This is a genomic window from Sporosarcina sp. G11-34, from assembly GCF_026931025.1.
Genome location: NZ_JAHNZW010000016.1, coordinates 1 through 57,671 on the forward strand (window position 1 = coordinate 1; position 57,671 = coordinate 57,671).

Here is a 57,671-nt window from a genome sequence, read left to right on the forward strand (position 1 = left end):
CTAAAAAGTGATATCGAATTGTATATTCATTACTATAATAACAAACGAATCAAACAGAAATTGGCGGGCATGAGTCCGGTACAATACCGTCTTCACACCAGCCAACAAGCTGCTTAATATAAAACTCTAACTTTAAGGGGTCACATCAGTTCTGGGCTCTTTTTTTAAGGATAATTACTATATGAGTCGATTTCATAATTCCCTATTTCAAATGAAGATACGAATGACAATGGGTTTTAAGTTTTATTGTTCATTAATATAGAAGGTGTTCCGCTGATTGGAGCGGAGGGCGGCGACTCCAGTGGGAACAGCGCGAGCTGAAAGCCCCGCAGGAACGCAGTGACGAGGAGATTGAAGCCGTGCCCACGGAAAGCGTCCGCCCGAAGCGGAAATCAACTTTGTTCGTATTTCAACACTAAATTTTCTATTATGAAATTAACTCATATATGTTGAATTAAGGAATCCTCCTCTTTCCCCCTCGACTACTCCAGTAGCCCCCTTCGCTAGAGATTAGTTTTGTTTCGCCAATTCATCAGTTCCACACTATCTTAAGAAATTCTTCATAGTTATCCCAATCATTTCTTAAGATTCAACTTCTATAATGAGGATAGAGAAGAAAGTTGGAGGGGAAAACATGATTAGTGTTAAAGAATTAAGTCATTCATTCAAAATCGGTAAAAAAGGTAAGGAAAAAAGAATTCCTGTGTTGAAAGGACTGACGTTTGAAGTGGCGGATGGGGAAATCGTCTCTATCGTCGGAAGAAGCGGCTCGGGGAAATCAACACTACTACATATAATGGCAGGTTTTTTGACGCCGGACAGTGGAGAAATCCATGTGAACGGTGTAGAAACGTCTTCATTTACCGAAGTAGAAAGTGCAAAGTTCAGACTGGATAATTACGGTTTTGTCTTTCAAAACTTTCAGTTGATGCCTGGATTGAATGCATTTGAAAACGTCGAGTTGCCTTTGAAATTAAAAGGAATTGACAAATCGGAGCGCCGGAAAAAAGTAAGAGATTTAATGAAAAGTGTAGGACTTGCAGAGGTGCAAGATCATTATCCGAATGAGTTATCCGGTGGCCAACAACAACGAGTCAGCATCGCGCGGGCGCTTATTACCGATCCGCCAATCATTTTTGCGGATGAACCAACGGGAAGTCTCGATTCGGAAACGGAACAGGACGTTCTGTTACTTATCCAGTCGCTCAATAAAACACGCGGTATAACGTTCGTCATCATTACACATGACGACGAAGTGGCCCAAACGGCGGACCGTGTATACAGAATGCGCGATGGCGAACTTTCGGAAGGTGGTATGCACGATGCAATTTAACGATCAGATTGACTTCATAAGACAACATATTAAGAAAAATCGATTGCGTGTTTTTATGACCGTACTTGCGGCAACTATGGGGACAGCTTTTCTGATTGTGCTTGCATCTGTTGGGTTCGGACTTCATGAAACGGTACGAGATTCAGTGTTATCAAACCGGTTAGTTACTGAAGTTGAAGTTCATGGCGGTGAAGATTCGGAAAAACCAGGGGAACAAGTAGAGGAACTAAAAAAGATAGAACATGTAAAAGCAGTTGTAAATCGACAATATTTATATTCAGGGACAAGTCAGCAGTCTTCACTTGGTGATTTTACGGGCAATCATGATCTCGTTGTGACGGATTTCATTGAAGAAGGGAAAGCCGGTTTCGAACTCGAAGAAGGGCGCTTGCCAGAAAAGGCGAATGAAGTCGTTGTCGGTAGCAATTTCAAAGAGTTTTTAATGATTGAACAAGACGAGAACAGTGAAGGTGAAATTAAAACCTATGAAGGAGATTTAATAGGGGAACAGTTTTCATACCAAATCGGTGATACTGAAGGAGAGTTTTCCGAAGAAAAGATACCTCTAACCATTGTCGGGATTGGGAAATACCCTGCAAAAGAGTGGGTGCAGGACCAAAAAGTATATGTAGATGATTCAATTGTTACGGAGCTTGAACGTATCCATTACGCAAGTAAGGAAGCAGAATATCGAGAATCCAACCCTTTACTTTATAGCACCGTAAATGTCTATGTGGATAAACTAGAGAATGTCAAAGCCGTTTCAAAGAAACTAAAAGGTGAAGGGTATTATGTTTATTCTATAGCAGACGAATTGGAGCAATTGGATGTCTTCTTCTTGGCGTTGAAAGCAGGTCTTGTATTTGTTGGAACAATTGCAATTTTAATTTCATCCATTGGGATTTTCAATACGATGACGATGGCTGTAACGGAGCGTACGCGTGAAATTGGCGTCATGAAAGCAATCGGTGCAGATTCGAAACTTATTCAGCGGCTCTTCTTGATGGAAAGTGCATGGATTGGTATTCTTGGAACGGTAATCGCAGTCGTTATTTCATATGGTGTAAGCATTATTTCGAACTTTGTGTTGCCGATTATCGTTTCGTCGGCACTTGGAGAAGAAGACTTTGGTAGCTTGGATGTTAAGTTTTCGGTTATTCCGTGGCAACTTGTTGTCATTGCATCGGTAATTAGCATTGGCGTCGCAATGATTTCTGGATGGCGACCGGCACGTAAAGCAACAAAAATTGATGTGATTAATGCACTTAGACAAGAGTTATGAAATACTAGAATTAAAGGGTAACTGCTATGTATTGGCAGTTGCCCTTTAATTATTTATAACGATTCAATAGTAAAGAACTGTTATAATTGAGAATGACTATCAGTTGGTGATAGTATATAGATAGCGGGTGAAGATTGGATAAGGGGGCTATTTAGATGAGTCAGTTAGAAGGAAAGAATGCTGTCGAACGAAATATTATAAGCCGAAGGACAATCAAAGCGTTTAAAAAAGATCCAATTAATGTCGAGGAAATTATAGAATTATTAAATGTAGCGAAATGGGCACCCAACCATAAGTTGACGGAACCGTGGCGTTTCCAGTTATACGTGGACGAGGGAAAAGAGACGTTTGTTCAAGCTTATATCGATTCACAACCGACAGTTGACGGAGAAGTTACAAAAAGAGTGCAGAATAAAGCGCAATATTACAGAGATATTCCCATCCATCTTGCAGTAATTATGCCAGAAGATCCACGCCAAAGAAGATGGGATGAGGATTACGGTGCTGTTTCTTCATTGATTCAAAACTTCCAACTGGCGGCTTGGGAAAGAGGCATTGGGATGATTTGGCGTACGAATGATTGGGTATATGATCCTGTATTTAGAGAAGGAATCGGTGCGAGCCCTGGTGAAAAAGTAGTCGCGACATTGATGATTGGTTATCCAAAACATGTACCTGCAGCTGGGCTTCGGACAGGGATTCGGGAACTTATTACGATTATTGATAAGTGATGAATCTATCGTAATTATGAATAGAGTAGAGAGAAATTGAACTTCCAAAAAAGTTACATAAGTTCTGGATTGTTCTTCTACTGGGGTCACTCACCGCCTTCGGTCCTTTATCGATGGATATGTATTCAGGTAAGCATTTAACGAAAATTATCGCCTTGCTTGCGCTTGTGAATGGGGTTGGAATTATTATATTCACCTGTAGTGTAACGGTTCTTTTCATTTATTTATTTGCCGCAAGAAAGTAATATGGTATTGGGGAATTAAATAAAAGTAGTTGCATGCTATAATGGTAGGGAATCTTATTATACATAAATGAAAGGCGGATGAAGAATGGATTATCGTATTGAACATGACACATTTGGTGAAATTAAAGTACCAGCAGACAAACTATGGGGTGCACAAACACAACGCAGTAAACAAAACTTTAAAATTGGCGGAGAAAAAATGCCGATTGGTATCGTGCGTGCATTTGCACATTTGAAAAAGTCAGCAGCAATTGCAAGTCATGCACACGGCAATATTTCTGAAGCAAAAATGAAAGCCATTTCTGCAGCAGCTGAAGAAGTCATCGCAGGTAAATTAGATGATCATTTCCCACTTGTTGTTTGGCAAACGGGAAGCGGCACGCAGTCAAACATGAACATGAACGAAGTACTTGCTCATCGTGGGAACCAACTCCTTGAAGAGTGGGGCGAAGAAGATCGTCTACACCCGAACGATGATGTCAATAAATCACAAAGTTCGAACGATACATTCCCAACAGCATTGCATGTTGCAGGCGTAATTGCAGTTGAAGAACAACTTGTTCCAGCGCTTGGTCTGTTGAAAGACACATTCGGTAAAAAGTCCGAAGAATTTATGGATATCATCAAAATCGGACGTACGCATTTACAAGATGCAACGCCTTTAACACTTGGCCAAGAAATTAGCGGTTGGCACCGTATGCTTGAAAAAACGGAGAAAATGATTGTAGATAGCGTGGAGTCAATGAAAGAACTTGCAATCGGTGGAACGGCAGTAGGTACAGGCCTTAACGCACCTGCGGGATTCGGCGACCGTGTAGCGGAAGAAATTAGTAAAGCGGTTGGTATTGAATTCACATCTGCACAAAACAAATTCCATTCACTTACAAGCTATGACGAAGTCGTTTACGTTCACGGTGCGATTAAAGCACTTTCAGCGGATATTATGAAGATTGCAAACGACGTACGTTGGTTGGCAAGTGGTCCACGTTCAGGTATTGGTGAAATTACAATTCCAGAAAATGAACCAGGTAGCTCAATCATGCCAGGAAAAGTGAACCCGACACAAAGTGAAGCAATTACAATGGTTGTGGCACAAGTAATGGGGAACGATACAACAATCGGTTTTGCGGCAAGCCAAGGAAACTTTGAGCTAAACGTATTCAAACCAGTTATTATCTATAACTTCCTTCAGTCGGTTACGCTACTTGCCGATGCAATGATTAGCTTTAACGACAATTGTGCGGTAGGAATTGAACCGAATCGTGAAGTAATTGATCACCACGTGAAAAACTCATTAATGCTCGTTACTGCACTTAACCCGCATATCGGTTACGAAAATGCAGCTAAAATTGCAAAAGCAGCTCACGCGGCAGGATCAACTCTGAAAGAAGCTGCACTAAAAACAGGTTTATTAACGGAAGAACAGTTTGACGAGTATGTCGATCCTTCAAAAATGATCGGGAATTCATAAGGAATTTCATCTTCATTCAGCAAGTGTTCAAACTCCTGCTGAATGAAGATAAAGCCTCCGGCGGATGTCACAGATTTTTTGGGGAGTCAATCGAGCAAGCTCGATTCAAAATCTGGACGCAATTACGCCGAGGCGTAATTGAAATTGAACGAATATAAGTAAAGTGCAGGTGCCAATGGGTGCCTGCATTTTTTTATGAATTTAAACTAATCTACTTGACTTGTTTGTTTGAAAGTAACATAATAATGTTTGGTTAGAACATTACCGACGTTGCTTATACACATTGAAAAAAAGGAGCTTTTATAATGTCTCCACGGGAAAGAAGAAAGCGCATTATTCAAATGCTTGAACTGAATGGTAAGGTCGAAATAATTCAACTATCTGAAACGCTTGGTGTAACCCCGATGACAATTCGTCGTGATTTTGATGTGTTAGAGAAACAAAAGAAATTAATACGTACGCATGGTGCGGCAATTGCTCCCCAAGGTCTTATTGTTGAACAGACATTCGAGTCAAAGGCTGGAAAAGCGGTTCTAGAGAAACAAACCATCGCACGCGAAGCAATGTCGTTTGTTCGAGACGGTATGACTGTTCTTCTGGATTCTGGAACGACGACGCTTCAAATTGCAAGGTTGCTGAAGGTTCGCGACAAAGTGACTGTGATCACCAATGATATTAAAATTGCGGCTGAATTGATGGATAGTCAGTTAGAAATTATCCTTCTTGGCGGAAGGCTTCAAAATGGTGTTGGATCTTTATATGGAGCGCTAACTTCAGAGGCATTGCGTTCTCTTCATGTAGATTTATTTTTTCTTGGTGCGCCCGCACTTCATTCATCACTTGGAATTACAGCAACGACGATTGAGAAGGCCGCACTAAAGAAGGATATGTGTAAAGCAGCTGAACAAATTATTCTTGTAGCTGATTCGTCCAAGTTTCATCAAAAAGCATTCTCAAAGGTATGTGATCTTGAAGACATTACCACAATAATTACAGATGCAAATCTTTCGGAAAAGTTTAGCGAAACATATGAAGAGTATGTGGACATATTACTAGCGAAGTAGGTGTAAGCATGAAAATCGGAATTATAGCAGATGATTTAACGGGAGCTAATGCAACTGGCGTAGGTCTGGCAAAGGCCGGATTCATAAGCACCACGATCGTTTTTGGTGGAAAGGTCCCCGCGAATAGTAAGTGTACATCAATTAGTGTGGATATTGACAGTCGTTATGTACCCATAGACACTGCGAAAGAACGTGTGACAGACACTTATCATCAATTGCGTAGTTGGGGTGCAGATATTGTTGCAAAACGCATTGATAGCACGATTCGTGGAAATATAGGCTCTGAAATCGATGCGTTACTGGAAGTAACGGGGAATGACAGTGTAGCAATTGTTGTTGCCTCTTATCCCGATTCTACAAGGATTACAGTGGGAGGTTATTTGTTAGTCGATAATGTGCCTGTACAGGAAACAGATGTTGCAAGGGATCCACTCAATCCGATTACAGACTCCTACATCCCCGCAGTAATTGCCGAACAAAGTAATTTTGAAATCGGTCATATTGGTCTAGGAACCGTCTTGAAGGGCAAGGAATGTATTGTACCCGAGCTTGAGTCGTTAATTGCAGAAGGAAAGCGGATTATTGTCTTTGATGCAATTACAAATGAAGAAATCGAACATATCGCAGAATCGATGGCTGAGATTAAGGAGCGTGTACTTTTTCCGGTTGATCCGGGTCCTTTATCGGTAGCGTTTGGGCAAGTGAAAAAAAGGCATAACGCAAGCAAAGGTAAATTAATTGTAACGGTTGGAAGTGTGACATCACTTACTGGGCGACAACTAAAATACTTGATTGATAAAACAAATGCTTCACCAGTTTATGTAAGCGCTAATTTGTTAGCCACGATGAGCGGCGATTGGGAGAAAGAAATAAAACGTGCCACGGCGGAGGCATTGGCGGCGTTGCAAGACGAAGAAATACTTATTATTACAACGCATTCTCCGGCGTCTACCGTTTTGTCACTATCGGAAATTGCTTTGAAAGAAAATGTGACCGAAGAAATACTTGCAAAACGGATTACAACAGGCCTTGCGAAAGTGACGCTAAATGTTGTCAAGCAAGCTGAAGTCACAATTGATGGGACATTTTCAAGTGGTGGTGATGTGACGGCGGCTTTATTTGCAGAAAGTAAGGCAGAAGCTATCCAACTTGAAGACGAAGTATTTTCACGCGCGGCGTACGGCAGATTTATCGGTGGAGCATTCGACGATATTCCTGTAGTGACAAAAGGCGGAACAGCCGGGAATGAACAGTCAATATATGCATGTGTAAATTACTTGCGCACAAAAAATCATGAAGGAAGTGTTTGATATGACAACAGAACATAAAGTTATTGCCATTCCAATGGGAGATGCTGCTGGAATAGGACCTGAAATTACAGTTAAATCATTAGCAAAAGAAGAAATTTACAATATGTGTAACCCGCTCGTCGTTGGGGATGCGGATGTAATCAAGAAAGCAATCGAGGTAACAGAAACGGGTTTGAAAGTGAACATTGTTTCGTCACCAACTGAAGGGAAATATGAATTCGGTACGGTCGACGTATTGGATATGAATAATATCGATATTGAGACGCTTGAACCGGGACAAGTCCAAGCGCAGTGCGGGAAAGCTGCATTCGAATATATCGAGAAGTCTGTAGCACTTGCGATGGCTGGGGAAGTGGCGGCACTTGCAACAACACCAATTAACAAAGAATCATTGCAGGCGGCGAAGGTTCCTTATATTGGACATACAGAAATGTTGGAAGATTTAGGGGGAGCACCCGATCCGTTAACAATGTTCCAGGTTAATGGTATGCGTATTTTCTTCTTGACGCGTCATGTTTCTCTAAAAGAGGCTATTGGACAAATGACGAAAGAGCGTGTACGTGATTATTTGAATCGCTGTGATGTAGCGCTTCAACGTTTGGGAGTTGAAAACCGTAAACTTGCGGTCGCGGGTTTGAACCCACATAGCGGTGAAGGCGGTTTGTTCGGAATGGAAGAAGTGGACGAAATTGCACCTGGTATCGAGGCTGCGAAAAAAGACGGAATCGATGCATATGGTCCAGTTCCGGCGGATTCGGTCTTCTTCCAAGCGTTAAACGGGAAGTATGATGCGGTGCTATCTCTTTATCATGACCAAGGACATATTGCAGCGAAAATGACTGATTTCCATCGTACAATTTCAATTACAAATGGCTTGCCGTTCTTACGTACTTCTGTCGATCATGGAACAGCATTCGATATTGCTTGGAAAAATATTGCGGCAAGTATCAGTATGGAAGAATGTATTAAACTTGCAGCAGAATATGCTCCGAAATTTACACGGGAGTCATTGTAAAAAATCCATAAGAAGAAGGGGAGCCATTCCCCTTCTATTTCTTAACGTAATGGGGGAAAGTTAACATGTCACATGAAGCACAAATGGTTTTAGGGTTGGTCATCGGTGTTGTAGTTCTAATTCTACTCGTTTTGAAAACGAAGATACATGCATTTTTAGCCTTAATTATCGCCGCGTCTATAACAGGAATTGTCGGTGGAATGGAACCGGTTAAAGTGGCCGATACGATAGCTGCGGGCTTTGGAGGAACATTGGGATCTATCGGAATCGTCATCGGTTTCGGTGTTATGATGGGTCGAATTTTGGAGGTTTCTGGAGCGGCTGAGCGACTTGCCTACACGTTAATTCGGTTTGTCGGGAAGAAAAAAGAAGAATGGGCAATGGCGATTGCAGGATATATTGTATCCATTCCGATTTTTGTCGACTCTGCTTTTGTTATATTAAACCCTTTGGTGAAGGCGCTTTCACGAAAGACTGGGAAATCAGTTGTGACACTTGGTATAGCTCTAGGTATAGGACTCGTCGCAACACACCACGCAGTACCGCCTACGCCGGGTCCGCTTGGAGTAGCAGGAATTTTCGGTGTTGATATCGGATTAATGATTGGATGGGGTCTAATCCTATCTATACCTATTATTATTGTAGGTGTTCTCTATGCGCAATGGATTGGTAAGCGAATTTACCAGCTTCCGAGCGAAGAGGAGGATGGTGCAGAATACATTCGCCCTACTACACAAACCGCCTACGAAGAATTTGTCCAACTTACGGACGAGCGCAATAAAGAATTACCATCGCTTTTTCGTTCAACGTTACCAATTATATTACCCATTTTCCTAATCTTCTTGAACACGACGCTAGTGGCAATGGATATTGGCGGCGGTTGGATTGATTTCGTCCTTTTCTTAGGTAAACCGATTATTGCAGTAGGACTTGGCTTGGTTGCAGCCATTTATGCACTTGCGGGTCCAATGAGACGTGAAGAAGCACTTGATCGTATGGAAGAAGGAATGACGACGGCAGGTATTATATTACTCGTAACAGGTGCGGGTGGAGCACTTGGGCAAGTGCTACGTGAAAGCGGGGCGGGTGATTACATTGCGGCTCAAGTCGCAAGCCTACCACTTCCAGCTATTCTTATTCCATTTTTCGTTGCAACACTCGTTCGTCTTATTCAAGGGAGCGGAACCGTAGCAATGATTACAGCTGCGTCAATTTCGGCACCGATTCTTGTGAATATGGAAGTGAATATGGTTCTCGCTGCTCAAGCGGCGGCACTTGGTGCAATGATATTTTCTTATTTCAACGATAGCTTATTCTGGGTTGTTAACCGAATGCTTGGAATTAAGAATGTGAAAGAACAAATACTTGTTTGGTCCGTACCAACAACACTTGCATGGGGAGTTTCACTTGTTTCTTTATTAATTGCCAATCAGTTTTTCGGGTAACAAGATTGTTCACGGCATTGTAATTAATTCAAACTCGGAAGTCTGTTAAAATTAAGAGACAAGAGACTGTGAGGGGTGTGGATAAGATGAAGAAACAGCTTGTTTTATTATTATCTGCATGTGGAGCGAAATCTTATGAAGGTGATTCATTGAAAGAAATTCGTGATGTAATTGATGAAACATACAAAGAAGGCTACGCAGAACCAACAAATACGCCGATGCCATCATAAAGAGGAAAGCAGACACTTGGGTGTCTGCTTTTTTATTTCGTAAAGTGGATGTCCACTCAAATCGCTAGAATGTCCACTCATTTTGCATTATTGTCCACTCAATCCGTGTGGATGTCCGCCCTTTTTCCGGATGTCCACTCAAATCGTCATAATGTCATCCCTTTCCGCGATAATTTCCACTCAATCGGGCGTAATGTCCGCCCTTTCGCCAGATATACGCTAAAATTCTAGCAAGTTGGCAATGAATATTCAGTTAACTATAATGAGTATAGAAGAACATATGGTATAATTGTAGTAACTAAGGATGGAGGGATGATGATGATTCGATTTGTTCAATTTGAAGAAAAGTACATACCGCAAATGGCGGAGCTGCTTGCGGCAAGGCATGTGAAAGAAAGAAAACGTTTTCCATTTTTACCGGAAAAATATGAAAATCCAGAAGAAGCGACGAACGTTTTGATTGAAGAAACGAATAAGCCTTTCACATCCGGGCTCGTTACATTACGGGGTGATGAAGTCATTGGCTATCTATTATATGAATTCAAGAAAAACGCAACGCAAGGACGTCATGTTTCTGTCGGCTATTCATCACTTGCGATGAAAGAAGACGAACATCCGCGTCTCGTGCGGCTTATGTATGCAGAAGTTGGCGCTGAATGGATCCGAAATGGCTATTTTGAACATGTTTTGTTCGCGCCTGTTGGAAATGATCCAATTATTCTTGAACTACTGGAACAATCTTTCCGTTTTGATCAGCGGTATGCGGTTTTGCCACTTGAAACGTATGTAGCAAAAAGTGATGGAACAGCAAAAGTGACTTTCCGACAGGTGACGGAAGATGATATTTCCATACTTGAAAAAATGGCGTCTTGGAACTCCATCCACCAAGCATCCGCGCCTGCATGGAGTCCGATAACAAAAGAATCGCTAGATAAAGTACGGGCTGAATACGAAGAACTTGCGGAGGATACGGAAGTGAAAATGTGGATTGCCGAGCAAAACGGTATACCAGCTGCGTTCCATGTCTATTACCCAGCAGAATCTAATGGATCGTTGGCGACACCGGAAAACACGGTCCATTTAGCAGCCGCGTCAACAAATACGGACATGCGTGGAAAAGGGATTGGCAAGGCAATCGCTGATTACTGTTTCAATGAAGTCGAAGAGGATGGTTACGAATATGTCATGGCAGATTGGCACACGCCAAACCATCTCGCCTCTTATTTCTGGCCAAAACGCGGGTTCCAATCATATATGATTCGCATGGTGCGTACGGTCGATCCGCGGATTTCATGGGCGGATGGTGTCCATTGAAAAACATACCATTTGTCGCGTCATGGAGCGGCGGAAAAGATTCCGCGATGGCCTATTACCGAGCAACCAAATCAGGTGCGATTCCAAAAAGAATATGGACGATGTTTGAAGATGACAAAGAACGTTCGAAATCCCACGCGCTTCCATTTGAAGTCGTTGAAGCACAAGCCAAAGTTCTCGGTGTTCCGCTAATGATTCGTGGTGCAGACTGGGGTGGTTATCAAGAACAGTTTTTGGATGCCATGAAAGAATGTAAGGATGCTGGCATTAACCACGGTGTCTTCGGGGATATCGACCTCGTAGATCATCTGGAATGGGTTCGAAAAACATGTGCAGAAGTCGGTATGGAAGCCGTGCATCCTCTTTGGATGGAGCCACGTCGGAAAATATTAGAGGAATTTATAGGCGTTGGATTCGAAGCATATATTGTTGTCGTCAACACAAAAATGATGCCGGCACACTTCATCGGTCGTAAATTCACAATCGAACTCATGGACGAACTTGAAGCGCTCGGCATCGATTCCTGCGGAGAATCCGGGGAATTTCATACAGTTGTTGTAGATGGACCAATCTTCAAAGAAAGAATTCCTTTAGTATTTTCAGGAGAACATGAAAGAGATGGATATGTCTTTTTGGATGTTGGATTTGTTGAAAAAAAGTAAAGGATATATTTCTCAACATTTTTCGGCAGTTTCCACTAAAACTAATTGACTTTCTATTCAAACGAATATACTATTAGTATTGTTATTATTCTTTTAATAAAAACCTCTTATTAAGGGCGGCAGAGGGACTGGCCCTATGATGCCCGGCAGCCATTCATGTTTTATATTAACTGAAAAGGTGCCAAATCCAGCAAAGTATTTAGTGCGTTGGAAATGAGAGGAAAGTTCGCTTTTTTAGTGTATTCAATTCCTCTCTTTTTTTGAGAGGGATTTTTTATTTGTACGAAATCCTAGAGAACCTAGGGGGAGAGAACGATAGTACAATTTCACTTGTTAAAGGTGCACCTGGCCACTATAGAATTGGTAAGGGGGTACTCGATGAAATAGAATTACTTTTATCGGAACTTGGCATACAAAAAGTTCATATTGTATCGGGGGAAAAGGGTTGGAATGCTGTACAACCTTAATTACCTAAGGAAACTTAGCTTACCGATACGGCCATTTAAGATATGAAGTCGATGTTATGTATATAACGATCTTTATTCCTATTATTCTTGTCCAAAGTATTCAATCGATTGGTAACAGGTTTTCGGCCCGCTTGAAAAAGGATTAACTTCAAAGATAAGGCTATAGTTTTTTTCGAAAGGGATGAAAAAACTTGGAATTTGCTAAAAATAATGACTTGTTCTCACAAAATATAAATCAATCCGAAGTGTTTCCGGTTTCTTTTAAAGAATTGGAAAAAGAAGCAAAAGAAAGTATGGCAGCTGGTGCATTCGGCTATGTCCAATCGGGTGCTGGTGGGGAAGAGACTTTGCAACGAAACATCGCTTCTTTTTCAAAGTATGCCATCGTTCCTCGATTTTTGAAAGACGTTTCAACATTGGACACGTCTATAACATTATTTGGTCGTACATATCCTTATCCATTGCTAATTGCACCCGTCGGCATGCAAAAAATTGCGCATGTGGATGGGGAAATTGCTACTGCAAAAGCAGCTGCGGCAATTGGTATTCCTTTTATTCAAAGTACAGTATCTAGTTATTCGATAGAAGAAATTGCAGAAGCAACTGCCGACAGTCCAAAATGGTTTCAGCTTTACTGGTCAAGCACTGACGAAGAAATTTCGTATAGCATGGTGAAAAGAGCGGAAGAAGCAGGTTATGAGGCAATTGTTTTAACAGTAGACACAGTTGTAATTGGATGGCGTGAGGAAGACGTACGCAATCAATATTCTCCGCTGAAGCAAGGTTTTGGAAAAGCGAATTATGAGACTGATCCAGTATTTATGTCGTCGATTCCAATGAACGATTTTGACTCCGTTATTCAAGGTATATTGGATAACATTCAGCACCCCGCATTAAATTGGGAAAAGGTAGCGGAATTAAAGAAAAGAACATCTTTGCCAATTCTTTTAAAAGGTATTTTACATCCCGAGGATGCGAAGTTGGCTGTGGCCAATGGCATCGATGGAATTATCGTTTCCAATCACGGCGGGCGCCAGCTTGACGGTGTCATTGCAAGTATTGATGCGCTTCCGGCGATTGTAGAAGCAGTGGAAGGGAAAATGCCAATCCTTTTCGATAGTGGAATTCGACGAGGCTCTGACATTGTAAAAGCAATTGCACTCGGTGCGGATGCAGTTCTAATCGGTCGACCTTTCATGTATGGCTTGGCAGTAGGCGGGCAAAAGGGTGTTGAAAAAGTATTGGAAAATATGCTTCAAGAAATGAAGGTTTCCATTTCATTAGCAGGCGTTACTAAATTAAAAGATCTTCGCAATTTAATAATTAAGAACCCCCACTCCGTTTTTTGAAGAAAGTAAGGGATTTTAGACATAAACACAAAGAGCCAATTCGTTTATTAGCAAACGAATTGGCTCTTTGTGTTTTTAAGGATAGCTTCGATCATTTATTTGCTGAGCAAATCTCCTAATTCTTTCTCAAGAAAAGGTTTGACGTGTAACAAATTTCGGAATTCATTGTAGCGTTTATGTTCACTAGCGGATGCTTTCCGTCCTGTATGATATGCACGGATTAGGACGTTTTTCGGTGTATGTTCCATATCGATAAACTCTAATAACTGTGCTTCGTAACCTACGAGTGACAAGAGTTCCGCACGGATGGAATCTGTTGCGAGAGCAGAAAATCGCTCTTTTATTAAGCCGTGTTGGAGCATAATATCGAGTGCCGGCGATTGGATTTGTGAGAAAAGTTCGTGCTGACAACATGGAACGCTTAAAATAACTTTCGCTCCCCATTTAACAGCACGCGCAAGTGCCATATCTGTTGCAACATCGCATGCATGTAACGTGACGACCATATCGACCGACGTTTCTTCGTTGTAGTCGTTAATGTCTCCGACGAGAAACTCAAGGTCATTATAACCAAGATCTTTCGCAATGGTTCGGCATTCTTCAATAACTTCCTTTTTTAAATCCAACCCAGTTACTTTAATATCAAGGCCTTTTTCAATTCGCAAATAGTGATACAGTGCAAATGTCAAATAGGATTTCCCCGAGCCGAAATCAAGAATTCGAATCGTTCGGTCTTTTGGCAAGTGCGCGAGTGAGTCGTCGATGAATTCGACAAATCGGTTAATTTGTCTAAACTTGTCGTGCTTTTGTTTTTTTACTTTGCCGTCGGGGGTTTGAACACCGAGTCGTACGAGGAATGGGTACGGTGTGTGTTCATCGAGTAAATAATTTTTCTTTCGGTTATGGGAAAGGTCGACTACTTTTTCGGATGTCACTTTTTCGGATTTCCACATCACTTTAAATTTCTTCGTCAGCTGAACTTGAATCTTTTCATCTGTAAATTCTATGTGTAGTTGTCTGAAACGTTCAAGTAGTTGCTGTAAATGGCTTCGCAATTCTTCGGGCGTCACGTTTTCATGATTTAATATTCGTTCATATTGATATTCAAATTGAATATGCAATTGTTCTTTTATTTCTACTGCCTTTACTTTCACCCGTTTTAAGTCATCTGTTTTTGTGCGGGACTGGCTAATTGTACCGCCAATGAATGTTCCATTCGTCAGCCGGCTAGTCAACACGTCGAGTAATTCTTCAAAATCCATTGCAATCGCTCCTTGGAAGGTGATTCTCACCAAACTTATTCTATACAGCATAACAAAAAAGAGTTGGCGACCGCCAACTCCTTCACTTATTATTCGTTTTTCATCTGGTTATTTAAATTCAAATCCTTGTTTTTTCAAAAATGCTTTCATATGAGTTCGTCTTGGTTCTTTTAAAAACGTTGCCATGGAATCAGACCAAGCTGCATTTTTTTGATTGGAACCACGGCTCATATAGTAATCGTTCATCGTTTGGTCGTAGGCGGGAAGAAGTTCATCATACTTTTTTTCGTCATATCCATTTTCGTGAATGATGGCTTCAACGGGAAGTCGAGGCTTTACTTCATTTGCCTCGTCGGGTACGCCGATAGTAATAGCAAATAAAGGTGCAACGCCTTCCGGCAGGTGGAGTAATTCACTTATTTCCCCGGGTGCGTTCCGAACACCGCCTATAAAGCAAATGCCATATCCTTTGGATTCGGCCGCGATGACAACATTTTGGGCGAACAGCCCGACATCTACCGCGCCAACAAGTACGTTTTCAGCAACTGAAAAGTCGATATCCTTTTCCAATAAATTCGCGGCTTTCTTTAGGCGGTTATAGTCCATGCAAAATACGAGGACAGCCCCTGCACCTAAAATTTGTTGTGGATTTTTTGATAATTCAGCGACCTTTTCACGCTTTGCCTGGTTGGTTACATGAATGACCGCATATGCTTGAACGAAATGGGAACTTGCTGCATGCTGGCCTGCACGAATGAGCTCATGTACTTCATCTTTACTAAGTGGAACGTTTTTGTACTTTCTAACAGATGCATGTGATGTCAATAAATCGATAACCATGAAATCCCTCCAGGAAAAAGTATATTAAATAGTTTGATAATGCAATAGTAACAGACATGATTCGTGATAAACTACCAATAAAGCTCAGAAAGGTGTGAAGTTATGATTTGGATTGAAAGTCTTTCGATAACGACAGCGATTTTGATTATATTCCTAATCATCACCCCGATTAGCAGTGTACTTTATCTCTATCTTTATGATCGGAAACAAAAACAACATGCTATTTTGCGAAACTACCCGATTTTGGGACGGGTGCGCTATATTCTTGAGAAGACGGGTCCAGAACTTAGGCAATACTTATTCGATGATGATAACGACGGTAAACCATTTAACCGTGAAGAATATTTACATATGGTACTTCCAGGTAAATATTTGAATAGTGTTATTGGTTTTGGCTCGAAGCGCGATTTTCAAGAAGCTGGATATTATATAAGAAACGCAATGTTTACGAAGCAAAATGAGGAAATGCGTGTAGATAATGAAAATCTCGTTGATACGATGCGCTATGTTGTGGATGCAGATAACTTATTTTCTAGAAAAGAGCATCGCGAAGAAATTCCGACGTTGCCATGGTTGTTGCCGGAAGAGGATGCAGTGGTCCTTGGTCCAAATTGTGAGCATCCATTCCAGGTTCGTAGCTTGTTGGGGCAGTCTGCTATGAGTTATGGGGCACTCGGAGAGAACGCAATTACGGCTTTGTCAAAGGGAATCGGAATGGCAAAAGGAGCGTGGATGAATACCGGTGAGGGAGGGCTCTCAAACCACCATTTAGCCGGGGGGGCAGATATTATTGCTCAGATTGGCTCAGGACTGTTTGGTTTTCGAACTTCAGAGGGGGAGTTTAGCTGGGATTTACTTCGTGAAAAGGCTGAGATGTCAGAAGTGAAAGCATTTGAAATTAAGTTGGCACAAGGGGCGAAAATGCGCGGTGGGCATGTTGAGGGTGCGAAAGTAACAGAAGAAATTGCAGCCATTAGAAACGTTATGCCATGGACATCAATAAATAGCCCAAACCGTTTTCATCAATTTGAAGACTTTCCTACCCTATTTGAATTTATTGAGAAAATTCGTCAACATTCAGGCAAACCGGTTGGTATTAAAGTGGTTATAGGTGGACAACAAGATGCGGAAGAGCTTGCATCGTTCATGCATGAAACAGGAATGGGTCCTGACTTCATCTCGGTAGATGGTGGTGAAGGTGGTTCTGGAGCAACTTACCAAGATCTTGCGGACAGCGTAGGTTTGCCCCTTCGTTCGGCATTGATTCTATTGGATGATGCGTTAAAGAAGTTTGACGTACGCGATCGGATAAAAATTATTGCTTCGGGGAAAATTACAACACCAGACCGCGCCGCAATTGTTCTTGCGATGGGTGCAGATCTTGTTCAAATTGCACGTGGTTTTATGATTTCGGTTGGCTGTATTATGGCAGAACGTTGCCATACAAATACGTGTCCAGCCGGCGTTGCGACGACAGATCCAAAGTTGCAACAAGGGCTTGTTGTAGAAGAGAAGAAATTCCGTGTAACGAATTACATTTTAACGATGCGTGAAGGGCTTTTCCGAATTGCAGCGGCAGCGGGACTGGATTCACCGACGAAATTCGAAAGGCATCACGTCGTTTATAAAGATGAGCGTGGACGTGTAACTTCCTTGGATTGAATAATGTTTATTCTTCCGAAATCTATTGTACACAATAAATAATACAATTGTTTTAAATTTTGTGATAACATAATGTATGTATAGGTAAAGTTACGAGGGGGAATAGATATGACATTATTAAACAAGACAGTTGGGGAAATCGTTAGGGATCAAGCATCGAAGTATCCGAATGAGGAAGCTTATGTATATCCTGAACATGGCATTCGTAAAACATATAAAGAATTTGATGCGGAGACGGATTTACTTGCGAAAGCATTTATTGGCATGGGTATTGAAAAAGGTGACAATGTTGCCATTTGGTCTAGCAACAAACGTGAGTGGCTGTTAAGTCAGTATGCAACAGGGAAGATGGGCGCAGTCCTCGTAACGGTAAACACAAATTACCAAGCGGCGGAATTAGAGTATTTACTTCGACAGTCCGATTCAACAACGCTTATTTTGGATGAGAGCTTTAAAGGAACAAGTTATATCGATATTATACGTGCTATTTGCCCAGAACTTGTGGACAGTGAGGACGGTATGATTACAAGTGAAAAACTTCCGTATTTCAAGCGCGTTATTTTGATGACAGAGCGTGAAGAAAAAGGAATGTATACGTGGTCCGAATTTATGGCACATGCTGAAGGTGTGTCCGATGAAGTGCTTGAAGAGCGATTCGCTTCACTAGATCCGGACGATGTCATTAACATTCAATATACATCGGGGACAACTGGATTTCCGAAAGGAGTTATGTTGACGCATAATAACGTTGTCAACAACGGTAAGCAGATTGGGGACTATATGAAGTTAACAGATGAAGATCGTGTATGTATACCTGTTCCGTTTTTCCATTGTTTCGGTTGTGTTCTAGGAACATTGGCAGCGGTTACACACGGTTCTACGATGGTAGTCATTGAGCAATTCGATCCGGAGGAAGTCCTGAAAGCAGTTCAGAATGAGAAGTGCACGGGACTTCTTGGCGTCCCGACGATGTTCATCGCGCAATTGAATCATCCGAACTTTAAAAATTATGATACGTCATCGCTACGGACAGGTATTATGGCAGGAACAACATGTCCAATAGAGATCATGAAGCAAGTCATTGAAGATATGGGGATGAGTGAAATAACGATTTGCTACGGCCAAACGGAGTCATCTCCAGTCATAACACAGACGAAAACGAATGATCCTATTGAGAAGCGGGTGTCGACTGTTGGAAAACCACATCCGAATGTTGAAGTGAAAGTGATAGATCCTGCTACTGGAGAAGAGTTACCCATCGGTGTACCAGGTGAACTTTGTACGCGTGGATATCATGTGATGAAAGGTTATTATAATAACGATGAAGCAACACGAGAAGCGATTGACCACGAAGGATGGCTCCATACAGGTGATGTTGCGATAATGGATGAGGAAGGATATATCGACATTACGGGCCGAATCCGGGATATGGTCATTCGAGGCGGCGAGAATATTTATCCAAGGGAAGTGGAAGAATTCCTTTACACACTTCCGGGAATTGCTGATGTACAAATTGTCGGTGTTCCTGACGAAAAATACGGTGAAGAACTTGTGGCATGGATTATCCTGAAAGAAGGCGCAGATCTCACTGAGGCATCTGTACGTGAATATTGTAAAGGGAAAATATCATTCCATAAGATTCCAAGGTATATCGAATTTGTGAATGAATTTCCAATGACCGCTTCGGGGAAAATTATGAAGTTTAAATTGCAGGAAATGTCACTAAAGAAAATAGGGTAATGAAAAAAGCGTATTCCTTTTCATACAGGGGGAATACGCTTGTTTTTTGTGAAATTATGCTTAATTTGTATTTTGAATCTTATTCCATTCATGGAAAGGTGCCAAGTTGTCTTGTGTTTTCATCTGAATAAAGGGCACCGAGCGATTTTCGGGGACTTCATCCTGATCATTAAAGAAGTGGGTTAATGGATTTGTGAAATCAGCTTCGAGCAATGCGTCCGTCTTACTGCATGCATAATAGATATTGCCAACAGTTGCCCAGTATGCGGCACCTAAACACATTGGACACGGTTCGCCACTTGCATATAGCACGCAATCGGAAAGGTCGACGGATGCGAGTGTAGAACAAGCTTCCCGAATTGCAAGCAATTCCGCATGGGCCGATGGGTCATTATGAAGGTGAACAAGATTGGTTCCTTTACCGATAATTTTGTCGTTTTTAACAATGATAGCTGCAAAAGGGCCGCCACCATTCCTCACATTTTCAACTGCCATAGTTATTGTCTGCTGCAACCATTTTTCATGGGTCATTAAACAAATTCTCCTTGTCGAATATAAGTATTTCCCGGGAAATCGGGGGGTAATTATAAGAAAGATGTCCTGCTTTGTTTATCATACAACAAGTACGACATATATTGTCATTTGATTGGATAAGCTATAGGAATAGCTGCTTAATTTGTGATGGAATATTGTGCATGTTAAGATGGAGGGACTTATGGGGCAATTGGAAGGGGATAATACATGGATATATTAGTTGAACGTGCCGTAATTGTCGGTGTACATATACAAACAGATGAGCACTTTGAATATTCAATGGAAGAACTGAAAAATTTAGCGGAAGCAATTGACGTTGAAGTTGTCGGTACGGTTACACAAAATCTAGAGCGACGAAATCCATCTCATTATGTAGGAACAGGAAAAATTGAGGAAATACGTAATTTCTATGAAGAAGCGGATGCGAACGTAGTTATTTTTAATGATGAATTGTCTCCTTCACAAATTCGGAATTTAGAAAATGGACTTGAGTGCAAAGTGATTGACCGAACGATGCTTATTCTTGATATATTTGAACGCCGTGCACGAACGAGCGAGGCACGGATGCAGGTGGATCTTGCACAGCTTCAATATATGTTGCCACGATTAATTGGACTTCGTGCTTCATTAGGTAGACAAGCCGGCGGAACGGGCGGAGGTTTACAGAACAAAGGGGCTGGGGAAACAAAGCTTGAGCTAGACCGAAGAATTATCGAGGACCAGATAGCTAAACTGAAAAGGGATCTTGAAGGTGTACAATATCAACGTGAAACACAGCGGAAGCAAAGGAAGAGAAGCGGGACCCCTGTCGTTTCACTCGTTGGCTATACGAACGCGGGCAAGTCGACACTTATGAACGGGATTCTTAAGAAAATGAATGCCGAAGTGACGAAACAAGTTTTTGAGAAAGATATGCTTTTTGCTACAATAGATACATCAGTTCGGCGGGTAAGATTGCCGGATAATAAAGAGTTTCTTCTGACAGATACAGTTGGTTTTGTTGGAAAACTGCCAACACATCTTGTGAAAGCATTTCGATCGACACTTGAAGAGGCAAGAAATGCAGATTTACTTTTGCAAGTAGTAGATGTGTCTCACCCTGAATACAGGTTTATGATGGATGTGACCAATCAAACATTGAGCGATGTAGGTGTTGAAAATATCCCGACAATTAACGTCTTCAACAAAGCGGATCTTGCCGATATGAAGTATCCAAAAGTAAGCGATAATAATATTTGGCTATCCGCAAAAGATGGAGATGGGTTAGACGAACTTGTCGAATTAATAAAAAGTTATGTTTTTGATAAATATATCACATGCAAATTGCTCGTTCCATTTGATCGCGGCGACGTCGTCTCTTATTTGAATGATAAAGCGAATGTGAAAGAAACGGCATATGAAGAAGAAGGAACCTATATGACCGTAGAGATGCTTGCGCACGACCGGGAACGTTTCGAAGAATTTATCACGAGCTACTAAGAACACTCACTGTAGTTTAGACAAGAAAAGGTGCATTGCGTTTGACCCGAATCGGTCACGCAATGCACCTTTTTCAATTAGAGTTCTTGAAACTGAATATTATGCAGCCGAGCAAAATGGCTGTCTTTTTTGACAAGTTCTTCATACTTTCCATCTTCCGCAATGCCATCCTCCGTTATAACTAAAATCCGGTCTGCGTCACGAATAGTAGCGAGACGATGCGCAATAACAAGTGTCGTTCGGTTTTCCGCTAATTCCGCAAGAGATTGCTGAATAATACGTTCCGTTTCCGTATCGAGTGCGGAAGTCGCTTCATCTAGAATAAGAATGGGTGGATTTTTTAGGAACATGCGAGCAATGGCGAGACGCTGTTTTTGTCCGCCTGAAAGTTTTAAGCCACGTTCACCTATTTGTGTGTCGTAGCCAACTGGAAGTGCGTCAATCATATCTTCCAAATGTGCTTTTCGCGCGGCTTCGTAAATCTCTTCATTCGTCGCATCCCTTTTTCCATAGGCGATGTTTTCACGAATTGTACCCGTGAAAAGGAAGACGTCTTGTTGAACGATACCAATTTGTTCCCGTAAAGACTTTTTCGTCATATCCCGGATGTCCATTCCATCGATTGAAATAGCCCCTTCATTCACATCGTAAAAACGAGGTATGAGTGAACAAATTGTCGTTTTTCCAGCACCAGACGGGCCAACAAATGCGACTGTTTCTCCTGCCTGAATCTTCAAATCGATGCCTTCGAGCACGGCTTGGTGGGCATCATATGTAAAGTGGACATCGTCGAACGTAATGTTCCCACTTAAATGATCGACGGCAACCGCGCCCGGTCGATCCTCAATATCAGGATCCACTTCAATAAGTTCCTGGAATCTCCTGAATCCGGCCATTCCCTTCGGATACAATTCAAGAAGTGCACTAATTTTATCGACGGGTTTGATCAGTAAGTTGACGAATAAAATGAAACTGACCAGCTCCCCGTACGACAGCTTTCCGTTGAATGAAAACCATGCACCAACGACGAGTACGATAAGTGTCATAAGTCGAGTCATCATATACATACTCGAATGGGTCCAAGCCATCACTTTGTATGCAACGAGTTTGGCAAGTCGGAAATTCCCATTATCTGTTTTGAAACGTCCGATTTCAAAGTCTTCATTTGTAAATGATTGAACAACGCGGACACCAGAAACGCTGTCTTCTACGCGCGCGTTCACATCGGCAATTTTTCCGTACATATTTGTCCAAGCGGCATTCATTTTTACGTTACAGAATGTAACTAAGATAATAAGTAAAGGAACCATAACGATTGCAATAAGTGCAAGTTCTGGATTGATGTTGTACATAAGAATAAATGCTCCGACAAGTGTCATAATTGCGATGAACAAATCTTCGGGACCATGGTGTGCAAGTTCTCCAATATCGAATAAGTCATTCGTAATCCGGCTCATGATGTGACCCGTTTTTGTGTTGTCAAAAAATCGAAATGATTGTCGTTGCACATGATTGAACAACTGCTGACGCATATCCGTTTCAATATTAATGCCAAGCTTATGTCCAAGATAGCTGACGATATACTGTAAAAAAGTACTGAATATGTAGATAACTAGTAGCAGAATGCTTATAGTGACGATTTTTCCCCAATCGCCGCCCGGCAATAGTTTATCGATAAACCATTGAACGGCAAGTGGAAAGGCGAGTTCGAGCAAAGCGACAAAAATCGCACTTGAAAAGTCAATGATGAAAAGTCGTTTATGAGGTTTATAATAAGAAAAAAACTTTTTAAGCATAAAATACATTCTCCATTCTCGTTGTAATGGATAGTATAGCAATTTAAAGAGCGGAAAACGACATATCGTTTCTAAGTAATAGAATTAAGAAGGGATGTAGATTAGTTCAATAGAATCGTTTTTGAAATGCAATTTGTTCGAGTCATCCTCTTCGAAAATTAGTAGTCTAGATCCTTTCTATCTAGTAAATTCCATCAATCGGAAACAATAATATGGCACTTGAAAGTCAGAGGATTATCTGCAATTCATTCAACTGAGAATGATTTTCAGTTATCTATTGACACGACAATGCCGCATGCTATAATGAACATTGAGCCTAATTGATAATCATTTTCATTACTTAATTCTCAATTAGACTTAAATAAATGATATCGGGGATACACCCATGAAGAAACGTTACTTAATCATCGCACTCATCAGTCTTTCATTCCTATCGCTTTTTGTAGGGGTGAGCAATATTTCACCGATGGATCTGCTAGATTTTAAATCGCAAGAAACTGAACTTTTCTTAATCAGCCGAATCCCACGACTTGTCGCCATTCTCCTTGCAGGAGCAGGAATGAGTATTGCGGGTCTTATTATGCAACAGCTGAGCCGGAATAAATTCGTTTCCCCGACAACAGCAGGGACGCTCGATGCAACAAAGCTTGGGATTCTTGTCTCTATGCTTCTGTTCACGAACGCATCGATGATGGAAAAGATGATTGTTGCATTTGCATTTGCGCTTGCCGGCACGTTTTTGTTTATGCAAATACTTGATCGTATTAAGTTCAAAGACGCAATATTCATCCCACTTGTTGGCCTCATGTTCGGAAGTATTTTGTCTTCTGTAACGACATTTTTTGCTTACAGAGCTGACATCATCCAAAATATGTCGTCGTGGTTGCAGGGGGACTTTTCGATGATTATGAAGGGACGGTACGAACTTCTTTATATTAGTATCCCGGTACTTATCATCTCCTATCTATTCGCGAATAGATTCACGGTTGCGGGGTTGGGAGAAGACTTCTCGAAAAACTTAGGGCTTGCCTATAGAAGAATTGTCAATATCGGGCTTATCCTTGTTGCGCTAATTACAACAACCGTTGTGTTAACGGTTGGAATGATCCCATTTTTAGGGCTTATCATTCCGAATATTGTCTCTATCTTTAAGGGAGATCACTTAGAAAAAACATTGCCGCATACCGCTTTACTTGGAGCCGTTTTTCTGCTGATTTGCGACATATTAGGTAGGGTTCTAATCTATCCATACGAGATTTCAATTAGTTTAATGGTGGGCGTCATTGGTAGTGCAATCTTTCTTTATTTATTGTTTAGGAGCAAGGCCTATGCGTAACGGGACAAAAATATTAATACTTACTCTCTTTGCTGCTATGTTCTGTGGTCTATACCTTTTTCAAGGCTTGAATGGAAGTTATGACTACGCTTTACCGCGTCGTGGAATAAAAGTACTCGCTATGGTAATTACAGGTATCGCGATTGCCTATTCGACAGTCATCTTCCAAACGATTACGCACAACCGGATTCTTACACCGAGTATTATGGGGCTAGATTCACTTTATCTGCTGTTGCAGACAGTCGTCATATTCTTCCTCGGTTCAAGTCATGTAATGATTGTCAATAAACATGTGAATTTCATTCTATCCATTACTGCAATGATCGTGTTCGCTTTACTACTGTACCAATTCCTTTTCAAGTCAGGAAAACGACCGATTTATTTCCTGTTGCTTGTCGGGATTATCATTGGAACGTTTTTTGGAAGTATTTCAACATTTCTACAAGTACTTATTGATCCAAACGAATTTATGCTCGTTCAAGACAAGATGTTTGCAAGCTTTAACAACGTGAGTGGCGATCTTGTTTGGTGGGCACTTGGAATTGTCGGGTTCACGCTCGTGATCGGCTGGAGGTCGATGAATGATTTGGATGTTCTTTCTCTTGGCAGAGACACGGCAATCAACCTGGGCGTGTCTTACGATAAAGTCGTTAAGAAGACTTTAATCCTATCTTCTGTCTTAATTGCGGTATCGACCGCACTTGTTGGTCCGATTACGTTTTTCGGTCTCATAGTTGCCAATTTATCCTACCAGTTCTTCAAAACATATAAACACTCTGTCCTCATATTAGGGGCGTCTGTTATGAGTATCATCGCGCTTGTCGGAGGACAGTGGGTTGTGGAACGGATCTTTACGTTCTCAACAACACTTAGTGTCATTATCAACTTTGTTGGCGGTATTTACTTTATCTACTTACTATTAAAGGAGAGTCGATCCACATGATCCAAGTCCGTGAGATATCGAAGTTCTATGGTAAAAAAGCGGTCGTTGAAAAAGTGAATGTGAATATCCATCGTGGAAAGATTACATCTTTCATCGGGCCGAATGGCGCTGGTAAATCGACGCTACTTTCAATGGTTAGCCGTCTGCTTGATGCAGATACAGGTGAAGTCCTTGTCGACAATGATAATGTCAAGAAAATGAAGTCCAATGATTTTTCCAAACGGGTGTCGATTTTGAAACAGTCGAATCATATGAATGTTCGGCTCACGATACGTGAACTCGTTTCCTTCGGTCGTTATCCGCATTCAAAGGGAAGACTAGGGGCCGAAGACATACGTGTGATTGATCAGGCGATGGATTATATGGAACTGATGGATATGCAAGATGAATACCTTGAAGAACTGTCGGGTGGACAACGTCAGCGTGCGTTTATCGCAATGGTTATTGCACAAGACACTGATTATATTCTTCTGGATGAACCGCTTAATAACTTGGACATGAAGCATTCCGTTCAAATTATGAAAATACTTAGAAGACTTGTCGACGAACTTGGTAAAACTGTCGTCATTGTTCTTCATGACATTAACTTTGCTTCAGTATATTCAGATCGTATCGTCGCTTTAAAAAACGGTCGCGTTGTAAAAGACGGACCGACGAATGACATTATTAATTCGGATTCATTGAGGGAGATCTATGATATGGAAATTCCTATTAAGCAATTAAGTAATTGTCGTATATGTGTGTATTTCAACTCTTAAAAAAAAGGATGATTATGATGAAGAAAATTACAACGCTATTGATGATGTTTGCATTGATGCTCGTACTAGCTGCATGTGGAGCGAAAGAGGAAAAAGCTCCAGATACTTCAGCAGATGGTAATAAAGATGAACCAAAAGAAGTTGAAGTTGAAGAAGAAAATACAACAGTCGAGATTACTCACGAACTTGATAAAGAGCCTATCGTATTGGAGAAAAACCCAGGGAAAGTCGTTGTATTCGATTTCGGTATTCTGGACACACTTGATGAGCTTGGTGTTGAAGTAGCCGGTGTTCCACAAAAGAACGTTCCTTCTTATTTGTCTAAATATGAAGATGCTAAATATGAAAATGTCGGTGGCCTAAAAGAGCCAGATTTTGAAGCAATTCACGCAATGCAACCGGATGTTATCTTTATTTCTGGACGTCAGGCTGATATGTACGAGGAATTAAGTGAGATTGCACCAACTATCTATGTTGGTGTAGATACATCGAATTATATGGAATCATTCAAAGCGAATATGGAAATGGTTGCAGAACTCTTTAATAAAGAAGATGAAATGAAAGCAGAACTTGCTGATATCGAAACGAAAATTGCTGCAGTTAAAGAGAAAACAGATAGCTCTGATGAAAAAGCATTAATCATTCTTGGAAACGAAGGAAAAGTGAGCGCGTATGGACCAAGTTCACGTTTCGGAATTATCCATGATGTGTTTGGCTTTAAAGCGGCAGATGAAAAAATTGAAGTTTCTACGCACGGTCAAAACATTTCGTTTGAATATATACTTGAAACAAACCCTGATGTGCTCTTCGTTGTAGACCGCGATGCTGCAATCGGTGGAGATGCAAGTGCGAAAGATTCACTTGAAAATGATATTGTTAAGAAAACGAATGCATATCAAAATGATAAAATCCATTACTTAGACCCTAACTACTGGTACCTATCTGGTGGCGGACTCCTTTCTATTAAAGAAATGATCAAAGAAATAGAAGCAGCACTTTAATTAAAAAGAAGAATCGACCTTGTTAATTGGTCGATTCTTTTTTTGTCGGAAAGTAGTAATAATAATGTTGTCTTGGGGAAACACTTAGCATATACAATAGCACTAACTAAGAATTAGAAAGAAGATGTGTGAATGGATGGTAACGTATTATTTGCGCTTGCCCTTACGTTGTTTGCAGGTCTTGCAACAGGAGTAGGAAGTCTACTTGCATTTTTTACAAAGAGGACAAATACAAAGTTTTTATCAATAGCGCTAGGATTCTCGGCGGGTGTCATGATTTATGTTTCCCTTGTTGAGATATTTGTGAAGGCGAAGGATGCATTAGTCATTGAACTTGGTACTACAAATGGATACTGGATGACAATTGTAGGCTTTTTCAGCGGTATGCTTTTGATTGCGGTTATTGATCATTTCATTCCGGCTATTGGCAATCCACATGACGTGAAAAGTGTAGAAGATGTGGATAAAGGACCAACAAACGATGAATACGCAAAGCTGAAGAAAATGGGTATGTTCACGGCTTTAGCCATTGCGATTCATAATTTTCCTGAAGGAATTGCAACATTTACTTCTGCTTTACAAGATCCAACGCTTGGAATTGCTATCGCGATTGCCGTAGCGATTCACAATATCCCAGAAGGAATCGCCGTTGCCATTCCGATATACTATGCAACGGGAAATCGAAAGCAAGCGTTCAAGTTATCTTTTCTATCTGGTTTGGCTGAACCAGTTGGTGCAATCGTCGCGTATCTAATTCTTATGCCATATTTGAATGGCGTTATGTTTGGTATTACTTTTGCAGGTGTGGCAGGAATTATGGTTTTCATTTCACTCGATGAATTATTGCCGGCTGCCCAACAGTATGACGAAGCCCATTTATCAATTTACGGAATGATGGCTGGAATGGCTGTCATGGCGGTAAGTTTAGTACTCGTCACATAAAAAAGCGTTGTGCCGTATCGTCAAGTAGCGTATAGTTAGTTGTGTCTTTACACCAGACTATACAGTGAGGGGTAGAAGTAGATTGGATAAGAAAAAAAAGGGAATATCTCGCAATAAATTATTGGCACTTGCCGGAACGGGTTGGATGTTCGATGCAATGGATGTCGGTATTTTGTCCTTTGTAATTGCAGCTATTGCAATTGAATGGAATTTAACATCCGCTGAAATGGGATGGATCGGAAGCGTCAATTCGATTGGGATGGCCGTAGGTGCATTCGGGTTTGGCTTGTTAGCGGATCGAATCGGTCGAAAGAATGTGTTTATGATGACGCTCGTCTTATTTTCCGTGGCAAGTGGTTTATCGGCACTAACAATGACGTTAACGGCATTTCTTATTTTACGATTTTTTGTCGGTGCGGGGCTTGGCGGGGAATTGCCGGTTGCTTCAACACTTGTTTCCGAAAGTGTCGGGGCGAAAGAACGCGGACGAGTTGTTGTTTTACTGGAAAGCTTTTGGGCCGCGGGTTGGTTGCTCGCCGCACTAATCGCCTACTTTGTTATCCCGGCATTTGGATGGCGAATTGCACTTATCATTACAGCGCTTCCAGCATTTTATGCAATTTATCTTCGACGCAATTTACCCGATTCGCCAAAGTTTGAGGCGGAAGGCATGCCAAAACAATCGGCCGGAGAGAAGTTGAAAATGCTTTGGTCAAAAAAGTATGCGCGAAGAACACTTATGTTATGGATTGTTTGGTTTACAGTAGTATTTTCATATTATGGTATGTTCCTTTGGTTGCCGAGTGTCATGGTCATGAAAGGGTTTAGTATGATTAAAAGCTTTGGCTACGTGCTCATTATGACGCTTGCCCAGTTACCAGGATATTTCACTGCCGCTTGGCTAATTGAAAGGGCAGGTAGGAAGTTTGTTCTTGCTACGTATCTTCTCGGAACGGCTGCAAGTGCCCTTGTCTTTGGTAATGCAGAAACGCTTTCACTATTACTTGTATCAGGTGCCTTGTTGTCCTTTTTCAACTTGGGGGCTTGGGGTGCGCTTTATGCGTATTCTCCGGAACAATATCCGACATCGATCCGCGCGACTGGATCTGGTATGGCGGCTTCAATTGGGCGAGTTGGCGGTATTTTTGGGCCGCTTCTTGTCGGAACACTGCTTACAGCGGGATACGGTTTCGGATTGATATTTGGAATATTCTGTGTGGCAATTGTGATTGGTGTTATTGCCGTTTTAGTCTTAGGGACAGAAACAAAACAGTTGGAGTTAGAATGAAGTATCGACCCGCCTTTCAGAAGGACGGGTCTTTTTATTTGGAATGAATGAAACTTCTTATGATCCGGAATCGTACAGAGGGTAAGGAGCAGAGAGGATGGGGAATATGGCCATACGTGAATTTCGAGTGACACTTCCGCCAACAGAAGCGATGGATCTGATTAAGAAGTCAATCATTAAGGGTAGTGTGACGGGCAAGATTGTTGATAGTTATGCAAGGGAAATAGGTGATTATGAAGTTTTTGTCTTCATTTTAGAAAAGTTTTATATGCGTGCCAGTCGTGCATCACTTACAGTAACAATCGATAATTTTGAAGATGTAACAAAAGTGCATGCGGTTGCATCAGGAGGTTCGGAAGGCATCTTGCCAATTGACTGGGGAGCGGGCAAAAGTTTTGTTCGAATTGTGGAAAATACCTTAAGGCCATATTTGATTGTGGAGGAATAGACAATGTCGTTCCAACTCCTTATATATAAGGAGATTTGGGAAAGTACTAAGTAAATTCATTCAAAAGACGTTTCCTTTGGTGAGTGGACTTTTATTGTTAGAATGAGAACAAATGAAAGGGGTGCACGGATGTTTCGTATACCGGAATCGATTGCGAAGCTTGGCATGGAACGGATTGAAGGTTCTCCCGTGGAAGGATTTCTTTACGGAGGTGGACCAAAAAAACCTGAACTAATGCTTATCGGAGAGGCGCCTGGTGAATTTGAACTTGTCGATGGCATCCCGTTTATCGGTAGGGCTGGGACAGAGTTAATGAAATCTTTGGCAACGATTGGTTTGACTCGTGAAGATGTTTATATTACGAGTGCTGTTCGAAGTAGACCGTATCGGTGGGGTACAAAAAATAATCGGGACGGGACAACGACGGAACGAAAATACAACCGCCCCCCTACTCAGAAAGAGATTTTGGCGCATGCCCCTATACTCGATTACGAACTTGCGAATGTTGAACCGAGATTAATTGTTACACTTGGTAATGTTGGGTTGCAGCGCTTGCTAGGGAAAGAAGCAAAAGTGACAAAACTCCATGGGCAATTATTGAAAAGACAAGTTCAATATTTAGAAGAACTTGAAGAAACAACATTTAAGTGGACGCATGAAACTTATACAATCGTTCCCACATTCCATCCCGCATCGATCTTTTACCGACCATCACATCGTCCGTCACTGGATGCGGATTGGTTAGAGATTGGCCGTATTTTGCGGGAGGTATTGTAGGTAATAGGTAACGATTCGCCGATAATTGACCCAAACGCACCGATATCCAAATGAAAAGGTGAAATATATGGAAAATGAAAAGAAAACGAACGGATCTACGAAAAGCTTCTTTGTATTATTGAAAAAGTTAAAATGGCCGATTGGCGTTACTGTTTTTGCGCTTATTCTTTCACTTGCAGAGACGGCTGCTGGACTTATTGTTCCACTCATTACGAAAGACCTTGTTGACACGTTAGAAAATGCATTATTCAATTGGAAAACGGCGGCGCTATTATTTGTCATTTTCATCGTCCAGGCAATTACGGGCGGAGTGTCACATTACTTATTGACGTATATTGGAGAAACGATTGTCGCCGATTTACGTGGGAAGCTGTGGAACAAGGTCCTTAGGCTACCAGTTCCATATTACGATGCGAATGAAACCGGTGAGACGATGAGCCGGATTACGCAAGACACGACGACGCTTAAAGACCTCGTTACAAATCATCTCGTTACCTTTGTATCTGGGCTTATTTCCATCATCGGATCTATTGTCATCCTGTTTTTCATCGACTGGAAAATGACGCTTATTATGCTTGTGAGTGTTCCGGTAAGTGCAGCAATTATTATCCCGCTCGGTCGAATTATGCACAAAGTAGCGAAGGCGACACAGGCAGAAATGGCGAAGTTTTCGGGTCATCTTGGCCGTGTACTTGGTGATATTCGTCTTGTAAAGGCGTACGGCGCCGAGCCGGTTGAAGAGGAACAAGGTAAAAAGGCGATCCGTTCGCTATTTAGCTTTGGCTTAAAGGAAGCGAAAATCCAAGCGGTTATTTCGCCCGTTATGACATTGATTATGATGAGTATTCTCGTTGTAATACTCGGTTATGGAGGTTCGCAAGTTTCGCGAGGTGCGTTGTCGGCGGGTGCACTTGTCGCGATTATCTTTTATATGTTCCAAATTATTGTTCCATTTGCTCAAATGGCAAGCTTCTTTACTTCTTTCCAAAAAGCGGTTGGTGCTACAGAACGAATTCAATATATTCTTGGGATGGATAGCGAACCTTCAAAAGGGCAAGAGACAGTTCCAGAAGGGAAAATCCAGTTTAAGGAAATCTGTTTTTCTTATGAATCTGGTAAAGAAGTTCTTCGTGGGATTACATTTGAAGCGCGTCCCGGAACAGTTACAGCATTCGTCGGTCCGAGTGGCGGAGGGAAAACGACAGTGTTTTCTTTACTGGAAAGATTTTATCATCCAACGAGTGGGGAAATCTCAATAGGGAGTACGCCGATTGATGCGATTGGACTTTCCGATTGGCGTGCAAAAATTGGTTATGTTTCTCAGGAAAGTCCATTGTTAAGCGGTACGATTCTTGATAATATCGCATATGGATTAGAAGTTAGACCGTCGTTGGATGAAGTAAGAAGAGCTGCGGAGGCGGCGAATGCGCTTAGTTTTATTGAGGAGATGTCAGATCAGTTTGAAACACTTGTCGGAGAACGTGGTATGAAATTATCAGGTGGTCAACGTCAACGAATCGCGATTGCAAGGGCACTTCTTTATGATCCGAAAATTCTACTACTCGACGAAGCGACATCGAATTTGGATAGCGGTTCAGAGACACATGTTCAAGAAGCTCTCGTGCGACTAATGGAAGGACGTACGACACTTATTATTGCGCATCGTTTAGCAACTGTTATTCATGCAGATCAAATTATCATGCTCGAATCCGGCCGAATTACTGGGATTGGCAAACACGGCGAGCTATTTGAAATACATGAATTGTATCGGGAGTTTGCGCAAGGGCAAGGGTTATCTTAGTAGTGAGAAATACAAAGGACAATAGAAAAAATGGATTCCTACGCGAGTGCGCGGGAGTCCATTTTTAACATCGTTTCAGCAAATCGATTTAGTGAATTCCCGAATTTCTGTCTGCAGTTTCCCCATATACATCCCATCCAATTCTTTAACTTTTCTCGAATATACTGTATGATTTCATCAAAATGAAGGGAAGAATGAAATTGAAATGGAGGTTTATCGATATGTATCAACCTGTAGATCAATCATTTTTTAATGCGCCTGTTCTTGAGCTCGCCAAAAACTTGCTTGGCCAATATATTGTTCATGAACAGCCTAAGGGACTTTTGGTCGCTCGTATTGTTGAAACCGAAGCCTATCAAGGCCCAGGTGACCGCGCAGCGCATAGTTTTGGCAACCGCAGAACGAAGCGAACCGATGTCATGTTTGGAGAACCTGGACTTGTTTACACATACCAAATGCATACGCACACACTTATGAATGTTGTGGGTGGACCTATTGGGACTCCCCATGTGGTTTTGATTCGCGCGGCCGAACCTGTAGAAGGTTTGGAACAAATGAAAGAAAATAGGGGAAGCCATTTGAAGATGAAGGATTGGACGAATGGCCCTGGGAAATTAACGAAAGCGCTTGATATTACGATGAAGTATTACGGTCATCACTGGTGGGAAAAACCGCTCTTTATTGCAAAAGGCCCTAAAGTTATCGATTATGAAGCGGGTCCACGTGTCGGAATTGGAAATTCAGGAGAAGCGGTGGATTACCCGTGGCGTTTTTTTAAGAAAGACAATGAATTCGTTTCAAAGTATCGTTAAGGTCGGGAAACCGACCTTTTTTATTGCCTTTATAAATTGAAATAAAGTACTAGACTAAAATCGCTTGGCATTTAAAATAGGAACTTTTATTTCAACTTGTATAGATTACCAACTGGGGCTACCGCTTTTTATTTTGTTGTTGATAAGTTTCACGGGTCATGGTAGATTAAGTGAGGATAACGAATCACAGTCCAATTTGTCTGATTATTTTGTAGATTAACCGCCGTTTTTGACGGCGACAAAAATTTGGAGGTCACAATGAAAAAAGTATTAAAAATGGCAAGCGCTTTCATAGGTATTATTGTTGGTGCAGGATTTGCCTCAGGACAGGAAATATTGCAGTACTTCACGAGTCACGGACACTTAGGAACGGCGGCGGCTATCGTTGCAACAGCGCTATTTGCATATCTCGGCATGACGCTTACTCGACTTGGAAGTCGTATGCGAACAACTTCGCATAAAGATGTTATTTATAAAATCAGTGGAAGATATCTTGGTGTCATAGTCGATTACATAATTATTTTCACGCTATTTGGTGTAGGGGTCGTTATGATTGCTGGTGCGGGATCGATTGTTGACCAGCAGTTTGGATTAGCTCCGATTATCGGAAGTACGATTATGCTTGTTCTCGTTCTAATAACAGTTATGTTGAACGTACAAAAAGTTATTGCGGTTATCGGAAGTATCACACCGTTCCTCATTATCACTGTTATTCTTGTTGCGGTTTATTCTTTGGTAACGATGGATACAACATTTACGGTACTAGATCCAGTTGCGAAAGAATCACCTTCTGTCTTACCGAACTGGTTCTTCTCAGCGGTGAATTATGTTTCATTTAACATCGCGGTCGGTGCAGCAATGGCACTCGTTATGGGTGGCGATGAAAAAGATGAGAAAGTTGCGGCTCTTGGTGGACTCATTGGTGGTCTTGGTTTAGGAGTGTTGATCCTGCTTAGCCACTTGGCAATCTTTTCGAAAATCGACGTAGTTGCAAGTTTCGATATGCCGATGCTTAAACTTGTTAACGATATTTCGCCTGTACTGGCAGTTCTTTTCTCATTTGTTTTGTTTGGAATGATTTTCAACACGGCAGTCAGTATGTTTTACGCATTCGCGGCTCGCTTTATGGAACTTAACACAAAGAGTTTCAATATCTTTGTTATCGTTTCGGGTATTGTTGCATTCTGCTTGAGCTTTGTAGGCTTTACAAAACTTGTTGCTTTTTTCTATCCACTAATCGGAAACCTTGGTTTGTTCCTAGTTGTCGCATTAATTGTCGCGTCATTTAGACTACCTAAGAAAAAACTAGGTTAAAATAAGTTTTTTATTCTACCTTTTAAAATTGGTCGAATTATTGTCGAAACCTAGGGAGAAAACTCATTTACTATACCTTGAAGTTGAAATGAACCTATGAAAAGTGGTTTAATGGTAATAGTAAAAGAGGAAGGGTGAATCGCTTGCTTCATTATAAAAAATATGAAATAAGTCCAACTTCCCCGTGGGTAACGTTTGTCCATGGTGCCGGTGGGAGCTCTTCAACTTGGTTTAAACAAATTCGTGAATTTAGGAAAGAACATAATATATTGTTAGTCGATTTACGTGGTCATGGAAAGTCTGCCCGAGGACTTTGGGAAAAAGATGATACATTTTCGGATGTAGCAAGTGAAGTCGTCGACGTACTGGACAAGCTTAGTATCGCAGAGACACATGTAATTGGAATGTCGCTTGGTACAATTGTTGCCCAGACGATGGCAGATAACTATCCTGAACGCGTAAAATCTCTTATTCTTGGTGGGGCAATTATCCGATTTGATATTCGAACAAAGTTTTTAATGTTAGTTGCACGTACAACAAAAAAGTTTGTGCCTTATATGTTGCTCTATAAAATATTTGCATATATTCTTATGCCCCGTAAAGCGCATGAGGAATCGAGACTCGCATTTGTCAACCAAGCTAAGCTAATGAGTCAAAAAGAATTCATTAAATGGTTTTCTCTAACGAAACTGATCAATCCATATTTAACGCGACTTCAAATTTCGACAACAGCTATTCCGACGCTATTTTTAATGGGGGAAGAGGATTACTTATTCACCCCACCAATTCGAGAAGTTGTTCGTCGCAATAAGGAATTTGAATTTATAACGATAAAGAACTCCGGCCACGTTTGTAATATTGACCAACCGGAGAAGTTCAACCAATTATCGATTGAGTATATAGCGAAAATCGAAAAGAAAAGAGCCGTCCTCCAAGTGGAGTGACGGCTTTTGTTGTTTTTACTTAAGCTTCGACAAGTTCAAGTTCTTCAGCAGGACCAAAGAATTCGAAGTTAATATTTTCTTCTGCGATGCCCATTGCGTATAGATTTTTAATCACAGCGCGCATGAAAGGCGTTGGTCCACAGACGTAGATATCGCTACCTTCGATGACGTTTTTAGCAAGGAATTCACGGTTGATGAAACCATCGCCTTCGTCAGAATAAAGAACTTCATAAGTTGAATTAGGCATCGATTCATTTAAAGTGCGTAACCTTGCATCGAATGCTTGGTGTTGCCGCGTACGAGCCGAATGTAGAAACGCTACTGGGCGTTCTGGTGTTGTTTTCGCGATTGTTTCATACATGCTCATCATTGGCGTAATACCGACGCCGCCACTAATAAGTGTTACGGGTTTCGTGCTTTCTACATCAAGGTGGAAATCACCTGCTGGAATACTTACTTCGACTGTGTCACCTACATGCATTTCGCGGTGAAGGTTAACGGACATTTTACCATATGGTTGGAACTCGTCTTCACGTTTAACAGAAATGCGGTATACATCTTCAGTTGGTGCTTGTGACAAACTGTATTGACGATTGACGATATATTCTTCACCGGCAATTGCAGTGCGTACTGTAATGTATTGACCTGGTTTGTATGAAGGCAATGGTTGGCCGTCGACAGGTTTTAAATAAAACGACGTTATAACATCGCTTTCAACTACTTTGTCGGCAATTGTAAATTCTTTGAATGTCTTCCATCCACCGTCTGTTTGAACTGCTTTGTCGTACATCTCTTTTTCGATACCGATAAAGACGCTTGCGATCACTTCGTAAGCTTCTCCCCATGCACCGATGATTTCTGGAGTTGCCGCTTCGCCTAATACTTCTTTAATAGCCCCTAATAAATGATAACCGACAATTGGGTAATGCTCGGGCATAATATTGAGTGATTTGTGTTTATGTGCAACTTGTACGACGGCTGGTAATACTGCCGCAAGATTATCGATGTTGGCAGCAGCAGCGTAAACCATACTTGCTAATGCATTTTGTTGACGACCTTGTGATTGGTTTGCGTGGTTGAAGATATTAAGAAGTTCAGGGTTAGCCTCGAACATATTTTTATAAAATACAGTTGTGATCGTCTTTCCATGTTCCTCCAAAACTGGTACAGTTGATTTGATAATGTTAATAGTTTCTTGTGATAGCATGTATAGCACGACCTTTCTTATTTGTTAACTTAAGCATAAACGATAAATCAATTTAAAGCTATATATATAATACATGTTTAGGAAGTGTTAGAAAATTAGCCACATTTCTTTCACCCGACCGCCACAAACGTTATAATAGTATGAGAAAGAGCGGTGAAATTATGCGTTTAACGATGTACACGGATTTTTCCTTGCGTGTTCTTTTGTATCTTGGAATTAAAGGAAATGCCGAGTTATCAACTGTTCAGGAGATTTCGGATGCGTATGGCATTTCAAAAAATCATCTGACAAAGGTAACGCACGAACTTGGGAAGATGGGGTTAATCGAAACAGTTCGTGGACGCGGTGGTGGAATTCGACTAGACATGGAACCAAAAGATATAAATATAGGGGAAACGATTCGGAAGACAGAAGATGATTTTCACCTTGTAGAATGTTTTAATTGTGAGATTAATCGTTGCGTTATTACACCGGTATGTAGATTGAAAGGTGTATTGCACGAAGCGATGGATGCCTATTTTAAAGTTTTGGATAGCTATACATTAGCGGATTTTGTTGAGAACAACGAAGGTCTTGCCACCATTTTATTGGGTAAGACTTTATGATATTATGGACTATGAATATAAGAAAAGCAGGGGGAATAATTCATGGGTAAAGTACTCGTTTTTGGACATAAGAATCCCGATACTGATACGATTGCTTCGGCAATTAGTTATGCGTATCTTAAAAATCAATTAGGAATGGATGCTGAAGCGGTTCGGTTAGGAACGGTAGCGAGTGAAACAGCGTATGCGTTGGAGTATTTCGGGTTTGAAGCACCGCGTTTAATTGAGAAGGCTGCACCTGAAGTAGGACAAGTGATTTTAGTCGACCACAATGAGAAACAACAAAGTGTCGACGATTTGGATGATGTACAAGTAATTGAAGTGATTGACCACCATAGAATCGCAAATTTTGAAACGAGCGATCCACTTTATTACAGAGCAGAACCAGTTGGTTGTACGGCGACCATTTTAAATAAATTGTATAAAGAGCATGGTGTCGAAATTCCAAAAAATATTGCAGGTCTTATGCTTTCTGCGATTATTTCAGATTCACTTCTATTCAAATCTCCGACATTTACAGAAGAGGACCGTGTAGCGGCTGAAGAAATGGCTGTCATTTCAGGCGTCGATCCGCTAGTATACGGACTTGATATGTTGAAAGCCGGCGCTGATTTAAGCGGTAAAACACTTGAGGATTTAATTTCACTTGATGCGAAAGAATTTACGATAGATGACTTGAAAATTGAAATTGCACAAGTGAATGCGGTTGACGTGAATGATGTTATGGATCGCCAAGTTGAACTGGAACGCCTCATCGAAGATGTGATTGCGGAAAAAGAACTTGGATTGTTCTTGTTTGTTGTCACCGACATTTTAAACAATGATTCGACGGTTCTTGCACTTGGAAAAGAAGCTGAACGTGCAAGCTCTGCATTCAGCGTCACATTATTAAATAATGTTGGAATGCTTAAAGGAATTGTTTCAAGGAAGAAACAAATCGTACCTGTGCTAACAGAAGCGTTGAAATAAGCATTATAAAAAAGAAAGAGACGATGCGTTCATAATTGAACGCATCGTCTCTTTTAGGTTTAATATAGATCTACAAATATATATGTTGAATTAAAGATTCTACCTTGAAAAAGTCCAATAATGATCGCTTTATCGAGCCGTTGATTTCCGTTGCGAGCGTACGCTTTCCACTACAATCAACTAAGTGTTACACCCTTTAGTTCAACCTATATATATGCTTTGAAATAAAGAATCTTCCCCTTGGTGCTCTGGCTAACCAGGAAGACGCCTTTGCTGGAGATTACGTTAAAATCATAAGTTCGACATACACAGATCAATCAAATAAATGCCTTAAATAGCGTTCGGGTTTATCTAGGAAATCCTTTGTTAAGCGAACATGTTCCATTTCATCAAATGAAACTGACGTGAGTTCACCGTCTTGGATCTCATATAAATCCGCATTTGGGTATGCCATAAGAATAGGTGAATGAGTCGATATGAGAAAGCGTGCACCTTGTTTCGCCATGTCATGGAGCATAGCAAGCAATGTGAGCTGTCTATTTGGCGATAGAGGGGCTTCCGGCTCGTCTAATATATAGAAGCCATTTGGTTGAAACCTAGCTTTAAACAAGTCAAGAAAGCTTTCTCCGTGCGAGCGCTTGTCGAGACCTTCTCCGTATAAGTGTCTTAGTTCATAGTACGTTCTTTCGTAGGGTAATACTTCACGACTGTTTGGATTGCGTTTCTTAATTTCTTCCATAGTTATTTTTGCTTCTTCGCGCATATTCGCGAGGCTTCGGGTGTATGTAATGAAATCAGATGCTCTGAAAAAGAAGCCGTTACCGGTTTTAATGGACCAAATCAGTTTAAGTTCATCGGCAAGTTCAAATGCAGATGAAAAAGACTGATCCATATACATATGCTCTCCGCTAATTAAAGTACTTTCAGCCGCAGCGGCAATTCCTTCAAGAAGCGTTGTTTTTCCGCTACCATTATCGCCTGCAATAATTGTTATGGGTGCATTTAGTGTAAGTGATTGGAAATTTTGAATGAGGTCTGGATTGAACGGATACCGATTTTCTTCGGTCCATCGCACTCGCCGTATTTCTTGTAAAGTCATAGGGAACTCCTTTTCTACAGTATACTAGAAAAAAGGAATCATGGTAATCAATCGGGTAGTTTTATCAGAGTAAGCATAAACATTGTTGCCTTGTTTGTCTGGATTTAGTATAGAGTTTAGAGAGGTGGGAAACTAATGAAAATTGAAATATGGTCAGATTATGTTTGCCCGTTTTGTTATATTGGAAAACGCAGGTTAGAAGAGGCTTTGGAGGAAACGGGACTTGGGGATAAGGTGGAAATTATTTATAAGGCCTATGAATTGGATCCGAATTCACCGAAAGTATCCAATCAATCAATGCAAGAAGTTCTGGCGACAAAATATAATATGAGTCTGGACGAAGCGAAAAACATGACGAATAATGTCGTCGAGCAAGCGAAAACAGTTGGACTCAACTACAACTACGAGAATATGAAGCCAGCGAACACATTCGATGCACATCGTCTTGCAAAACTTGCCGAAAAAGAAAACTTAGGAGAAGAAGTGACCGAAAGCCTGTTGCATTCTTACTTCATTGAAGGTGAGGCGATTGGAACAGAAGAAGTTCTTACGCGTATTGCAAAAACAGCGGGACTTTCAGATGAGCGTGCAAAAGCGATGCTCACTTCAGATGAATTTGCAGCAGATGTGAAAGCGGATATTGCGGAAGCGAGAGAAGTAGGCGTACAAGGTGTTCCATTTTTCGTTATTAACCGCAAGTATGCTATCTCGGGTGCCCAACCAGCGGAAACGTTCGCGGATGCACTTCGAAAAGTTGTGGAAGAAGAAGGAACTTAAAAATATAGATAATAAACGGGGCATAGGATCATAATGATCCTATGCCCCGTTTATATTTTTTCATGATTTAACCTTAAGCAGGGTTTGCTTGGACTTCTAATGCAATTGTGATTTCATCGCCTACAAGAACGCCGCCCGTTTCGAGTGCGGGATTCCAAGTAAGACCGAACTCTTTTCGGGATATTTTCGTTTTCGCTTCAAATGCAACAACTTCTACACCTTGTGGAAGTGTATTTTTACCTTCAAATGTTGTTTTAAATGTAACTTTTTTAGTGACATCTCTAACGGTCATGTCGCCTGTCAGGTTATATTCGCCATCATCTGTTTTTACAATATCCGTTGAAACAAATGTAATTTCTGGATACGTTTCAACCTCGAAAAAATCAGCAGAACGAAGATGATTGTCGCGATCGTTGTTATTTGTATGAATTGTTGATGCGTCAATTTTGAAGTTAATGTTAGCGTTTTCTAACTCTTCAGGATTCCCTACAATAGTTCCTTCTACACCGGTGAAACGACCTCTAACTTTTGAAATCATCATATGTTTTACCGCAAATCCAACATTCGTATGTGAAGCATCAATATTCCAAGTTGTCATAGTAAAAATTCCTCCTAAGTTTTTAATGGTTCTTCAATCTAAATTAAACTATAAAGTAAAATTATCTCGAAGACAAGGTATAAAGTTTGTGGGTTTTAAAAGTAACTAGGTAGTTAGAATAGTTGGGAATCATTTTTTTTTTATAAAACCTTGTCAAAAGCGCAGATTCCAAGCATACTTATAATGGTGAAAAGGTTATTTATCGAAAGGACTGATGTTGATGTCGAAGCATCAATGGTTTACTGAACTTCAAAAGGAAATTAAAAAAGGTATATTAAAAATAGATGAACCGCTCTGTAAATATACGATGACAAAGCTTGGAGGATCTGCGGATTTACTCGTTATTCCGGCAACAATAGAAGAAACGAAAATGGCCGTACGTTATGCATATGAGAATGAAATTCCGCTGCTTCTACTGGGGAATGGATCGAATATGGTCGTCAGAGATGGCGGCGTCCGGGGAATCGTCTTGCATTTGTGCAAGTTAAATGAAATAAGAGTAGACGGTACTTCCGTTCATGCCCAAAGTGGCGCACTTATAATCGATGTTTCGAAACGGGCGGCGTCCGAAATTCTAACGGGTTTGGAATTTGCTTGTGGGATTCCTGGTTCTGTAGGTGGTGCGATGGCTATGAATGCGGGGGCGTACGGAGGGGAAATACAAGATATTATTGTTCAAACGACAGTTCTTACAAAGTCGGGTGAGCTTCTTGTTCTTTCCAAAGATGAATTGGAACTAGGGTATAGGAAAAGCATTATTACAAAAGAAGGCTATTATGTTTTATCGGCAGATTTTAAACTTGTAAAAGGCGATCAAGAAGCGATTGATGCGAAAGTGGCGGATCTTACGTTTCAACGTGAATCCAAGCAACCACTTGAATATCCATCAGCGGGAAGTGTCTTTAAACGACCACCGGGCTATTTTGCGGGGAAGCTAATTCAAGATTGTGGCCTGCAAGGTAAAGGATTTGGTGGTGCTGAAGTATCAACGAAGCACGCCGGTTTCATTGTGAATAAGAATGAGGGGACTGCCTCTGATTATATTCGCACGATAGAAATGGTGAAGGCGGAAGTGAAAAGGAAGTTTGATGTGGACCTCGAACTGGAAGTGAAAATTGTTGGTGAGGAAAGAATAAATTAAATCTAGCCTTTTTCCGACTGGAATAGCAAAAAAAGGTGAGTGGCTCGTTTTACCGAGCCACTCACCTTTTTTGTTATTTAAACTTGCAAACAATTGTTGAAGGATCTGCTACTTCGTCTTCGGTAATATGCACTTGGCACATTTTGTGGTTGTTCATAAACTTGAAAATACCATTGTTGAAGTCCGTCCCGATTTCTTTGAAGAAAATGCCTTCGTATTGGGCTTCTTTTGATAATGTGAATTTAATGCGGAAACCGTCGCCGTCTTTAACTAAATAGGCACGTACGCCTTTTTCAAAAATACCTTCAATATCATCTTTAATTGCGCGGTCGACAGACACAACGTGGAAATCGACGAATGTAATTTCACGGAGTAATACGTTCATGAAAGAACCTTTCGTAATTTCTTCCCACCTGCTTTGCGCAGTTTGACCAATAATAATTTGGGTAATGTTATTTTTGTGCGCAACTTCCGCAATGACTTTTGCCGAAGGACGTTTTTCATTGTCTCGGATAAAGAAGTCTTCAACTTCAAGTTCTTCAGCAAGTTCTTTCCACCGTTCGACGTATTCGGTTTTTTGTGCGTCGAATTGATCATATGGAAGCGGATCGACGGTTAATATATACATTGGACAGTCCATGATTGTTGCCATCTTATGTCCACGTCTAATGAGACGTTCACCATTTGGACCATAGTAGACACAAACGAGAATACTCTCGTCCATACGACCTTTTACTTTGCCCATGCCGGTTCTTCACCTCTTGATTAATAGTAGTATATTGTAACTTTTTTGTCTGTTTGAAAACTAATTTATTATATATGAATAACCTTAGTGTGACAAGTTGAAAGTATATAAGAAGGCTATATAATATGCGCATAAGTTGCTTTTAGTGTATAATTTTTACTGTAATACCACGAAAGGACTCCTTGCATAATCACATTCGATAATTCATTTTGTAAAATACGTTCTTTATAACAACTTATTATCGCCCTTGCCGCGATGCTAGTCAAGGATACGCTATATTAATAGTGGTTCAATGAGTCACGGATTGGAGGTTTCATTTGTATACAATAGCAATAGCTATATTCATTCCATTTATAGCCGCCGCACTTATTCCTCTTATTTATAAAAAGATTCCAAGTGTAAATATCGGTTGGTTTGTTTTATTTATTCCCCTTACTCTTTTCATCATGCTTGCTCGTTACATCCCTGCGGTTGCCGCCGGAGAAACATACATACAAACAATTAAATGGATACCGTCTGCAGGGATTGATTTCACGACGTACCTGGACGGGCTTAGCATGATTTTTGGCTTGCTGATTACTGGAGTTGGAACGCTTGTCATTCTTTATTCCATTCATTATTTATCCGAAAGAGAATCGCTAGGCCATTTTTATGTTTATTTACTAATGTTCATGGGGTCGATGCTCGGTGTTATTTTCTCGGATAATTTAATGGTTCTATATGTGTTCTGGGAATTAACGAGTATTTCATCATTTCTTTTAATCGCCTTTTGGTATCACCGAAAACAATCAAGATACGGTGCACAAAAGTCATTACTCATTACCGTGTCTGGTGGAGTAGCGATGTTAGCTGGGTTCTTAATGCTTTACGTAATGACGGGGTCGTTTAGTATCCGGGAAATTCTTGGTTTGATCGGCCGGTATACGGATGAACCATTGTTCTTGGCAGCAATGATTCTTGTGTTACTAGGTGCATTTACAAAGTCAGCACAGTTCCCGTTTCACATCTGGCTTCCAGATGCGATGGAAGCCCCGACGCCGGTGAGTGCCTATTTACACTCCGCAACGATGGTAAAGGCGGGCATTTACTTAGTCGCTCGTTTTACGCCCATCTTTGGCGGTGAGGCGACTTGGTTTTACGTAGTAAGTTGTGTTGGAATCTTTACGTTGTTTTGGGGTTCGTTCAATGCGGTCCGACAAACGGATTTGAAAGCATTGCTTGCCTATTCAACGATTAGCCAACTAGGGCTTATTATGAGTTTGTTTGGACTCGGATCAGCCGCGCTTAACTCAGGTTATAGTGAGGATTCGGTTATTTATACGCAGGCGACGTTTGCTGCATTATTCCATCTTGTGAATCATTCAACATTTAAAGGCGCGCTTTTCATGGTCGTTGGGATTATTGACCATAACGTAGGGACGCGTGATATTCGCAGGCTTGGTGGACTCATGGCTTTAATGCCGGTGACGTTTACAATTGCGCTTATTGGAAGTTTTTCTATGGCTGGTTTGCCGCCATTCAATGGATTTTTGAGTAAGGAAATGTTTTTTGAATCGGTCTTGAATGTTCGGAATCTGGAGTTGTTTCAGATAGGGACATGGACTACGCTATTCCCTGTGATTGCTTGGGTTGCGAGCATATTGACGTTTGTCTATTCAATGATTATTGTTTTTCAAACGTTTTTCGGGGAACATCAGCCAGATCGGCTTGACCGAAAAGCGCATGAAGCTCCAGTCGGTTTACTAATTGCACCTTCTATACTTGCAGTTCTAGTCGTCGCAATTTTCTTCTTCCCAAATTTGATAGGGAATTATTTAATACGACCCGCGATGTCGGCGGTCTACCCAATGTTTCCTAACGCGGATGAGCTAACGCCGCATATTAAAGCGTGGCATGGACCGAATATGGCTTTGTATATGACAATTGGTGTCGTTGTGATTGGTGCATTATTGTACATCTTCCTTCGTTTTTGGAGGAGTGTCTATACGATTGTCCCGATGCGTTGGTCTTTGGACGCGCTCTATAATGGCACGCTAAGTCGAATGGAAAGTGTTTCAACATCATTCACAAACTTTTATATGACGGGATTCTTAAGAGATTACCTCGTTTATATTTTCTTATTTTTCCTTTCGGGTGTAGGTGGAATTCTACTGTTAACGGGTGGCTATTCATTTGATCTGACGGATGATGGACCGGTTACTATTAGTGAGTTTATTATCGTTATCGTTATGATGGTAGCTGCCGGAGCGATTCTTTTTGCAAAGTCTCGTTTGACCGCAATTTTGTTGAACGGCGTTCTTGGGTATTCAATTGCTATTTTCTTTATTGTTTTCCGCGCGCCCGATTTGGCGCTTACGCAAATTATTGTTGAAACAGTGACAACTGCTTTATTTTTACTATGCTTTTATTTTTTACCGGAATGGAAAAAAGAGAAATCGACCACGCAATCTAAAGTGGTTAATGGGATCGTTGCTATTTTAGTAGGGACTGCCGTTACAGTTATTGCATTAGCCGTTCAAGGCGATAAAATGTTCGAATCGGTTTCGCTTTATTTTGAAAATGCATATGAACTTGCGGGCGGAAAAAATATCGTCAATACGATATTGGGTGATTTCCGAGCGTTTGATACAATGCTCGAAGTTGTCGTCCTTTTCATCGCTGGAATCGGTGTCTATACATTGATTAAACTGAAGGCGGGAAAGGAGGAGAACGACTTTGAAGATTGATGATGTCATTTTACAAACAGTAACGAAGATTGTTGTTTTTATCATTTTAACGTTCGGAGTGGAATTGTTTATATCGGGTCATAACAATCCAGGCGGCGGTTTTATCGGTGGACTCGTTCTCTCTTCTGCTTTCGTGTTGCTTTACTTAGTGTTTGATATTGAAACGGTTCATAAAGGAATTCCTTTTGACTTTAAAATTGTCGCTGCGGTTGGCGTGCTATTGGTTGTTTTGTCAGGGCTTGGATCGGTCTTTTTCGGTGCTGAGTTTCTTACGCAGACGTTTAGTTATTTTAACTTGCCAGTGTTTGGCCAGACAGAATTGGCAACGGTTGTTTTATTTGAAGCTGGTGTGGCACTAACTGTTGTTGGTGTTGTCGTGACGATTATTTTAAGTATTAGTGAGGATGTGTAGCTTATGGAAACGTTAATAACAATCCTTGTTGGAATTCTTGTGACCGTTGCTGTCTATTTGCTACTGTCTCGAAGTCTCATTCGTATTATTTTAGGATTGGCTGTCCTTTCACATGCCGTGCATTTACTTCTTATGACGATGGGCGGACTAAAAAAAGGTGCAGTTCCGTTACTCGGGGAAGAGGCAGAATCTTATACAGACGCCCTTCCGCAGGCTCTCATTTTAACGGCAATTGTAATTAGTTTTGCTGTAACGGCCTTTTTATTAGTACTTGCTTATCGTACATATAAAGAAACTGGATCAGATGATCTCGATGTATTGCGAGGTTTTAAAAATGAATAATATTATTGTAATGCCAATGATCATTCCATTGCTTACGGGTATTGTGCTCATTTTCCTACGGGGGCAAGTAATCATTCAACGGATTCTTAGTATCGTGGCGATGATTGCGACTGCGATGATTAGTATTTATATTTTGAATGTAATTCAGACGAACGGTATTTTACGAATCGATTTTGGTGGCTGGTTGCCACCTTATGGGATTTTGTTCGTTGCAGACTCTTTCTCAATGTTGTTGGTGCTAACGACAGCGATTGTGACCGCAATCGTTCTTCTATATGCATTTTTCTCCATTGGAAAAGGGCATGAAAATATGTTCTTTTACTCGTTCGTCTTATTTTTGATTGCAGGTGTGAACGGCTCCTTTTTGACGGGTGACTTATTTAACTTATTCGTCTGTTTTGAAGTGATGCTTCTCTCATCTTATGTTCTAATTACGCTTGGAGGCAGGAAAATACAACTCGTGGAATCAATTAAATACGTTGTCATTAACGTGCTATCCTCGTGGTTTTTCCTACTTGCTATCGCGTATTTGTATGGCACCGTAGGTACGCTTAATATGGCTCATCTGTCGGTACGTATTGCAGAAGTAGGGCAGGGACCACTTCTTACGACGATTGCAATGATCTTTCTCGTTGTTTTCAGTCTTAAGTCGGGACTTCTTCTATATTTCTGGCTACCAGGATCTTATAGTGCTCCGCCAACTGCCGTTGCAGCGCTATTCGGAGCGCTTCTTACAAAGGTTGGTATATATGCAATGTTCCGCGTGTTTACCCTTATCTTTTACCATGAACCATCCATTACGCATACCGTAATTGGTGTTATGGCCGCACTGACGATGATAGGCGGCAGTATTGGTGCAATTGCTTATAAGGATATTCGACAGATTGTATCGTATAACGTCGTCATTTCCGTCGGGTTTATACTCGTTGGGCTTGCCGTTTCAACGGAAGTTGCGATTCAAGGGTCTGTCTATTATCTGATTCACGATATGATTATTAAAGCGTTGTTGTTCTTGCTGGCGGGAACGATGATTTATTTAACGAAGACCGCGCGAATCGAAGAGATGAGTGGTTTAATCCGTAACTATCCACTTCTCGGTTGGCTGTTTTTCATTACGACGATGGCACTTGCCGGGATCCCGCCACTTAGTGGTTTCATAGGGAAGTTGCTTGTAGGCCAAGGTGCGATTGAAGCAGAAGCGTTTGTTTTACTAGCGATTGCATTTATTTCAAGTGTGTTTGTTCTCTATTCATTGTTACGAATTTTCATGAACACTTTTTGGGGAGAAACGATTATTAGTGAAGACGAAGACACTCCGTTAAAAAAAGGTATGCTCATACCGTGTGTATTGCTTGGTATAGCAACAATCACCCTTGGTTTAGGTGCAGAATCGATAGCTGTTTACGTAAATGATGCCGCAAATACGCTTATGAACCCCGAAGTGTATATAGACGCAGTATTGAATAAAAATCAGTAAGATGTGATGTTTTCAATGGATTTATATATGTTGAACTAAAGAATCCTCCTCTCTCCCCCTCGGCGCTTGAATATGACACCTATTTGATTGTAGCGGAAAGCGTCCGCTTGCAACGGAAATCAACGGCTCGGCAAAGCGATCATCATCGGACTTTTTCAGGTCAGAATCTGTAGTTCAACACATATAAATACGAAAAAAGAAAGGGTGAATTTGAATGCCATCGCAAATCTTATTAAATATATTTATCGCATTTCTTTGGATGCTTTTAATTGACGAAGATGAGCTGAGATTTTCGACTTTCTTTGCCGGTTATCTTGTAGGTGTTGGAATTATTTTTATCATGCACCGATTCTTTGGGACCCAGTTTTATTTGCGACGAATGTTGGCAGTCCTTAAGCTGCTTTTCATTTTCATATCGGAATTGACGCAGTCGAGCATTCTCGTGTTAAGACAAATTTTAAGTCCGAAATTAAAAATTAGACCTGGTATTTTTAAATACGAAACGAAGCTCAGAAGCGATTTGGAAGTGACTATGATTTCACTTCTTTTAACGTTAACACCTGGGTCTGTAGTCATGGAAGTTGTTTCCGAAGAGAATCTTCTATTTGTACATGCGATGGACATTGAAAATGAGCGGGACGCGATTTTAAGCCAATTAAGAAACTTTGAAAAGGCAATTATGGAGGTGACTCGTTGATGATTGAATGGATGCTTAAAATTTCACTTGTTTTATTTGCAATTGCAATTGGAATTGCTTTACTTCGAATCATTCTTGGGCCATCGATGCCGGACCGCGTACTTGCACTCGATGTGATCGGCGTGAACTTAATTGCCTTTATCGCAGTTATTTCAATCATACTGAACACAAAAGCATTTTTGGAAGTCATTCTTATTTTGGGGATTTTATCGTTCATTGGCACGATTGCGTATTCAAAATTCATCGCAAGGGGTGTTATAGTTGAACGTAAATGAGATTGGTGAATTTATTGGTGCGTTGCTTATTTTAACAGGTGGATTGATGAGCGTAGTAAGCGTTTTTGGACTTATCCGTTTACCGGATGTGTATACGAGGTCACATGCGGCAACGAAAAGTTCGACGCTCGCTGTTTTACTAACATTGTCGGGTGCTTTTATTTACTTTTTGTTTAGCGAGCATTTTGTAAGTGTTCGTCTCCTGCTTGGAATCGTTTTCGTATTTCTGACCGCGCCAGTTTCAGGTCATCTGCTCGTTCGTGCTGCGTATCGGTCGAAAGTGGAGCTTGCAGAGATATCAGCCGATGACGAATTGGAAAGCTATTTAAATAAAAAAGATTGAAGAACGGTGTGTCGCTAGTTGAGCGTACCCGTTCTTTTTTTATGGGCATTATGGTAGAAAGAAGGGTTCTATTAAGAATAGTAGAATAACAATTAATAAGATATGGGGGGAATTGTATGAGGAAATGGTTGAAAGTATTGTCGTGGATAGTAGGGATTATCGCTGCTTTACTAGTCGCTACATTTATTTTTCTAAACGTTTACATAGGGAAGTCTAAGCCGGTCATAGAGGGGGAAGTAGCTGCAGTTTTTCTAACCGATGATGTGACAGTCGTACGCGATTCATTTGGTGTTCCTCATATAGCCGCTGAAACAGATGCCGATTTGTATCGAGCGCAAGGCTATGTTCAAGCACAAGATCGCTTGTTTCAAATGGACATGGCACGGAGACAGGCAAGTGGAAGATTATCCGAAGTTGTAGGTGAATCGGCAATAGGGACAGATAAACATTACCGGACATTCAGTTTACGTGTCGCCGCGGAAGCTTCCTATGATGGGTATGGGGAAGATGGGAAAAACGTTCTTAGATGGTTTGCAGAAGGTGTGAACGCGTTTATAAAGGAAGCAGAAGAAAGTGAAAAGTTCTCTTATGAATTTAAAGTTTTAGGCTATACGCCCGAACCGTGGACGGAGATTGATTCGCTAACGATTGGAAAGTATATGGCGTATGACTTAGGCGGAAACTGGGATGCGTTGGCGGTTCGTCACTGGGCGCTAACCAATTTGGGGGAAGGTAAAGCAAAAGAGTTATTCATTGAGTATCCAGAAAATGCTCCGTCAATTATCGAAGCGAACATCGCAAATCCCGTGAAAGTGGCGGGGCAGTTTAACCCGGATTTACTACCTCCTGAATTTAATGGAAGCAATAACTGGGTTGTATCCGGAGAAAAAACTAAGAGTGGGCAACCGATTCTTGCCGATGACCCGCATCTTGGACTCGACACGCCTTCGATTTGGTATCAGATGCATTTACAGTCGCCCGAGCAAAACGTCAGCGGAGTTATATTTGCAGGAGTTCCAGGCATTATTCTTGGGCATAATGAAAATATTGCATGGGGCGTGACGAATGTTGGGCCCGATGTTCAGGATTTGTACATTGAAATATCGAATCCTGATGACCCAACACAATTTCGTTATGACGGTGAATGGGAACAGGCAGAAGTACGGGACGAAACGATTTCAGTGAAAGGCGGAGAAGATGTGCCTTTTGAAGTGGTCGTCACAAGACACGGACCGATTATGTCGGAAATTCTTTACGATGAAGAAGATCCCGGTGCACTTTTTTCGATGCATTGGACAGCTCTTGAGCCGACGCAAGAACTTGAAGCCATTATAAAAATGAATAAATCAGCAGACTGGGAAAGTTTTGAAACAGCACTAGAAGATTTTCATGCACCCGCGCAAAATTTTGTGTTTGCGGGGAAGGACGGCACGATTGCTTATAAAGCGAATGGTCGTATTCCGATTCGGAAAAAAGGAGATGGGCAATTACCTGTACCGGGTGATTCTTCTGAATATGGGTGGGAAGGCTACATTCCCTATGGTGAATTGCCACGCGTTGTGAATCCGGACGAAGGATTTATTGCGACAGCAAATAATGAAGTCATTGACGATTCGTATCCGTATCATATTACGAAGCTTTGGGCGCAACCATACAGGTATGAACGAATTGCGGAAGTGCTAAGTGCCGGAGATGATTTCACGCCAGAAGATATGATGGCATTGCAAATGGATCAGAAAAACGTATACGCACGAGAATTTCTTGACCAGATGATTGGTTCGGTTAAGGCGGAGGACAAAGTAGGCGAATACGGCGACCTTGTCAAAATGCTTCGTGAGTGGAATCAAATCGACGATGCCGATGCGGCAGCTCCCCTTGTATTTCATAAATGGATTAAGCAATTGCCGATTGTCATGCTAAGTAAAGACATGCCAGAAGATGTGTATAAAATGTTCCCGGGGAAAGGTCAAATCACGGATCAGATGATGAGAGATGGCTATGCGGGAAATCCGGGAGCATGGTTGGATGAATACGGCGGTGTCAATAAGTGGGTGTTCGATTCGTTTGAACAATCGGTAAGCGATATAAAAGACCAGTTTGGAAGTAAATCAGCCAACTGGAAATGGGGAGATTACCACCAGTTGGCATTCCCACATGCACTTTCGGGCGCTTCACCTATATTTGAGTACTTCTTGAATCCGAAGAAGCAAGCAATTGGCGGCTCGAATGTAACGGTGCAAGCAGCGGCTTTTAAAGACGATGGAACCGTTAATCACGGTGCGCCGTGGCGCTTCGTTGCAGATCTCTCCGATTTGTCCAAAGCGTACCATATTCTTGGACCTGGCCAAAGTGGACATATGAAATCAAAATGGTTTCACAACCAAGTGGATGATTGGGTGAAAGGGAACTTTCATGAAACTGTGCTAGACGGAGAAGTTAAAGACGGATATGTTTTGAAGTTGAAAGCGGAAGGGAAATAAAAAAGGAAGCGCATTTGGCGCTTCCTTTTTGCTTAATATAAACTATGATTTTATAAAGGCCACTTTTCGACAACACGTCCGAGTCGTCCAGTTGTTGTTTCAGCGTGAATCAATGACTGATAAACCGCTTCTTCTGTTGCTTCGATAACAGCTTGGAAAAGTTCATTCATCACAGGATGATCATCGCGCAATAGATTGTATGTATTCATAGCATCGTCGTTCGTATGTGGGGTTAACACGCCGTTTGAGAATGCGATAACAATGTCGCCACTTCCATTATGAATATGTGTACCTGTTCGACCGAGTCCGATTGCTGCCCGCTTGGCGAAGCGCTTCAACTGTCGTTCATTGACAGGCGCGTCTGTAGCAACAACGATTATGACGGAACCATCGGGCTTTTCAGCATCCGCTTTTGACATTGGTGTTGCAATGGATTCCTTGTATCCGTTTTTCAAAAGCCATTCATTGATATTGCATTCTTCAACTTTTCCGAAATTTGTTAACGTCAGAACGCCAACCGTATATCTTGTGTATCCGTTTCGGACGACTCTTGAAGAGGAGCCAATTCCGCCTTTCATTCCGTAACAAATCATTCCTTTACCAGCACCGACGGCACCTTGCTCGAATGGCCCAGTTTCTGCCTTTTGAATGGCGTTAATGGCATGTTGCGGCTTTACTTTCATAAGACGCATTGAATTCAGGTGACTGTCATTGCATTCCCCAACAATAACATTGAGTGAACTTGTTGAATGGCCAATTGAAGGGTTTTCGTCGAGCATATAAGACAACGTTCCTTCTAAGGTAGCTGCCACGCTGAATGTGTTCGTTAACATGATTGGTGATTCAATCAAACCAAGTTCATCGATTTGGATAAGTCCTACTGTTTTACCGAAGCCATTCAAGACAAAGTTCGCGGCAGTTACTTTTTCTTCGAAAAGATTCCCGCTATGCGGCAAAATTGCGGTCACGCCGGTACGCACAACTTCTTCGTCTGAGAGTTGTTCTTCGAGTGTGACATGTCCAATTTTCACACCAGGTACATCTGTTATTGTATTCCATTTCCCGCGTTCCATTCGATTACCCCCAATATTATTCTTATTTAACAATTAAAACAGGTGATGAAACCCGTTTGGCTACTTTATGGCTGACGCTGCCGAGTATCATTTCTTGAAATGAGTTCAGTCCTCGGCTACCTACAACGACAAGGTCAAATGCATGTTCATTGGCAAACTTGACGATTGTCGGACCGGGATCGCCTTGTTTCAAGACAAGTTCGAATAAGACATTCTTTTTTTCGAACAAGGCTTCAACTAAAGCGATTTGTTCTTTTCGGTCAGCATGCAAACTGTCACGACTTATTTTTTGAATGATGTCGGTCTGTGTCCGTTCGTAATCGAGTATATATAAAATATTTACATTGGAATATACGCCTAGTGTTGCGATATGTGCCGCATGTTCCGCAGCTCTCATCGAATTATCGGAACCGTCGACGGCCACAAGTATTTTCTTATACATTTCAACATCCCTTTCCCTTTCTCTTTCTTGTGTAAGAGAAAATAGTTATTTAAGCGTATCTAAAATCTTCTATATCTTCTCCTTAAAATCCTTTTTACAAGATTTATTTCAACATTTATTAGTAGGACGAAAAGCTCATTCAAATAGTCGTTTGATTAGTCTTGCAAATTCAAAGGTATCCGCATATACTAAAAGTATAATCAAACAATCATTTGAATGAGGTGTAATTATGACGGTGAAAGAGGTTTGTGAACTAACTGTTGTCCATGAAGAAGTCGTGAAACGCGTTCAAAAAAACTTGCCCGATTTAGGTGGAATGGTACAGATTTTTAAAGCACTTGCTGATGAAACTCGATTGAATATTGCTTATTCCCTTACATTAGAAAAAGAAATGTGTGTCTGTGATGTCGCAGCGGTGATTGGATCTTCGACTGCTACTGCTTCCCATCACTTGCGTTATTTACGCGATCATTCCCTTGCGAAATCACGTCGTAAAGGAAAGATGATTTACTATTCCCTTGCAGATGATCATGTCCACCAACTGGTGAAAGTGGCGCATGAACATGCAGAAGAAGGTGATTCTCGTGGCAACGATTGAAAAAACGGAATATCGGTTAGAAAATCTGACATGTGCAAGTTGTGCCATGAAATTTGAAAAGAATGTCCAGGGCCTTCCTGCTGTACAAGACGCACAAGTGAATTTTGGTGCTTCTAAACTGTCGCTTATGGGCAATGTAACTGTGAAGGATCTTGAAGCGGCGGGTGCATTTGATGGAATAAAAGTCTTTCCAGCAGCGGAACGTCGTGAAGTTGAAATCATTCCATTTCACAAACGAAAAGAAAACATTGTTACGATCTTATCGCTTCTTTTCTTAATTCCTGGTGCAATTTTGTCATTTACTTATTCAGAAAACTATCCCGCTGCGATTGTTTTTTTCGTAGTTTCAATTGCTATCGGTGGGGCAGGTATATTCAAAACAGGATTTAAAAATCTTGTACGCTTTGAATTTGATATGAAAACGTTAATGACGATTGCAATTATTGGAGCAGTCATTATCGGCGAGTGGCGAGAAGGAGCGGTCATTGTCTTTTTGTTTGCAGTCAGTGAAGCGCTTGAAGCCTATTCGATGAATAAAGCACGCCAGTCGATTCGCTCACTAATGGATATTGCCCCTCCTTCGGCGATTGTAAAGCGCGGTAAAGAATTTTTAGAACTTGCGACTGAGGATATTGTAAAAGGTGATGTCCTTATCGTAAAGCCTGGACAAAAAATTGCGATGGACGGTGTTGTTTTAACCGGAATGTCTACCATTAATCAGGCGGCAATTACTGGAGAATCTGTCCCGGTATTAAAAAATACTGGGGATGAAGTATTTGCAGGTACGTTGAATGAGGAAGGGCTTCTTGAAGTGACTGTCACGAAGCTTGTCGGCGATACAACAATAGCGAAAATTATTCACCTTGTAGAAGAAGCACAAGCAGAGAAAGCCCCATCACAGAAATTTGTCGACAAGTTTGCGAAATACTATACGCCGGCAATTATGATTCTGGCAGTGTTTGTTGCCATTGTGCCGCCACTTTTGGGTGCCGATTGGAATACGTGGATTTACCAAGGGCTAGCGGTCCTTGTCGTCGGTTGTCCGTGCGCGCTCGTTGTTTCTACCCCTGTTGCAATAGTTACCGCGATAGGAAATGCTGCGCGTCAAGGTGTTCTTATTAAAGGCGGCGTGCATCTTGAGGAAACGGGGCATTTGCGTGCCATTGCTTTCGATAAAACAGGTACACTAACAAAAGGGTATCCTGAAGTAACGGATTTCATCCCAGTAGGGAATGTGGACAAAAAACAACTTTTGGAATCGATTGCGGCGGTGGAATCTTTATCCCAACATCCACTTGCAAAGGCGATCACTACGTATGCATATAGAAATGACGCCAGAAAAGTGGAAGTTACAAACTTTCAGTCAGTGACTGGAAAAGGGGCGTATGCGGAAGTTGGAGGCATGACGACTTATATAGGAAGTGTCAATTGGGCAGCAGAACTATCTTCATTGCCAGAGGGTGTGTTGCAGCGGGCAACAGAGCTTCAACGGTCCGGGAAATCAGTGATGGCTGTTGTTCTTGGTACGGATTATAGTGGCTTAATCGCGGTGGCGGATCCAGTGCGTGAAGAAAGCCGTAGCATTCTAAAAGAACTGAAAAGTATTGGGATACATCATACGGTCATGTTAACTGGAGATCATCCGGAAACGGCACAAGCAATCGCTGCGGACCTTGGTATGACAGATGTACGCGGTGGGTTAATGCCCGAAGACAAATTAATTGCCATTAAAGAACTTGGAAGTAAATATGGTAGAGTTGCAATGGTCGGTGACGGTGTAAACGATGCACCTGCACTTGCCGCAGCACAAGTTGGAATTGCGATGGGTGGAGCAGGAACAGACGCCGCACTTGAAACAGCCGACATCGCACTTATGGCAGACGACCTCGAAAAATTGCCGTATACAATTAAGTTAAGCCGAAAAACGTTGCGAATTATTAAAGAAAATATTATGTTTGCATTAGGACTAAAAGTGATTGCGCTACTTCTCATCATCCCTGGTTGGCTTACTCTGTGGATTGCCATCTTCGCGGATATGGGTGCGACGTTACTTGTCGTATTGAATTCGTTGCGATTACTACGTGTTCATAAGTAAATTCAACTTCAGCAAGGCGCATTTAATAAAGGAGGATTTCAGTGCTACTACAAGAATGGACAATGGAAGAGCAAGAACAGCTCATTCACTTTATGACTACGAATACTTGGCCTTTTGATGGTGAATCTCATCCAGGGCGTACGATCATTGAAAAGGCAATTGAAGAGGGCGGCTATGAATCAGACGAGGTAAAGACGTTCTGGGTAGAAAACGAATTGGGTGTAAAAGTAGGAATCGTTAAAATTTATGACTTGCAAGATGAAATTCCACTTTTCGATTTGAAGATTGCAGATGTCTCGCGGGGGTACGGTTATGGCCCGAAAGCACTTCGTCTTATTGCGAAATATGTCTTTGACTTGCCGGAGCAAAAAATCCGTCTTGAGGGCCATACAAGACAAGATAACGTCGCCATGCGGAAAACGTTTCAACGCGCTGGTTTTGTAAAAGAGGCTCATTTACGTAAAGCTTGGTTTTCACCGAAAGAAAACTCTTATTATGATGCGGTGACGTATGGAATTACAAGGGAAGATTTCATGGGTGGAACGACGACGCCCGTTATTTGGGAAGATGTAGAAAAGGGGAAAGAAGAACCTCGCATACCGGTTTTTCTAGATTCGTTTGAATCAGAACGACTTGTCATTCGCGCACCCCAAATTGAAGATTCATTGGATATTTGGAATGCCATTCGTCACTCATTACCTGCTCTTCGCGAATGGTTGCCTTTCGCACAATCGGAGCCGGAATTAGAAAGTACAGAAGAAAATTTACGCGAAGCGATTGCGAATTTTATCACACGTAAAGATTTACGGTTGCATTTGTTTAAAAAAGATACAGGTGAATTTATTGGCTCGTCAGGTCTTCATAGAATCGATTGGTCAATCCCTAAATTTGAAATCGGCTACTGGCTTGCGACGGAGTTTGAAGGGCTAGGATATATGACTGAAGCGGTTCGTAGGATAGAGCGCTTTGCTTTTGAGGAGCTCGGCGCACGAAGAGTTGAAATTAGATGCGACGAACAAAATAAGAAAAGTCGTACAGTGGCCGAGCGCGCGGGCTTCATCCTGGAAGGGACATTAAAGAATGACTCGTTATCAATGGATGGTAAGGTTTTACGAAACACCTGTATATATGCGAAGATAGAAGGTGAGTAAAGGGATATGAGCAATGTACTGCCCATATTCCCTTTGCTATAGCGATCTTTTACCTGCTATGAGTTGGAAAATGAAAATAATACCAGCGACAACTAGTATGATGTGGATAAGTCCCCCACCAATTTTAAATATGAGCCCTAATAACCAAAATACAATTAGGGCGACAATGATAAACCAGAGAATTCGTCCCATTTTATTCACCCCGTTTTCTTGTGTTCTTAATTTACCCCACAGGCAGTAAAATAAACATAACTTGGGAAATGAGAGTAAACGGGGCCAATCGGGGAATACGAAGAGGAGGCGGTAAATATGGCTACGCCGGGTATGGAAGATTATTTAGAACAAATCTATTTACACATTGAATCCAAAGGAATCGCACGTGTCTCCGATGTTGCGGAAACACTTGAAGTACTTCCTTCATCAGTCACGAAAATGGCGCAAAGGCTAGATCGTGAAGGGTATGTGTATTATGAAAGATATAAAGGGCTTGAATTGACGGAAAAGGGTTTGAAGTTTGGAAGAAAGCTTTTAAGACGACATGAGCTTCTCGAACAATTTCTGCGAATTATCGGAGTGGACGAGGAAAATATTTACGGTGATGTCGAAGGAATTGAGCATCATCTAAGTTGGAACGCAATTGATCGGATAACGGATCTTGTTGAAACGATGGAAAAAGACGAGGAATTTGTGCAGAAGTTACGAATTAAGGAAATCGAAAGTAAGTAATTAGGAAAAGGATGATGAAGATGGAAGAATTGAAATCAGGTTATACAGCGGAGTTAGAAGTATTAGGTCAAGAAGGTTCAAGGTGGGTGCTTGAAGGT

General features: G+C 41.3%; 57 protein-coding genes, 1 pseudogene and 1 riboswitch (1 of these 59 running past the window's edge). Of the genes and pseudogenes, 47 read left to right on the plus strand and 11 right to left on the minus strand.

Annotated elements, in window-relative coordinates:
* The 15 genes and pseudogenes from KSU66_RS17895 to KSU66_RS17965 form a co-directional block, all read left to right on the plus strand.
* On the plus strand, nucleotides 1-117 hold a 117-nt coding region (locus KSU66_RS17895), incomplete at its 5' end, for an IS3 family transposase (protein ID WP_269051522.1).
* Nucleotides 118-634: 517 nt separating this feature from the next.
* Nucleotides 635-1,333, plus strand: coding sequence for an ABC transporter ATP-binding protein (locus KSU66_RS17900; protein WP_269052832.1), 699 nt, complete (start codon nucleotides 635-637; stop codon nucleotides 1,331-1,333).
* Nucleotides 1,323-2,615, plus strand: coding sequence for an ABC transporter permease (locus KSU66_RS17905; protein WP_269052833.1), 1,293 nt, complete (start codon nucleotides 1,323-1,325; stop codon nucleotides 2,613-2,615). The genes KSU66_RS17900 and KSU66_RS17905 overlap by 11 nt, the downstream gene beginning before the upstream one ends.
* Nucleotides 2,616-2,770: 155 nt before the next feature.
* Nucleotides 2,771-3,346, plus strand: a complete 576-nt coding sequence (locus KSU66_RS17910) for a nitroreductase family protein (protein WP_269052834.1) — start codon at nucleotides 2,771-2,773, stop codon at nucleotides 3,344-3,346.
* A 330-nt stretch (nucleotides 3,347-3,676) separates the two neighbouring features.
* Nucleotides 3,677-5,062 carry a class II fumarate hydratase gene (gene fumC, locus KSU66_RS17915; protein WP_269052835.1) on the plus strand — a complete coding sequence of 462 codons (1,386 nt, stop codon included), beginning with the start codon at nucleotides 3,677-3,679 and terminating at the stop codon, nucleotides 5,060-5,062.
* 305 nt (nucleotides 5,063-5,367) lie between these two features.
* Nucleotides 5,368-6,126 carry a DeoR/GlpR family DNA-binding transcription regulator gene (locus KSU66_RS17920; RefSeq protein ID WP_269052836.1) on the plus strand — a complete coding sequence of 253 codons (759 nt, stop codon included), beginning with the start codon at nucleotides 5,368-5,370 and terminating at the stop codon, nucleotides 6,124-6,126.
* An 8-nt stretch (nucleotides 6,127-6,134) separates the two neighbouring features.
* Entirely contained in the window at nucleotides 6,135-7,436 is a 1,302-nt protein-coding gene (locus KSU66_RS17925; RefSeq protein WP_269052837.1) for a four-carbon acid sugar kinase family protein, read from the plus strand.
* Nucleotide 7,437: 1 nt separating this feature from the next.
* On the plus strand, nucleotides 7,438-8,451 hold the full coding sequence (gene pdxA / locus KSU66_RS17930; RefSeq protein ID WP_269052838.1) for a 4-hydroxythreonine-4-phosphate dehydrogenase PdxA: 1,014 nt from the start codon (nucleotides 7,438-7,440) through the stop codon (nucleotides 8,449-8,451).
* 65 nt (nucleotides 8,452-8,516) lie between these two features.
* Nucleotides 8,517-9,896: a GntP family permease gene (locus KSU66_RS17935; protein ID WP_269052839.1), complete on the plus strand. Its 1,380-nt coding sequence runs from the start codon at nucleotides 8,517-8,519 to the stop codon at nucleotides 9,894-9,896.
* Nucleotides 9,897-9,982: 86 nt separating this feature from the next.
* Nucleotides 9,983-10,126 carry a PCYCGC motif-containing (lipo)protein gene (locus KSU66_RS21470; RefSeq protein ID WP_443029005.1) on the plus strand — a complete coding sequence of 48 codons (144 nt, stop codon included), beginning with the start codon at nucleotides 9,983-9,985 and terminating at the stop codon, nucleotides 10,124-10,126.
* Nucleotides 10,127-10,444: 318 nt separating this feature from the next.
* Nucleotides 10,445-11,440, plus strand: a complete 996-nt coding sequence (locus KSU66_RS17945) for a GNAT family N-acetyltransferase (protein WP_269052840.1) — start codon at nucleotides 10,445-10,447, stop codon at nucleotides 11,438-11,440.
* A complete protein-coding gene (locus KSU66_RS17950) occupies nucleotides 11,437-12,102 on the plus strand; it encodes a diphthine--ammonia ligase (protein ID WP_269052841.1) in 666 nt (221 codons plus the stop codon). The genes KSU66_RS17945 and KSU66_RS17950 overlap by 4 nt, the downstream gene beginning before the upstream one ends.
* A 104-nt stretch (nucleotides 12,103-12,206) precedes the next feature.
* A riboswitch (SAM riboswitch) is annotated at nucleotides 12,207-12,322 on the plus strand.
* 58 nt (nucleotides 12,323-12,380) lie between these two features.
* Nucleotides 12,381-12,569: a hypothetical protein gene (locus KSU66_RS17955; RefSeq protein WP_269052842.1), complete on the plus strand. Its 189-nt coding sequence runs from the start codon at nucleotides 12,381-12,383 to the stop codon at nucleotides 12,567-12,569.
* Nucleotides 12,570-12,577: 8 nt separating this feature from the next.
* Nucleotides 12,578-12,715 (plus strand): annotated as a pseudogene (locus tag KSU66_RS17960) (metal ABC transporter permease); the annotation flags it as partial.
* A gap of 45 nt (nucleotides 12,716-12,760) precedes the next feature.
* Complete coding sequence (locus KSU66_RS17965) at nucleotides 12,761-13,918, plus strand: alpha-hydroxy-acid oxidizing protein (protein ID WP_269052843.1); 1,158 nt, start codon at nucleotides 12,761-12,763, stop codon at nucleotides 13,916-13,918.
* 95 nt (nucleotides 13,919-14,013) lie between these two features.
* Here KSU66_RS17965 and KSU66_RS17970 read toward each other — a convergent pair whose 3' ends face one another.
* Both KSU66_RS17970 and nfsA read right to left on the minus strand, forming a co-directional pair.
* On the minus strand, nucleotides 14,014-15,180 hold the full coding sequence (locus tag KSU66_RS17970) for a class I SAM-dependent methyltransferase (RefSeq protein ID WP_269052844.1): 1,167 nt from the start codon (nucleotides 15,178-15,180) through the stop codon (nucleotides 14,014-14,016).
* 108 nt (nucleotides 15,181-15,288) lie between these two features.
* The gene (nfsA, locus tag KSU66_RS17975) at nucleotides 15,289-16,020 is read right to left on the minus strand and encodes an oxygen-insensitive NADPH nitroreductase (RefSeq protein WP_269052845.1); all 732 of its coding nucleotides are present in this window, start codon (nucleotides 16,018-16,020) and stop codon (nucleotides 15,289-15,291) included.
* Nucleotides 16,021-16,122: 102 nt separating this feature from the next.
* On the opposite strand from nfsA, the gene KSU66_RS17980 reads away from it, so the two are divergent.
* Nucleotides 16,123-17,682, plus strand: a complete 1,560-nt coding sequence (locus KSU66_RS17980; RefSeq protein ID WP_269052846.1) for an FMN-binding glutamate synthase family protein — start codon at nucleotides 16,123-16,125, stop codon at nucleotides 17,680-17,682.
* Between the two features lie 108 nt (nucleotides 17,683-17,790).
* Nucleotides 17,791-19,422 (plus strand): AMP-binding protein, encoded by a 1,632-nt coding sequence (locus tag KSU66_RS17985; RefSeq protein WP_269052847.1) that lies wholly within the window; start codon nucleotides 17,791-17,793, stop codon nucleotides 19,420-19,422.
* Nucleotides 19,423-19,482: 60 nt separating this feature from the next.
* On the opposite strand, the gene KSU66_RS17990 is transcribed toward KSU66_RS17985, so the two are convergent.
* Nucleotides 19,483-19,953, minus strand: coding sequence for a nucleoside deaminase (locus KSU66_RS17990; protein WP_269052848.1), 471 nt, complete (start codon nucleotides 19,951-19,953; stop codon nucleotides 19,483-19,485).
* A 210-nt stretch (nucleotides 19,954-20,163) separates the two neighbouring features.
* Between KSU66_RS17990 and hflX the strand changes: the two genes are divergently transcribed.
* Nucleotides 20,164-21,435, plus strand: a complete 1,272-nt coding sequence (gene hflX / locus KSU66_RS17995) for a GTPase HflX (RefSeq protein ID WP_269052849.1) — start codon at nucleotides 20,164-20,166, stop codon at nucleotides 21,433-21,435.
* A 77-nt stretch (nucleotides 21,436-21,512) separates the two neighbouring features.
* On the opposite strand, the gene KSU66_RS18000 is transcribed toward hflX, so the two are convergent.
* Nucleotides 21,513-23,231, minus strand: coding sequence for an ABC transporter ATP-binding protein (locus KSU66_RS18000; RefSeq protein WP_269052850.1), 1,719 nt, complete (start codon nucleotides 23,229-23,231; stop codon nucleotides 21,513-21,515).
* 385 nt (nucleotides 23,232-23,616) lie between these two features.
* Between KSU66_RS18000 and KSU66_RS18005 the strand changes: the two genes are divergently transcribed.
* The 12 genes from KSU66_RS18005 to KSU66_RS18060 all read left to right on the plus strand — a co-directional run bounded on the left by KSU66_RS18005 (nucleotide 23,617) and on the right by KSU66_RS18060 (nucleotide 35,595).
* On the plus strand, nucleotides 23,617-24,567 hold the full coding sequence (locus KSU66_RS18005; RefSeq protein ID WP_269052851.1) for an ABC transporter permease: 951 nt from the start codon (nucleotides 23,617-23,619) through the stop codon (nucleotides 24,565-24,567).
* Nucleotides 24,560-25,510 (plus strand): iron chelate uptake ABC transporter family permease subunit, encoded by a 951-nt coding sequence (locus KSU66_RS18010; RefSeq protein ID WP_269052852.1) that lies wholly within the window; start codon nucleotides 24,560-24,562, stop codon nucleotides 25,508-25,510. The genes KSU66_RS18005 and KSU66_RS18010 overlap by 8 nt, the downstream gene beginning before the upstream one ends.
* On the plus strand, nucleotides 25,507-26,268 hold the full coding sequence (locus KSU66_RS18015; protein ID WP_269052853.1) for an iron ABC transporter ATP-binding protein: 762 nt from the start codon (nucleotides 25,507-25,509) through the stop codon (nucleotides 26,266-26,268). Before KSU66_RS18010 ends, KSU66_RS18015 begins: the two co-directional genes overlap by 4 nt.
* Nucleotides 26,269-26,285: 17 nt before the next feature.
* Nucleotides 26,286-27,269, plus strand: a complete 984-nt coding sequence (locus KSU66_RS18020; protein ID WP_269052854.1) for a siderophore ABC transporter substrate-binding protein — start codon at nucleotides 26,286-26,288, stop codon at nucleotides 27,267-27,269.
* A 132-nt stretch (nucleotides 27,270-27,401) separates the two neighbouring features.
* Nucleotides 27,402-28,211, plus strand: coding sequence for a zinc transporter ZupT (zupT, locus tag KSU66_RS18025; RefSeq protein WP_269052855.1), 810 nt, complete (start codon nucleotides 27,402-27,404; stop codon nucleotides 28,209-28,211).
* Nucleotides 28,212-28,356: 145 nt separating this feature from the next.
* Nucleotides 28,357-29,499, plus strand: a complete 1,143-nt coding sequence (locus tag KSU66_RS18030; protein ID WP_269052920.1) for an MFS transporter — start codon at nucleotides 28,357-28,359, stop codon at nucleotides 29,497-29,499.
* A gap of 97 nt (nucleotides 29,500-29,596) precedes the next feature.
* Nucleotides 29,597-29,947 carry a DUF6054 family protein gene (locus KSU66_RS18035; protein ID WP_269052856.1) on the plus strand — a complete coding sequence of 117 codons (351 nt, stop codon included), beginning with the start codon at nucleotides 29,597-29,599 and terminating at the stop codon, nucleotides 29,945-29,947.
* A 129-nt stretch (nucleotides 29,948-30,076) separates the two neighbouring features.
* Nucleotides 30,077-30,724, plus strand: a complete 648-nt coding sequence (locus KSU66_RS18040) for a uracil-DNA glycosylase (RefSeq protein ID WP_269052857.1) — start codon at nucleotides 30,077-30,079, stop codon at nucleotides 30,722-30,724.
* A gap of 67 nt (nucleotides 30,725-30,791) precedes the next feature.
* Nucleotides 30,792-32,525, plus strand: a complete 1,734-nt coding sequence (locus KSU66_RS18045; protein WP_269052921.1) for an ABC transporter ATP-binding protein — start codon at nucleotides 30,792-30,794, stop codon at nucleotides 32,523-32,525.
* Between the two features lie 221 nt (nucleotides 32,526-32,746).
* Nucleotides 32,747-33,337 (plus strand): DNA-3-methyladenine glycosylase, encoded by a 591-nt coding sequence (locus KSU66_RS18050; RefSeq protein WP_269052858.1) that lies wholly within the window; start codon nucleotides 32,747-32,749, stop codon nucleotides 33,335-33,337.
* A 258-nt stretch (nucleotides 33,338-33,595) separates the two neighbouring features.
* The gene (locus KSU66_RS18055; protein ID WP_269052859.1) at nucleotides 33,596-34,651 is read left to right on the plus strand and encodes a YkvI family membrane protein; all 1,056 of its coding nucleotides are present in this window, start codon (nucleotides 33,596-33,598) and stop codon (nucleotides 34,649-34,651) included.
* A gap of 143 nt (nucleotides 34,652-34,794) precedes the next feature.
* Nucleotides 34,795-35,595 (plus strand): alpha/beta fold hydrolase, encoded by an 801-nt coding sequence (locus KSU66_RS18060; protein ID WP_269052860.1) that lies wholly within the window; start codon nucleotides 34,795-34,797, stop codon nucleotides 35,593-35,595.
* Nucleotides 35,596-35,614: 19 nt separating this feature from the next.
* Here KSU66_RS18060 and hmpA read toward each other — a convergent pair whose 3' ends face one another.
* The gene (gene hmpA, locus KSU66_RS18065; RefSeq protein ID WP_269052861.1) at nucleotides 35,615-36,802 is read right to left on the minus strand and encodes an NO-inducible flavohemoprotein; all 1,188 of its coding nucleotides are present in this window, start codon (nucleotides 36,800-36,802) and stop codon (nucleotides 35,615-35,617) included.
* A gap of 161 nt (nucleotides 36,803-36,963) precedes the next feature.
* Between hmpA and KSU66_RS18070 the strand changes: the two genes are divergently transcribed.
* Together KSU66_RS18070 and KSU66_RS18075 are read left to right on the plus strand one after the other, a co-directional pair.
* Nucleotides 36,964-37,407 (plus strand): Rrf2 family transcriptional regulator, encoded by a 444-nt coding sequence (locus KSU66_RS18070; RefSeq protein WP_269052922.1) that lies wholly within the window; start codon nucleotides 36,964-36,966, stop codon nucleotides 37,405-37,407.
* Nucleotides 37,408-37,449: 42 nt separating this feature from the next.
* Nucleotides 37,450-38,376, plus strand: a complete 927-nt coding sequence (locus tag KSU66_RS18075) for a manganese-dependent inorganic pyrophosphatase (RefSeq protein ID WP_269052862.1) — start codon at nucleotides 37,450-37,452, stop codon at nucleotides 38,374-38,376.
* Between the two features lie 313 nt (nucleotides 38,377-38,689).
* On the opposite strand, the gene KSU66_RS18080 is transcribed toward KSU66_RS18075, so the two are convergent.
* Nucleotides 38,690-39,475: an AAA family ATPase gene (locus KSU66_RS18080; protein ID WP_269052863.1), complete on the minus strand. Its 786-nt coding sequence runs from the start codon at nucleotides 39,473-39,475 to the stop codon at nucleotides 38,690-38,692.
* A 135-nt stretch (nucleotides 39,476-39,610) separates the two neighbouring features.
* Here KSU66_RS18080 and KSU66_RS18085 point away from each other — a divergent pair, with 135 nt between their 5' ends.
* Nucleotides 39,611-40,252 carry a DsbA family oxidoreductase gene (locus KSU66_RS18085; RefSeq protein WP_269052864.1) on the plus strand — a complete coding sequence of 214 codons (642 nt, stop codon included), beginning with the start codon at nucleotides 39,611-39,613 and terminating at the stop codon, nucleotides 40,250-40,252.
* A 73-nt stretch (nucleotides 40,253-40,325) separates the two neighbouring features.
* Here the strand turns inward: KSU66_RS18085 and KSU66_RS18090 are convergent, their stop codons facing one another.
* Entirely contained in the window at nucleotides 40,326-40,850 is a 525-nt protein-coding gene (locus KSU66_RS18090; protein ID WP_269052865.1) for a YceI family protein, read from the minus strand.
* Nucleotides 40,851-41,070: 220 nt separating this feature from the next.
* Between KSU66_RS18090 and murB the strand changes: the two genes are divergently transcribed.
* Nucleotides 41,071-41,991 (plus strand): UDP-N-acetylmuramate dehydrogenase, encoded by a 921-nt coding sequence (murB, locus tag KSU66_RS18095; RefSeq protein ID WP_269052866.1) that lies wholly within the window; start codon nucleotides 41,071-41,073, stop codon nucleotides 41,989-41,991.
* A gap of 73 nt (nucleotides 41,992-42,064) precedes the next feature.
* Here murB and KSU66_RS18100 read toward each other — a convergent pair whose 3' ends face one another.
* On the minus strand, nucleotides 42,065-42,736 hold the full coding sequence (locus KSU66_RS18100) for a histidine kinase (RefSeq protein WP_269052867.1): 672 nt from the start codon (nucleotides 42,734-42,736) through the stop codon (nucleotides 42,065-42,067).
* A gap of 317 nt (nucleotides 42,737-43,053) precedes the next feature.
* Between KSU66_RS18100 and KSU66_RS18105 the strand changes: the two genes are divergently transcribed.
* From KSU66_RS18105 to KSU66_RS18140, 8 genes are all read left to right on the plus strand, one after another.
* A complete protein-coding gene (locus tag KSU66_RS18105) occupies nucleotides 43,054-45,462 on the plus strand; it encodes a Na+/H+ antiporter subunit A (RefSeq protein WP_269052868.1) in 2,409 nt (802 codons plus the stop codon).
* Entirely contained in the window at nucleotides 45,452-45,874 is a 423-nt protein-coding gene (locus KSU66_RS18110; protein WP_269052869.1) for a Na(+)/H(+) antiporter subunit B, read from the plus strand. The genes KSU66_RS18105 and KSU66_RS18110 overlap by 11 nt, the downstream gene beginning before the upstream one ends.
* A 3-nt stretch (nucleotides 45,875-45,877) precedes the next feature.
* Nucleotides 45,878-46,216: a Na(+)/H(+) antiporter subunit C gene (locus KSU66_RS18115; protein WP_269052870.1), complete on the plus strand. Its 339-nt coding sequence runs from the start codon at nucleotides 45,878-45,880 to the stop codon at nucleotides 46,214-46,216.
* On the plus strand, nucleotides 46,209-47,693 hold the full coding sequence (locus KSU66_RS18120; protein ID WP_269052871.1) for a Na+/H+ antiporter subunit D: 1,485 nt from the start codon (nucleotides 46,209-46,211) through the stop codon (nucleotides 47,691-47,693). Before KSU66_RS18115 ends, KSU66_RS18120 begins: the two co-directional genes overlap by 8 nt.
* A 214-nt stretch (nucleotides 47,694-47,907) precedes the next feature.
* Nucleotides 47,908-48,390, plus strand: coding sequence for a Na+/H+ antiporter subunit E (locus tag KSU66_RS18125; protein ID WP_269052872.1), 483 nt, complete (start codon nucleotides 47,908-47,910; stop codon nucleotides 48,388-48,390).
* A complete protein-coding gene (locus KSU66_RS18130) occupies nucleotides 48,390-48,665 on the plus strand; it encodes a Na(+)/H(+) antiporter subunit F1 (protein WP_269052923.1) in 276 nt (91 codons plus the stop codon). Before KSU66_RS18125 ends, KSU66_RS18130 begins: the two co-directional genes overlap by 1 nt.
* Nucleotides 48,652-49,008, plus strand: a complete 357-nt coding sequence (locus KSU66_RS18135; protein ID WP_269052873.1) for a Na+/H+ antiporter subunit G — start codon at nucleotides 48,652-48,654, stop codon at nucleotides 49,006-49,008. The genes KSU66_RS18130 and KSU66_RS18135 overlap by 14 nt, the downstream gene beginning before the upstream one ends.
* Before the next feature lie 116 nt (nucleotides 49,009-49,124).
* Nucleotides 49,125-51,488 (plus strand): penicillin acylase family protein, encoded by a 2,364-nt coding sequence (locus KSU66_RS18140; RefSeq protein WP_269052874.1) that lies wholly within the window; start codon nucleotides 49,125-49,127, stop codon nucleotides 51,486-51,488.
* Nucleotides 51,489-51,538: 50 nt separating this feature from the next.
* On the opposite strand, the gene KSU66_RS18145 is transcribed toward KSU66_RS18140, so the two are convergent.
* Complete coding sequence (locus KSU66_RS18145; protein WP_269052875.1) at nucleotides 51,539-52,561, minus strand: DmpA family aminopeptidase; 1,023 nt, start codon at nucleotides 52,559-52,561, stop codon at nucleotides 51,539-51,541.
* Nucleotides 52,562-52,583: 22 nt separating this feature from the next.
* Nucleotides 52,584-53,003, minus strand: a complete 420-nt coding sequence (locus tag KSU66_RS18150) for a universal stress protein (protein WP_269052876.1) — start codon at nucleotides 53,001-53,003, stop codon at nucleotides 52,584-52,586.
* Nucleotides 53,004-53,232: 229 nt separating this feature from the next.
* Here KSU66_RS18150 and KSU66_RS18155 point away from each other — a divergent pair, with 229 nt between their 5' ends.
* The 3 genes from KSU66_RS18155 to KSU66_RS18165 are packed head-to-tail and all read left to right on the plus strand — an operon-like array spanning nucleotide 53,233 to nucleotide 56,847.
* Nucleotides 53,233-53,601: an ArsR/SmtB family transcription factor gene (locus tag KSU66_RS18155; RefSeq protein ID WP_269052877.1), complete on the plus strand. Its 369-nt coding sequence runs from the start codon at nucleotides 53,233-53,235 to the stop codon at nucleotides 53,599-53,601.
* Nucleotides 53,567-55,696, plus strand: a complete 2,130-nt coding sequence (locus KSU66_RS18160; RefSeq protein ID WP_269052878.1) for a heavy metal translocating P-type ATPase — start codon at nucleotides 53,567-53,569, stop codon at nucleotides 55,694-55,696. Before KSU66_RS18155 ends, KSU66_RS18160 begins: the two co-directional genes overlap by 35 nt.
* A 41-nt stretch (nucleotides 55,697-55,737) precedes the next feature.
* Nucleotides 55,738-56,847: a GNAT family N-acetyltransferase gene (locus KSU66_RS18165; protein ID WP_269052879.1), complete on the plus strand. Its 1,110-nt coding sequence runs from the start codon at nucleotides 55,738-55,740 to the stop codon at nucleotides 56,845-56,847.
* A 36-nt stretch (nucleotides 56,848-56,883) separates the two neighbouring features.
* On the opposite strand, the gene KSU66_RS18170 is transcribed toward KSU66_RS18165, so the two are convergent.
* The gene (locus tag KSU66_RS18170) at nucleotides 56,884-57,039 is read right to left on the minus strand and encodes a lmo0937 family membrane protein (protein ID WP_269052880.1); all 156 of its coding nucleotides are present in this window, start codon (nucleotides 57,037-57,039) and stop codon (nucleotides 56,884-56,886) included.
* 117 nt (nucleotides 57,040-57,156) lie between these two features.
* Here KSU66_RS18170 and mntR point away from each other — a divergent pair, with 117 nt between their 5' ends.
* A complete protein-coding gene (mntR, locus tag KSU66_RS18175) occupies nucleotides 57,157-57,573 on the plus strand; it encodes a transcriptional regulator MntR (protein WP_269052881.1) in 417 nt (138 codons plus the stop codon).
* Nucleotides 57,574-57,593: 20 nt separating this feature from the next.
* Nucleotides 57,594-57,671 carry the start of a CvfB family protein gene (locus KSU66_RS18180; protein WP_269052882.1) on the plus strand. 783 nt of this gene lie beyond the right edge of the window, so only the first 78 of its 861 coding nucleotides appear in the window; it begins with the start codon at nucleotides 57,594-57,596; its stop codon lies off the right edge, out of view.

Coding starts and splice junctions, on each gene's coding strand:
- KSU66_RS18080 (WP_269052863.1), bottom strand. CDS start 39,475: ATGACTTTACAAGAAATACGGCGAGTGCGATGGACCGAAGAAAATCGG.
- KSU66_RS18005 (WP_269052851.1), top strand. CDS start 23,617: ATGAAGAAACGTTACTTAATCATCGCACTCATCAGTCTTTCATTCCTA.
- nfsA (WP_269052845.1), bottom strand. CDS start 16,020: ATGGTTATCGATTTATTGACATCACATGCATCTGTTAGAAAGTACAAA.
- KSU66_RS18045 (WP_269052921.1), top strand. CDS start 30,792: ATGGAAAATGAAAAGAAAACGAACGGATCTACGAAAAGCTTCTTTGTA.
- KSU66_RS18145 (WP_269052875.1), bottom strand. CDS start 52,561: ATGGAACGCGGGAAATGGAATACAATAACAGATGTACCTGGTGTGAAA.
- KSU66_RS18075 (WP_269052862.1), top strand. CDS start 37,450: ATGGGTAAAGTACTCGTTTTTGGACATAAGAATCCCGATACTGATACG.
- KSU66_RS17935 (WP_269052839.1), top strand. CDS start 8,517: ATGTCACATGAAGCACAAATGGTTTTAGGGTTGGTCATCGGTGTTGTA.
- KSU66_RS18130 (WP_269052923.1), top strand. CDS start 48,390: ATGATTGAATGGATGCTTAAAATTTCACTTGTTTTATTTGCAATTGCA.
- hflX (WP_269052849.1), top strand. CDS start 20,164: ATGGATATATTAGTTGAACGTGCCGTAATTGTCGGTGTACATATACAA.
- KSU66_RS18170 (WP_269052880.1), bottom strand. CDS start 57,039: ATGGGACGAATTCTCTGGTTTATCATTGTCGCCCTAATTGTATTTTGG.
- KSU66_RS17990 (WP_269052848.1), bottom strand. CDS start 19,953: ATGACCCATGAAAAATGGTTGCAGCAGACAATAACTATGGCAGTTGAA.
- KSU66_RS18160 (WP_269052878.1), top strand. CDS start 53,567: ATGCAGAAGAAGGTGATTCTCGTGGCAACGATTGAAAAAACGGAATAT.
- KSU66_RS18085 (WP_269052864.1), top strand. CDS start 39,611: ATGAAAATTGAAATATGGTCAGATTATGTTTGCCCGTTTTGTTATATT.
- zupT (WP_269052855.1), top strand. CDS start 27,402: ATGGATGGTAACGTATTATTTGCGCTTGCCCTTACGTTGTTTGCAGGT.
- KSU66_RS17910 (WP_269052834.1), top strand. CDS start 2,771: ATGAGTCAGTTAGAAGGAAAGAATGCTGTCGAACGAAATATTATAAGC.
- fumC (WP_269052835.1), top strand. CDS start 3,677: ATGGATTATCGTATTGAACATGACACATTTGGTGAAATTAAAGTACCA.
- KSU66_RS18050 (WP_269052858.1), top strand. CDS start 32,747: ATGTATCAACCTGTAGATCAATCATTTTTTAATGCGCCTGTTCTTGAG.
- KSU66_RS18040 (WP_269052857.1), top strand. CDS start 30,077: ATGTTTCGTATACCGGAATCGATTGCGAAGCTTGGCATGGAACGGATT.
- KSU66_RS17985 (WP_269052847.1), top strand. CDS start 17,791: ATGACATTATTAAACAAGACAGTTGGGGAAATCGTTAGGGATCAAGCA.
- KSU66_RS18015 (WP_269052853.1), top strand. CDS start 25,507: ATGATCCAAGTCCGTGAGATATCGAAGTTCTATGGTAAAAAAGCGGTC.
- KSU66_RS18100 (WP_269052867.1), bottom strand. CDS start 42,736: ATGGGCAAAGTAAAAGGTCGTATGGACGAGAGTATTCTCGTTTGTGTC.
- KSU66_RS17925 (WP_269052837.1), top strand. CDS start 6,135: ATGAAAATCGGAATTATAGCAGATGATTTAACGGGAGCTAATGCAACT.
- KSU66_RS18000 (WP_269052850.1), bottom strand. CDS start 23,231: ATGCTTAAAAAGTTTTTTTCTTATTATAAACCTCATAAACGACTTTTC.
- KSU66_RS18055 (WP_269052859.1), top strand. CDS start 33,596: ATGAAAAAAGTATTAAAAATGGCAAGCGCTTTCATAGGTATTATTGTT.
- KSU66_RS18115 (WP_269052870.1), top strand. CDS start 45,878: ATGGAAACGTTAATAACAATCCTTGTTGGAATTCTTGTGACCGTTGCT.
- KSU66_RS17945 (WP_269052840.1), top strand. CDS start 10,445: ATGATTCGATTTGTTCAATTTGAAGAAAAGTACATACCGCAAATGGCG.
- KSU66_RS18020 (WP_269052854.1), top strand. CDS start 26,286: ATGAAGAAAATTACAACGCTATTGATGATGTTTGCATTGATGCTCGTA.
- KSU66_RS18140 (WP_269052874.1), top strand. CDS start 49,125: ATGAGGAAATGGTTGAAAGTATTGTCGTGGATAGTAGGGATTATCGCT.
- hmpA (WP_269052861.1), bottom strand. CDS start 36,802: ATGCTATCACAAGAAACTATTAACATTATCAAATCAACTGTACCAGTT.
- KSU66_RS17900 (WP_269052832.1), top strand. CDS start 635: ATGATTAGTGTTAAAGAATTAAGTCATTCATTCAAAATCGGTAAAAAA.
- KSU66_RS18155 (WP_269052877.1), top strand. CDS start 53,233: ATGACGGTGAAAGAGGTTTGTGAACTAACTGTTGTCCATGAAGAAGTC.
- KSU66_RS18125 (WP_269052872.1), top strand. CDS start 47,908: ATGCCATCGCAAATCTTATTAAATATATTTATCGCATTTCTTTGGATG.
- KSU66_RS17970 (WP_269052844.1), bottom strand. CDS start 15,180: ATGGATTTTGAAGAATTACTCGACGTGTTGACTAGCCGGCTGACGAAT.
- mntR (WP_269052881.1), top strand. CDS start 57,157: ATGGCTACGCCGGGTATGGAAGATTATTTAGAACAAATCTATTTACAC.
- KSU66_RS18150 (WP_269052876.1), bottom strand. CDS start 53,003: ATGTATAAGAAAATACTTGTGGCCGTCGACGGTTCCGATAATTCGATG.
- KSU66_RS17905 (WP_269052833.1), top strand. CDS start 1,323: ATGCAATTTAACGATCAGATTGACTTCATAAGACAACATATTAAGAAA.
- KSU66_RS18030 (WP_269052920.1), top strand. CDS start 28,357: ATGTTCGATGCAATGGATGTCGGTATTTTGTCCTTTGTAATTGCAGCT.
- KSU66_RS18010 (WP_269052852.1), top strand. CDS start 24,560: ATGCGTAACGGGACAAAAATATTAATACTTACTCTCTTTGCTGCTATG.
- KSU66_RS18090 (WP_269052865.1), bottom strand. CDS start 40,850: ATGACAACTTGGAATATTGATGCTTCACATACGAATGTTGGATTTGCG.
- murB (WP_269052866.1), top strand. CDS start 41,071: ATGTCGAAGCATCAATGGTTTACTGAACTTCAAAAGGAAATTAAAAAA.
- KSU66_RS18120 (WP_269052871.1), top strand. CDS start 46,209: ATGAATAATATTATTGTAATGCCAATGATCATTCCATTGCTTACGGGT.
- KSU66_RS18035 (WP_269052856.1), top strand. CDS start 29,597: ATGGGGAATATGGCCATACGTGAATTTCGAGTGACACTTCCGCCAACA.
- KSU66_RS18070 (WP_269052922.1), top strand. CDS start 36,964: ATGCGTTTAACGATGTACACGGATTTTTCCTTGCGTGTTCTTTTGTAT.
- KSU66_RS17980 (WP_269052846.1), top strand. CDS start 16,123: ATGATTTGGATTGAAAGTCTTTCGATAACGACAGCGATTTTGATTATA.
- KSU66_RS17920 (WP_269052836.1), top strand. CDS start 5,368: ATGTCTCCACGGGAAAGAAGAAAGCGCATTATTCAAATGCTTGAACTG.
- KSU66_RS21470 (WP_443029005.1), top strand. CDS start 9,983: ATGAAGAAACAGCTTGTTTTATTATTATCTGCATGTGGAGCGAAATCT.
- pdxA (WP_269052838.1), top strand. CDS start 7,438: ATGACAACAGAACATAAAGTTATTGCCATTCCAATGGGAGATGCTGCT.